Source organism: Flavobacterium sp. RHBU_3, from assembly GCF_046613565.1.
Classification (GTDB): Bacteria; Bacteroidota; Bacteroidia; order Flavobacteriales; family Flavobacteriaceae; genus Flavobacterium.
On sequence record NZ_JBKJHC010000017.1, the window covers coordinates 1 to 57671 of the forward strand.

39 protein-coding genes, 1 other RNA gene and 2 pseudogenes (1 of these 42 running past the window's edge) are annotated in these 57671 nt (G+C 40.9%); 27 read left to right on the top strand and 15 right to left on the bottom strand.

Translation table 11 applies throughout. From position 1 onward, the window contains the following. Positions 1 to 818 precede the first annotated feature (818 nt). From ACLI1A_RS18285 to ACLI1A_RS18295, 3 genes are read left to right on the top strand one after another with little or no spacing between them, the layout of a single operon-like run. Positions 819 to 2255 (top strand): hypothetical protein, encoded by a 1437-nt coding sequence (locus ACLI1A_RS18285; RefSeq protein ID WP_411410141.1) that lies wholly within the window; start codon positions 819 to 821, stop codon positions 2253 to 2255. A 38-nt stretch (positions 2256 to 2293) separates the two neighbouring features. Next, positions 2294 to 3451 (top strand): hypothetical protein, encoded by a 1158-nt coding sequence (locus ACLI1A_RS18290; protein WP_411410142.1) that lies wholly within the window; start codon positions 2294 to 2296, stop codon positions 3449 to 3451. A gap of 35 nt (positions 3452 to 3486) precedes the next feature. Continuing rightward, positions 3487 to 4806, top strand: coding sequence for a hypothetical protein (locus tag ACLI1A_RS18295; RefSeq protein WP_411410143.1), 1320 nt, complete (start codon positions 3487 to 3489; stop codon positions 4804 to 4806). Positions 4807 to 4843: 37 nt separating this feature from the next. Here ACLI1A_RS18295 and ACLI1A_RS18300 read toward each other — a convergent pair whose 3' ends face one another. The 5 genes from ACLI1A_RS18300 to ACLI1A_RS18320 form a co-directional block, all read right to left on the bottom strand. After that, the gene (locus ACLI1A_RS18300; RefSeq protein ID WP_411410144.1) at positions 4844 to 7948 is read right to left on the bottom strand and encodes an efflux RND transporter permease subunit; all 3105 of its coding nucleotides are present in this window, start codon (positions 7946 to 7948) and stop codon (positions 4844 to 4846) included. Between the two features lie 3 nt (positions 7949 to 7951). Next, the gene (locus ACLI1A_RS18305; protein ID WP_411410145.1) at positions 7952 to 9013 is read right to left on the bottom strand and encodes an efflux RND transporter periplasmic adaptor subunit; all 1062 of its coding nucleotides are present in this window, start codon (positions 9011 to 9013) and stop codon (positions 7952 to 7954) included. 1 nt (position 9014) lies between these two features. Continuing rightward, positions 9015 to 10340, bottom strand: a complete 1326-nt coding sequence (locus ACLI1A_RS18310; protein WP_411410146.1) for a TolC family protein — start codon at positions 10338 to 10340, stop codon at positions 9015 to 9017. 182 nt (positions 10341 to 10522) lie between these two features. After that, the gene (locus ACLI1A_RS18315; protein WP_411410147.1) at positions 10523 to 11245 is read right to left on the bottom strand and encodes a LytR/AlgR family response regulator transcription factor; all 723 of its coding nucleotides are present in this window, start codon (positions 11243 to 11245) and stop codon (positions 10523 to 10525) included. A gap of 3 nt (positions 11246 to 11248) precedes the next feature. After that, positions 11249 to 12295 carry a sensor histidine kinase gene (locus ACLI1A_RS18320; RefSeq protein WP_411410148.1) on the bottom strand — a complete coding sequence of 349 codons (1047 nt, stop codon included), beginning with the start codon at positions 12293 to 12295 and terminating at the stop codon, positions 11249 to 11251. Positions 12296 to 12597: 302 nt separating this feature from the next. On the opposite strand from ACLI1A_RS18320, the gene ACLI1A_RS18325 reads away from it, so the two are divergent. The 11 genes from ACLI1A_RS18325 (at position 12598) to ACLI1A_RS18375 (ending at position 24458) form a co-directional block, all read left to right on the top strand. After that, the gene (locus ACLI1A_RS18325; RefSeq protein ID WP_411410149.1) at positions 12598 to 14973 is read left to right on the top strand and encodes a TonB-dependent receptor; all 2376 of its coding nucleotides are present in this window, start codon (positions 12598 to 12600) and stop codon (positions 14971 to 14973) included. Positions 14974 to 15005: 32 nt separating this feature from the next. Further along, positions 15006 to 15827, top strand: a complete 822-nt coding sequence (locus tag ACLI1A_RS18330; RefSeq protein WP_411410150.1) for a DUF4249 family protein — start codon at positions 15006 to 15008, stop codon at positions 15825 to 15827. A gap of 91 nt (positions 15828 to 15918) precedes the next feature. Next, positions 15919 to 16797 (top strand): SDR family oxidoreductase, encoded by an 879-nt coding sequence (locus ACLI1A_RS18335; protein ID WP_411410151.1) that lies wholly within the window; start codon positions 15919 to 15921, stop codon positions 16795 to 16797. 453 nt (positions 16798 to 17250) lie between these two features. Further along, entirely contained in the window at positions 17251 to 17607 is a 357-nt protein-coding gene (locus ACLI1A_RS18340) for a DUF2147 domain-containing protein (protein ID WP_411410152.1), read from the top strand. Positions 17608 to 17611: 4 nt separating this feature from the next. Next, positions 17612 to 18928 carry a TolC family protein gene (locus ACLI1A_RS18345; RefSeq protein WP_411410153.1) on the top strand — a complete coding sequence of 439 codons (1317 nt, stop codon included), beginning with the start codon at positions 17612 to 17614 and terminating at the stop codon, positions 18926 to 18928. A gap of 5 nt (positions 18929 to 18933) precedes the next feature. Further along, complete coding sequence (locus tag ACLI1A_RS18350; protein WP_411410154.1) at positions 18934 to 20055, top strand: efflux RND transporter periplasmic adaptor subunit; 1122 nt, start codon at positions 18934 to 18936, stop codon at positions 20053 to 20055. A gap of 9 nt (positions 20056 to 20064) precedes the next feature. Continuing rightward, positions 20065 to 20763: an acyloxyacyl hydrolase gene (locus ACLI1A_RS18355; protein ID WP_411410155.1), complete on the top strand. Its 699-nt coding sequence runs from the start codon at positions 20065 to 20067 to the stop codon at positions 20761 to 20763. Next, positions 20756 to 21997: an ABC transporter permease gene (locus tag ACLI1A_RS18360; protein WP_411410156.1), complete on the top strand. Its 1242-nt coding sequence runs from the start codon at positions 20756 to 20758 to the stop codon at positions 21995 to 21997. The genes ACLI1A_RS18355 and ACLI1A_RS18360 overlap by 8 nt, the downstream gene beginning before the upstream one ends. Positions 21998 to 22008: 11 nt before the next feature. Next, on the top strand, positions 22009 to 22692 hold the full coding sequence (locus tag ACLI1A_RS18365; RefSeq protein ID WP_411410157.1) for an ABC transporter ATP-binding protein: 684 nt from the start codon (positions 22009 to 22011) through the stop codon (positions 22690 to 22692). Between the two features lie 39 nt (positions 22693 to 22731). Then, the gene (locus ACLI1A_RS18370; RefSeq protein WP_411410158.1) at positions 22732 to 23712 is read left to right on the top strand and encodes a sensor histidine kinase; all 981 of its coding nucleotides are present in this window, start codon (positions 22732 to 22734) and stop codon (positions 23710 to 23712) included. Continuing rightward, positions 23709 to 24458 carry a LytR/AlgR family response regulator transcription factor gene (locus tag ACLI1A_RS18375; RefSeq protein ID WP_411410159.1) on the top strand — a complete coding sequence of 250 codons (750 nt, stop codon included), beginning with the start codon at positions 23709 to 23711 and terminating at the stop codon, positions 24456 to 24458. The genes ACLI1A_RS18370 and ACLI1A_RS18375 overlap by 4 nt, the downstream gene beginning before the upstream one ends. Before the next feature lie 155 nt (positions 24459 to 24613). Here ACLI1A_RS18375 and ACLI1A_RS18380 read toward each other — a convergent pair. The 5 genes and pseudogenes from ACLI1A_RS18380 to ssrA all read right to left on the bottom strand — a co-directional run. Continuing rightward, positions 24614 to 24700, bottom strand: a pseudogene (locus ACLI1A_RS18380) (hypothetical protein); the annotation flags it as partial. A gap of 69 nt (positions 24701 to 24769) precedes the next feature. Continuing rightward, positions 24770 to 25648 (bottom strand): annotated as a pseudogene (locus ACLI1A_RS18385) (IS982 family transposase). 330 nt (positions 25649 to 25978) lie between these two features. After that, positions 25979 to 26725: an IS21-like element helper ATPase IstB gene (gene istB / locus ACLI1A_RS18390; RefSeq protein WP_411410160.1), complete on the bottom strand. Its 747-nt coding sequence runs from the start codon at positions 26723 to 26725 to the stop codon at positions 25979 to 25981. A gap of 26 nt (positions 26726 to 26751) precedes the next feature. After that, complete coding sequence (istA, locus tag ACLI1A_RS18395; RefSeq protein WP_411410161.1) at positions 26752 to 28272, bottom strand: IS21 family transposase; 1521 nt, start codon at positions 28270 to 28272, stop codon at positions 26752 to 26754. 582 nt (positions 28273 to 28854) lie between these two features. Next, positions 28855 to 29251, bottom strand: a transfer-messenger RNA (tmRNA) gene (gene ssrA / locus ACLI1A_RS18400). A gap of 205 nt (positions 29252 to 29456) precedes the next feature. Between ssrA and ACLI1A_RS18405 the strand changes: the two genes are divergently transcribed. The 11 genes from ACLI1A_RS18405 (at position 29457) to ACLI1A_RS18455 (ending at position 48824) form a co-directional block, all read left to right on the top strand. Beyond that, positions 29457 to 30674: an NAD(P)-dependent oxidoreductase gene (locus ACLI1A_RS18405; RefSeq protein WP_411410162.1), complete on the top strand. Its 1218-nt coding sequence runs from the start codon at positions 29457 to 29459 to the stop codon at positions 30672 to 30674. A gap of 67 nt (positions 30675 to 30741) precedes the next feature. After that, a complete protein-coding gene (locus ACLI1A_RS18410) occupies positions 30742 to 33486 on the top strand; it encodes a histidine kinase (protein WP_411410163.1) in 2745 nt (914 codons plus the stop codon). Positions 33487 to 33728: 242 nt separating this feature from the next. After that, entirely contained in the window at positions 33729 to 36815 is a 3087-nt protein-coding gene (locus ACLI1A_RS18415) for a SusC/RagA family TonB-linked outer membrane protein (RefSeq protein ID WP_411410164.1), read from the top strand. Positions 36816 to 36827: 12 nt separating this feature from the next. Beyond that, positions 36828 to 38252 carry a RagB/SusD family nutrient uptake outer membrane protein gene (locus ACLI1A_RS18420; protein ID WP_411410165.1) on the top strand — a complete coding sequence of 475 codons (1425 nt, stop codon included), beginning with the start codon at positions 36828 to 36830 and terminating at the stop codon, positions 38250 to 38252. A 61-nt stretch (positions 38253 to 38313) separates the two neighbouring features. Beyond that, positions 38314 to 39711 carry a glucoamylase family protein gene (locus ACLI1A_RS18425; protein WP_411410166.1) on the top strand — a complete coding sequence of 466 codons (1398 nt, stop codon included), beginning with the start codon at positions 38314 to 38316 and terminating at the stop codon, positions 39709 to 39711. Positions 39712 to 39713: 2 nt separating this feature from the next. Beyond that, positions 39714 to 40421: a prolyl oligopeptidase family serine peptidase gene (locus ACLI1A_RS18430; RefSeq protein WP_411410167.1), complete on the top strand. Its 708-nt coding sequence runs from the start codon at positions 39714 to 39716 to the stop codon at positions 40419 to 40421. 36 nt (positions 40422 to 40457) lie between these two features. After that, positions 40458 to 42704, top strand: coding sequence for a glycoside hydrolase family 3 N-terminal domain-containing protein (locus ACLI1A_RS18435; protein ID WP_411410168.1), 2247 nt, complete (start codon positions 40458 to 40460; stop codon positions 42702 to 42704). A 213-nt stretch (positions 42705 to 42917) separates the two neighbouring features. Then, positions 42918 to 45014: a glycoside hydrolase family 97 protein gene (locus tag ACLI1A_RS18440; RefSeq protein ID WP_411410169.1), complete on the top strand. Its 2097-nt coding sequence runs from the start codon at positions 42918 to 42920 to the stop codon at positions 45012 to 45014. A gap of 9 nt (positions 45015 to 45023) precedes the next feature. After that, positions 45024 to 46784: a family 43 glycosylhydrolase gene (locus ACLI1A_RS18445; protein WP_411410170.1), complete on the top strand. Its 1761-nt coding sequence runs from the start codon at positions 45024 to 45026 to the stop codon at positions 46782 to 46784. A 63-nt stretch (positions 46785 to 46847) separates the two neighbouring features. Continuing rightward, positions 46848 to 48284, top strand: coding sequence for an MFS transporter (locus ACLI1A_RS18450; protein WP_411410171.1), 1437 nt, complete (start codon positions 46848 to 46850; stop codon positions 48282 to 48284). 108 nt (positions 48285 to 48392) lie between these two features. Beyond that, complete coding sequence (locus ACLI1A_RS18455) at positions 48393 to 48824, top strand: hypothetical protein (RefSeq protein ID WP_411410172.1); 432 nt, start codon at positions 48393 to 48395, stop codon at positions 48822 to 48824. Between the two features lie 40 nt (positions 48825 to 48864). Here the strand turns inward: ACLI1A_RS18455 and ACLI1A_RS18460 are convergent, their stop codons facing one another. From ACLI1A_RS18460 to ACLI1A_RS18475, 4 genes are all read right to left on the bottom strand, one after another. After that, positions 48865 to 49215, bottom strand: a complete 351-nt coding sequence (locus tag ACLI1A_RS18460; protein WP_411410173.1) for a hypothetical protein — start codon at positions 49213 to 49215, stop codon at positions 48865 to 48867. 3 nt (positions 49216 to 49218) lie between these two features. After that, positions 49219 to 50058, bottom strand: a complete 840-nt coding sequence (locus ACLI1A_RS18465) for an endonuclease/exonuclease/phosphatase family protein (RefSeq protein WP_411410174.1) — start codon at positions 50056 to 50058, stop codon at positions 49219 to 49221. Positions 50059 to 50066: 8 nt separating this feature from the next. Beyond that, the gene (locus ACLI1A_RS18470; protein ID WP_411410175.1) at positions 50067 to 50705 is read right to left on the bottom strand and encodes an ATP-binding cassette domain-containing protein; all 639 of its coding nucleotides are present in this window, start codon (positions 50703 to 50705) and stop codon (positions 50067 to 50069) included. Positions 50706 to 51012: 307 nt separating this feature from the next. Beyond that, positions 51013 to 51324, bottom strand: coding sequence for a hypothetical protein (locus ACLI1A_RS18475; protein ID WP_411410176.1), 312 nt, complete (start codon positions 51322 to 51324; stop codon positions 51013 to 51015). Positions 51325 to 51656: 332 nt separating this feature from the next. On the opposite strand from ACLI1A_RS18475, the gene ACLI1A_RS18480 reads away from it, so the two are divergent. After that, a complete protein-coding gene (locus ACLI1A_RS18480) occupies positions 51657 to 52025 on the top strand; it encodes a hypothetical protein (protein ID WP_411410177.1) in 369 nt (122 codons plus the stop codon). A 245-nt stretch (positions 52026 to 52270) separates the two neighbouring features. Here ACLI1A_RS18480 and ACLI1A_RS18485 read toward each other — a convergent pair whose 3' ends face one another. Next, positions 52271 to 54304: a M3 family metallopeptidase gene (locus ACLI1A_RS18485; protein WP_411410178.1), complete on the bottom strand. Its 2034-nt coding sequence runs from the start codon at positions 54302 to 54304 to the stop codon at positions 52271 to 52273. 219 nt (positions 54305 to 54523) lie between these two features. Between ACLI1A_RS18485 and ACLI1A_RS18490 the strand changes: the two genes are divergently transcribed. Then, positions 54524 to 57671: the 5' portion of a gliding motility-associated C-terminal domain-containing protein gene (locus tag ACLI1A_RS18490; protein ID WP_411410179.1), read on the top strand. It continues 380 nt past the right edge of the window; only the first 3148 of its 3528 coding nucleotides appear in the window; it begins with the start codon at positions 54524 to 54526; the stop codon falls past the right edge of the window.

The window sequence follows — 57671 nt, forward strand, 5'->3', positions numbered from 1 at the left end:
TTATATTTAAACATGAAAATATTGCGTATATAATATGAAAATAATGCGGATTTAAACTGTGAATTGTTCGTGTGGAAAGTGTAAATTATGCGGTTTTTTAAGGTGTAATACACGTTTTTTGTTCGTTAATAATACTGCTCTTTGTTCGGTTTAAAAATAAAACGCCTTTTGCTGGTGGCAAAAGGCGTTAGTGGAGTCGCCATGGGAATCGAACCTAAGCCCTGAAACCCTTGCGATTTCTACGTTTTACATCATCAGCATGTGAACTGCACCGATTTTGCACCTTTAATTTTAGTAGCAAAAATGCGGATTTAGGACATACTTTTCATTTAGTGGAAGCACCGGAATTAAAACTGCATTAAAACCTCTGTGAAATAAGGAGGACTAATTTTGCAATTTTCTAACTGCACCTATTCTGCACCAAATGATTATCTTAAAACTTTACTACAAGAAGCTAATAGATTAGAAAAGAACGTTATAATCATACTGCAAAATTAATAAGATCAATTAGATGGACAAGTTAAAGTGTTTTTTAGGTTAAAACTTTTGGTTACGGATAGTTTGACCATATTTTCAGATGTTTTCAATAGTAGTTCATAATTTCTTTCCCTCAGGAATCCTGTATAAATCGCCAGCTTCTTTATCACTTAATACCTATTTTGGGGTATTATATAAATTCATTCTTTTTAGTTGTAAATCAATAAGATAACTTCATTTTCTTTATGATGTATTTCAAAATACGCATCCATGAAAGGAAAGGCGTTAATCTGAAAAGCCTAAAGAGAGTAGGGAGAAAATAACTTTAAAAAATTAAAAGTATGTCAGAGCTAGTCAACGCAACACCCCAAAAGGGGAGTACGTACCTTAAATTAAATATTTTAGTGCCAATCCCTTTATTACAGGAATCAAAAAATAGCCCAGAGGATATTTCTATTGGATTTATGACTAGTGCTGGTGCAAGTTTTAAAATTACAAGTGATGATGGAACTATTATTAAGGAGCTTTTTGATGCTTCCGGTGTAACAAACTGGTACAAGCTTAGTTCTTTTTCAAAGTTCAAAGTATTTAATTTTAGCGGAAGGGTATACTTTTGCTACGACAAAACATTTAGCGGGCCTAATGAACCAGCCCAAAATATTACTCAACAAAGCTTTTACTATCGGTACGATAAATTTGAAATGACCTTTAACGGCAATCCGGCTGATAGTGCTGATACTACCAGTATTGATTACTGGAGCATACCCATTACATTAAATGGTTTAAAGGGTGGCAAACAAACCAAACACCCTAAATCGCATAAAAAAAACAGTGTAAACGCTTTTATTAATGGTGCCACGGCACAAAAAATTTATGAAAAATTAAACGCCATAACAAGCCCTACGCCGCCATTCCATATTTCCGGCGCTATACCCGCATTGGTTCCGGGGCCATACAACGTAACTCCCCCTAAACATACCAGATTTTGCCGAGTAATCGGTCCGTCGTCATTTCCGACTTTTTGCCCGGGTAACCCAGGTATACCTGTAATGCCCTATAATATTATGCTTAATTACTTGGAAAGTTTATACAAAATATTTAAAAACAAAGAATTCGCAAGATTAAAAGGGAATTTTGCGGGTGTTTGTATCAATAACGATCCCCCACCACCCTATGGGCCGCTAGCTGCGCAAATCTATGATGCATCCGTTACATTTTTAAATGATCCCTCTGCCAGCTACCATAATCAAAACGGAAAATTTGTTATGGAAGTGTCTGGTAAAGGCAACAAGTTAAACTCACGAGGTGGTGCCGAAGATACTTTTAGCATGCAGTTTAAAATAGATGACCTGTTAAATCCATCGGGCATATATGGAGCCAGTGCAGCTTTCACACTTAAATATTTCCGCGAGGGTAGCAGTAAGGCAACAATAATAACAGAGTCGCCGCAAAATGATCTGTTTGGTTGGATAACAGGAGATCTGCTTGGAGGATTCAACATTGGAGCCATTGGAAGCACTGTGAAAGTAGATAACAAGGAAGTTGGAACCTTGCCAAGCTCAGAGTGGTATAATATACCACAAAGCAATATGTTTTCAAATTTGCAGCCCAACAACCCATTTTATAATCAGTATGCCGAGGTATTGAGCAAAACAACCGAAGCTTATAATTTTCCTTATACCGACAGGATTAAAGATTCTGGAGTATTAGTAAGCTTAAACCCGAGCCTTGTTGAAGAGCTTGAAGTTATCCTTGAAGATTCAACTGTACATCTTTAAGCGTTTTTAAACCATAATAAACCTAAATACAAAGGACCATGAATCATCACCCGGCAATTATTAAACATATCAAAGTACTTGCAGGTTTGCTAAAGCAGCCTACAGGTGCTTTTGACCCCTCAACGTTAGGCTCAGAATTTACCAAGGCTATAACCGAAATTGTACCCCTGCTGCCCGAAATAAAAACAGAGCTTATTACATTGAGTGAACTACCGGATGAAGTTTGGGTAGGTATACTTAAAGTAATAGAAACTGACGTTGAAATACTCCTGCTAATTTCGGTTACCAGGCAGGTATTTAAATTATTAATAAAACTACTGCCTAATGTAAATAAGGCCGACCTAGCAAAAGATATACAGAATACTTTTTATTGCATCTTGATAATTATTGCCGACCAAAATAAATGTAATGTATACATGCAAAGCCCGGCACATTATCAGGTTGTAAATCCGGACGAAGACTACTGGTTTAAAAGGATTGATACGGCGGGCAATCATCAGTTTAATACGGTAGATAAAAATTATCTGGTAAATTCTATACCAAAAGTTACCGTCGCCGATACTTATTATAATTCCGAAATTTACAACAGCCCCTACACTACGCTATTGCCTCAAAATGTAATGGCAAATACCTCACAGTTAGAAATAATATCAGATAGTATTGAGTTAGGTAATTTTATTTACGATCTTTTTATAAGTGTGCCATATGCGGCTACGCACAATGTTGTTTTTAAGGCTAATATAAGAGTAGAAAACCTTTTGGGTGGCTCGCGTGGCTGGGGTTTTTGGAATACCAATGCTGTGCCTGTACTGGGAATGAAAGCAGCCTGGTTTTTACAGCAAAACGGCGATGTGGCAGACCCCAGGAATAATGGTTTTTTTGTACAGGTATTTAATGGATTCGAATACAATCACGTTAGGTTAGGGCTTCCCCTTGACGAGCTGCCTCATGAATATATGATCATATTAAACAGCCATTTTGTTAAATTTTTTATTGATGGAACTGAGGTTGCCAATTTTGACCAGAAGGATGCGGTACCTAATGGGCCAATGGCTTTTCATAATTGGGTTGATAATGCTGTATTTGATTTTTATGAACCGGTAAACCGGATTAACCGTTTAGGCAAAAAGCATCTGCAGACTACTTCAGGCACACGAAAAAACATTACCGCTACAATGGCCATTTACACCATTTAAGTTTAACATTTTACACTATTAAAAACTCACCTATTATGAATAAGCTGCTGCGACACTTGGTTAATGTGGAAAACAATATCGTAAACGATATAGAGCACATTGTAAAAGATATAGAGCGTGAGATAAAAGAGTTGCCCGTAGGAGACCTTACTATTCAGAGTTTTTATAGTCCGACGGCTATTTTACCACAGGCGCAAAGCAACAGTCAGTTGGCTGGCTGGTTTTCAAAATATCACCCACGGTATAATATCAGTAGCTGGTGCTTTTTCGGTCATATTGAAGATGAGGGAGGTAAAGTAGCCGCCATTAACAGTATTGTGCAATATCAGCAATTTCAAGGCCAATCCCCCTATATGGCCGAATGGTCATACTGCGATGACAAAACCGACGGGTATGTGGTTGCACCGTTTTTGGTTGATGAGGGGAATGCTGCCTATACCCAGCCATTTGCCATTACAATTGATGCCAACCCTATATATGGTGGCTTACTAAGCCTTTCTTTAGTTTCAGGGCAATTTGGGAGCGTGAACGCTAAATACTGCATAACCGGGCAAGTTATTGCCGCACCCGATTTGCTTGATATTTGGGAGTACGAGGTATTGATGACAGATACTTTTGGTTGTATGCAGGTGGGCTATGGCCCTTCATCATTCCTGCCGCAGTGGCTTACACCGGAACAGGCAAACCAGGTAAAAAAACATTTTAACGGCGATGTACATGCTTATTTAAAAAGCAGTAATGATAGGATGCTGGGCCAAGGCTCGTATTACTATTCAATCCCCCTGCTTAGGGTAGATAAGTTCAATATCCTAAAAAACGGTCAGCCATATTTTTTCGGTACAAAGGGTAATATGTGGATAGATTATGTGGTGCAAAGCTTTAACCAGGATAGCCTGGCTATAGTTAAAACAGCCAGCTGGCTGTTTTTTGCCATACAATTGCCTAAGGTAATTGATAAAAAAGGTAAAAGCTATCAGGCAGCCATCATGGTTTCTATTGTTGATGTTACCCAAAACGGTAAACAAACAAAATTGCCCATGGCTCGCTTTTATTGCGACAAAGATACCGATGCCGCCTATGCCGAAAATGGAGCCCGAGCTGCCTATTTTGAATGGGCTGTTGGCCAGGTATCATTAAAAACTGAACAAACCTACAATGGCTACCCTGTTGTGGTTAGTATTGACCTTAACAACCCTTTGGGCAAAGTACATATAGATGCAAAAGCCATCAGGGACAACCAGGTAATACCCGGAGTTAAAAAATACGAGGGTGTATATAACGCAACGGCCAAAATATCACTTGGCAATTTTGATGCTACAGGTGTAGATGGCTTTGCCTGGGGCGAGGTACATTGAAGCAGATACCTATTGCAATTCCACAACTCCAATCTTGTTATGGCTTTCGATTTAGGATGCTTTTGAAGCGGGAAATTACGGTCTCGACAATTATAAAGATAGCTGGGACTACAAACAAAGTAAGTACCATTGAGCTTGTAAGGCCACCAATAATAACCCATGCCATGCCGTTTTTCATTTCGGCAGATGCACCACTTGCCATTGCTATAGGGAGCATACCGAATATCATAGACAGGGTTGTCATTAATATTGGCCTTAATCTTTCCTTACCGGCTTCTATCAGTGCACTGGTGGTATTAAGCCCCTCAGTTTTAAGTTTGTTAGTAAAGTCTACAATTAGTATGGCGTTTTTAGATACCAGCCCCAACAACATTATCATACCTATGATGGTAAAAATATTCAGCGACTCCATAGTAAGTGCAAGTGCAAGTAAGGCCCCTATAAGGGCTACAGGTATAGAAAACAATACTACAAAAGGATATATGGCATTTTCGTATAATGCTACCATGATAAAATAAACCAATACAAATGCAGTGACAAGCGCGAAAATGAGGTTGCCAAAAGCGTCTTCCTGATTTTCAGTTTCACCTAGGTAATCTACCGTAATACCATCGGGTATGTTAATGCTTTTTGCCCCGACTTTTATTTCATCGCTTATTGTACCTGTAGAGCGGCCGGTAACGTAAGACTGTACCGTTATTGCCCCCATGCGGTCTATGCGCTGTAGCGCTGTTTCGCCTAACGATTCGCTTACGTGGGCAAACTGCCGTAGTAATATAACCCGGCCTTGGGTGTTTACAAATGGAAGGTTCTGTATATCAGTAACATTCGTCCGGTTAAAATTATCCAGCTGCACTTTTATGTTGTATTCGTTTCCCTGTTCTTTGTATTTGGTTTCATCATTTCCATTGAACGAATTTTCGAGTACTGTGCCTACAACCTTAGCGTCAAGCCCCAGCATGGCCATCTTGGCACGGTTCGGGGCAATTGTTATTTCGGGTTTTCTGTCCTTTACAGATAGTTGTACAAACTGTGTACCGGGTACTTTTTCTACGACTTGTTTATATGCCTCAGCAACTGCCCTTACCTGTTGCATGTCGAAGCCCTTTATTGCAATTTCAATGGGTGCGCTGTCTGCTTCGCCGGTGGGTGAAGTAGAAGCTGTAGAAAACCGTACCCCGACAATTGACCGGGTGAGCTTTTGCTGTATAAAGGTGCCAAATTCCTGCGAAGACATAGAGCGTTCTTTTCGGTCTACCAGTGTCAGTGTAATTTCTGCAAGGTTAGCATTAGCCCCGCTACCCGAAGCGCTACCGCTTACAAACCCCACATTTGCAAAAGCAGTAACCACTTCGGGCCGGGCTAAAATTATTTTCTCTGCCTGTTGTACGTATAAGTTGGTTTTGTACAAAGTTGCAGAAGGTTCGAGTTCTAGTTTTAGTACAAGGTTACCTTGGTCTGTAGAGGGCATAAAATCGGCCCCTATAAAGCCTGCCGGTACCAGTACTATGGTTCCGGCTATAAGCCCTATTGTTACAAGCAGCAGCCACCTTTTCCTGCGGAGTGCAACTTCAAGCAGTGTTCCGTAACTTTCCTTTATATTGAAAAGGAATTTCTCAAAGCTAAGGCCTGCCTTGCCCCATAGTGTAGTGTTTTTCAGGTGTTCTAATTTCCCGAAACGGCTTGCCAGCAGCGGTGTTATGGTAAACGAAACTACCAGGCTCATAAGTGTAGAGAATACCACTACCAGCGAAAATTCCTGTAATATACCGCCTATCATACCTCCGCTAAGTGCCAGGGGGAGGAACACCACTACATCTACCAATGTTATAGAAATCGCAGTGAACCCTATTTCGTTCCGTCCGCTAAGTGCTGCATTTTTTTTATCGGCCCCCATTTCCATGTGACGATAAATGTTTTCTAATACCACTATGGAGTCGTCTACCAAAATACCTACTACTAATGAAAGCGCCATAAGCGTCATTAGGTTTAGCGAAAACCCAAGCAGGTATATGGCTATAAACGTAGGGATGATAGATGCCGGTAACGCTACCAGTACAAAAAGTGAACTCCTTATACTGTGCAGGAAAGCAAGCATTACTAGGCCTACAATTAGTGCGGCGAGCATAAGGTCGTATACTACCGCATTTGCCGAATCAAGAGTATACTCACTCTGGTCTGTGGAAATGGTGAATTTGAGATTAGTTGCTTTGTGTTGTATTTCCTGTTTAGTAAAAGCCTGCTTTACTAATGCGCTAACTTTTACGGCATTGGCATCGGTTTGCTTAATAACCTGGATGCCTACCGATGGAACTCCGTTTATGTGGTTTATGGTGGCCGCATCTGCCGATGCGTCTGCCACATCTGCCACATCTTCAAGGTAAACTGTTCCGTTTTCTGGATCTTGAGAAATTATAGTTTGCCGTATCTGTTCAGGAGATGTTACATATACGTCATACCTGATGGAAAACTGTTTTTCGGTAGTTTGTACATTGCCGGCAGGATAAGAAAGGTTCGCATTGGCGATAGCCTGCGTAATCTGCTCTATAGACAGCCCATAGGCTAAAAGCTTTTCCCGGTTTACATTAATCCTGATTTCTCTTTTTTCACCGCCTATAATATCTACTTTTCCTACCCCTTCAATAACCTGTAATGCAGGGCGCAGTTGTTTGTCAATAAGATTATAAAGTTCGCGGGATGGTATATTGGCTGTTACTGCAGCCCTTATTACTGGGGCTTCCTGCATGTTTATTTTGCTTACAACAGGGTGCCCGGCTTTTTCGGGCAGGTCTTCCATAACCTGGTCTGCTTTCCGTTGCACATCACGTTCGGCCTGGTTAATATCAATTGTACTTTTAAAAGTAAGTTTTATGCCCGATACGCCTTCTTCTGAAGATGAAGTAATGGATTTAAGCCCTTCTACGGTAGAAAAGGCATCTTCAAGTTTTTTTGTTACCGAAGTTTCTACTTCAGCCGCCGATGCGCCGGGATACAGTACGCTGACTGAAACCTCGGGCATGGCAAAATCAGGTAGAAGGTTGTAGTTAAGGTTAAGGTAAGACCATGTACCGAAATACAGCAGCATGGTAAACGCCACCAATAGTAACAACGGTCTTTTTATGGCAATAGCGGTAAGTGACATGGCTTAGTTGTTTATAATTTGTATGGGTGAACCGTTATGAAGGTTAATTTGACCCGATATAATAACACGGCTTCCTGTTGTAAGACCACCGGTAACCTCTATTTGTTCTCCAAAGGTTCTACCAATTTTAATTTTTAGTTGGCGTGCCCTGCCGTTTTCTGCTATATATACCGAAGCGTTTTGGGTGCCTTGTAATAATGCCGCCCGTGGTATAAGTGCTATTTTTTTAAGTGTTTTATGAGACAAGCTTACGGTAACAAATGTGCCGGCCTTAAGGGGAGTAGCGGCATTATTAGGCGCAGATATTTCTACGGTATAGTTGTTTGCTCCATTGGCACGTGGGCTAATAAAATTAATGTTGCCTGAAAGCACGGCACCCGGGTAAACATCTGTAGTCAGTGTAACCTTTTGGTTTAAGTTTACCTGGTATACTTCCTGCTCGGTTAGGTTAATACTTACTTTTATTTTTTCAAGGTTCACTATAGTGGTTATTTCGGCACCGGCTGCAATAAAAACACCTTCCTCAGCCTTTTTTGTTTCAATAATACCTCTCACAGGTGCTTTAATAACAGCATTTGCAATTTGCCTTTTAAGTTGCCCCGACAGGTTCATGGCATCACTATAGTTTTGCCTGATTTCGTCAACTGTTTCGCGGGTAGCGGCATTGCCTTCAAGCAGCTCGGTATAGGTTTTCAGGTCATTTTTTAGTTTTAATACAGTGGATTCTGATTTCTGTAACTCCAGTTCCAGCAGGCTTGTATCGAGCTCGGCAAGCACCTGTCCTTTTTTTACCTTATCACCAAGTGAAAAGAAAAGCCGTTTTATATTTGCACTACCTGTGGCTACCACTGTGGCTTCGTTATATGGTGTAAACCTTCCTGTTTTTGCGAGTTTTATTTCCTGTACTTTTTCTGAAACTGTTGCCGTAGTTACCGGAATCCTTACGTTAGCCGTATTTGTAGGTTTTTCTTTCTCCTCTATTTTTTGCTTATTAGCTACAAGCTTAAAGGCAATAAGCCCTGCAACAATACACAGGCCTGTGAGTAGTAGGATTTTGTTCTTCATATTACAATGAATTATAAAACGTTTGTAAAGTACCTTTTGCTTTTTCCAGGTCTATGCCCGCCTGGTAAAAAAGATATAGCGAAGCCAGGTATATGTTCTGCGCTTCTTTTAATGCATATTGTGTATTAAGCCATTCGGTAAGGTTTGTGGTGCCTTTTTGCAGTTGCAGGCTGGTAACCTTTAGTACCTGCCCGGCAAGTTCTATATTTCGTTTGCCTATAGCTACATTGGTACGGGCCTGTACTAGCTTGGTACGGGCATTTTGGTAGTCTGCAGTGTACCTGCTTTCTGCTAGTTTCAAGCTTTCTTCGGCATTGGCATGTTTTAGTTTTGCCTGGCGGTAGCGAGAATCCCTGTTGTAGAAGTCCAGGAAGGGAATACTAAGTTTTATTCCCGCTGTAGCGTATGGGAAACTTTCGTTATAGGTATCTTTAAAATGGTCGCTGAAGCTTACTGCACCATACCTTAAATAGGCAGACAATACCGGCAGTGCCTCGGCTTTAATACGGGCTTGTTCGGTTTCAAGTATTTTTGCATTTACAACTTCAAGTTTGTAACCCGTCCTTTCCAGAGGAGAAAATGTAATGTTTGTGTCTTCATCAGCATCTATTTCCCAATGTGTGGCGGTATTCAGCTCTATATTATCGTTTATTGGGTATCCCATCTCAAACTTAAGTTCGTTCGTAGCCATCTCCAGGTTACTTTGGGCTATATGCATCTGAGAATTGGTGTTGTTGTAGTCTACCACAACTTTGTCAAGGTCTTTTTGCAGGAGTATGCCTTTATCGGTCTGTAACGTATAAATTTCTATCTGTTGTTTATAGGTGTAGCTATTGGTTTCCAGCAAGTCCAGTTGTTGCCTGTAAACTAATACCTGAAAGTAAGCCATGCTTATATTGTAAATAATGGCTTCCCTGTTTTGTACGGCATTAAGGCTGGCTTGTTGTTTCAGGTATTTGTTTGCCCTGATACCTGTGAGCAGTGACTGGTTAAAGATAACCTGTTCTGCCTGCACTACGGCATCAGTAGCGTAGCGCTGTGAAAGTGCCCCCCTGATTTCGTCTGGCCCGAAAACACCTGCCGGGATAATACTTTGCTGAAGCCGCAGGTTATCATCAAAAGCAGCACTGATGCTCACCCTTGGCAGGTATTCAGAAAGTACCTCTCGGGCTCTGGCATCGGCAATACGTTTTTCATTGGCGTAAATGGCATTGTTACGGTTGTTTTTTAAGCCGTAATCAATGCATCTTTTTAAGGTATATATTTCCTGCGCAGGAGCTTTAAAAGAAAGTCCCAACAGTAGCAGTAAAACAGTTTGTTTACCCATAGCGCTTTAGTTATAAACATCTGCAACAGCAGGTTGTTATACGCGGCTAAAGTAGGTAGGGCGGTAAAGTGTTTTTTTATATTTATACCAAATGGAGTTTTTTATATACCAAATAATGCGAAAATAATACCTGTTTTTTCAGACGAGGCTAAAGCAACGGTGACAGGCCGGGGAGAAGGGAATTATTTGCTAAGGAGTTTTTTGGTTACATATTCATCAAAAAAGAAATCACGGTATACATTACCAATAGGGATTTCGGCGCGGCCTATATATACGGTGTTGTTATCTACAGAATCTGTATGGTTAATGTTTATTATGTACGATTTGCTTACTCTTACAAACATGCTTTTGGGTAACTGGTCAAAAATGGTTTTTATGTTCATGCCGGTTATTACCTTTTGTCCTTCGGTGTGCATTACCACATAATCCTTAAGCCCTTCTACATAAAGAATATTTTTAAAATATACTTTAAACATCTTGCGGTCTGCTTTTACGAAAAAGTAGTCTTCGGTTACGTTTTCAATGTTATTTTGGCTGTAATCTGCTTTAAGCAGCTTCAGGTAAACAGTTGCTTTTTCTACAGCTTTTACAAATCGTTCGGCCTTTACAGGCTTAATCAGGTAATCTACAGCATCTACTTCATAGCTATCTGTAGCAAACTCAGAAAAGGCAGTGGTAAATATAACAAGTGTTTCCTTGGGTATGGTGCGGGCAAATTCAATACCGTTTACGCCCGGCATTTGTATATCCAGGAATATTAAATCTGTTTTATTGCCTGCCAGGAAGTTACCGGCAGCCTCAGGGCCGTTAAAAGTACCTATAAGCTCAAGCTGACTGAATTGTTCAACCAGCATTTGTATGGCTTCCCTTGCCAGCGGCTCATCATCTACAATAATACAGGTCATTAGTTATATTTTTATAATTAGGGTAACGGTGTACGTTTCCTGTTCATCTTCTATCTTCAGCATGTGCGATAACGGAAAAAGCAGTTCCAGCCTGCGTTTTATATTGGCCAGTCCCAGCCCTCCTGTTTTTTTTACGGCTTTTACAGTAGGTTTAGAATTTACACATTTAAAATACAGCTCATTATCTATTATGTCAAAGTAAAGGTGTACATAAGATTGCCTCGAAGCATCGTTATTATGCTTAACGGCATTTTCTACAAATGTAATAAAAAGTAAAGGAGGGATTTGAACACCACTGAGGTTACCTTCCTTAGATATCATGAAATGAAAATTATCGCGTCTTACTTTCTCCAGGTTTAAGAAATCTTCCAGGAAATGGATGTCTGAGGTAAGCAGTACTTTCAGCCTGCTGCTGTCATAAAGCTGGTAACGCAGCAGGTCGCTTAGTTTTACCAACACCTCAGATGCTTTATCAGGGTCTTTCTTAGTTAATACGTTTGCATTATTCAGCATATTAAACAGGAAGTGCGGATTAATCTGATTTTTCAGCTGTTCCAGCTCCGCATTGGTTTTTGCCTGCTCCAAGTCGTATATTAACTGGGCATCTTGTATCCATTGCTGAAATAGTTTCACGGAGGCAGAAGCCACGGTAAGTACTAATATAGAAAATGAAAAGGTGAGGAAGTTAAGGCTATCCTCTTCATAAGGCAACAGGTTGTGTCTTAAAAAATAAGAAGCTGTGCGGTGAATAATGCCGGAAACTATGATACTGGCCAGTATTGCCAGGCCATAACTAAGGTATTTTTTCTTAAACAGGAACCTGGGAACAAAAAAATACATATTGCTGTATGCCAAAAACAATATCTGAAAAAAGGTAACAGCCCTGCTGTAGGTTTCATAAGGTTCTTTATACTCTGGCGGGCTATAGTACAGTACTATTATACTAAACACTATAAGTATTAAATGGCGGTAAAGCCTGTGCTTTTTCGAAATGATAACCAAAAGCATCCAGTTGGTTTCCATTTTTTTTGTGTGTAAAGTTTCGCTCATGATCTGTAAAATATAGTACACAAATGTATTTTAAAAAGCAGGCGGGTAATTTTATATTATACCAAATATAAAATGGCATATACCAAATAAGCTGCTAAGTGTACATTATACCACGCTTCATATTTTACGGGTTTAAACACTTAAATGTAATGAATATATTTAATCACCAGCCCAAATATATTTAGTAGTGGTAATTCTTATTTTAATATAGTAAATACTCTGTTTGGTATATTATCTAAAATAAGGGTTTTGTAAAAAATTAGTTTAGCTCCGGATTTAATTATTAATTCAAATACTTAAAAATGGAGAAAAAAATCTTTTATGTATTACTGTTGGTCATCAGTACGGCCTTCAGTGCCTTGGCTCAGGAAAAAGCTACACTTAGTGGTACCATTGCAGACAAGTCTAACAATGAGACATTAATAGGCGTAAGCATTTATATTCCGGAAGCCAATGTGTCTATTACCACAAACTCTTATGGCTTTTATTCGGTTACGCTCCCTAAAGGAACTTATACCATTATGATAAGCTACATGGGATTTGCCGATGTGCAGGAACAGGTTTCGCTGCAGGGCAATACAAAGAAGGATTTTGCCATGGCAGAAAGCAGCCAGCAGTTACAGGAAGTTGTTATTACGTCTAACTCTAATAAGGCAAATATCCGTAAGCCTGAAATGAGTGTACACAAACTTTCTATAGCTACTATTAAAAAAATGCCCGCCGTTTTGGGTGAGGTTGACGTTTTGAAATCAATATTACAGCTGCCGGGTGTTACCAGCGCACAGGAAGGTGCTTCGGGGTTTAACGTAAGGGGAGGGTCTGTAGATGGTAATCTTGTGTTGCTGGACGAAGCGGTAGTGTACAACACTTCGCACCTTTTTGGTTTTTTCTCTGTTTTTAATTCGGATGTTATTAAAGACCTTAAGCTGTATAAAGGAGGAATACCCGCAAATTTTGGAGGTAGAATATCATCGGTACTGGATATTTATCAGAAAGAAGGTAATAATAAAGAATACCATGCCACAGGGGGTATTGGGCTTATTTCAAGCCGTCTTCTGGTTGAAGGGCCTATCGTAAAAGAAAAAAGCTCTTTTGTGGTGGCAGGCAGGGGCTCGTACATGCATCTTTTCCTTAAACTGGCCGATGAGCCTAACTCGGTTTATTTCTACGATCTTAATGCTAAGCTAAATTATAAGCTTAATGAAAACAACAACCTTTTTGTATCGGGCTACTACGGTTATGATTACATGAATTTTAATGATGCTCTTATAAACGATTATGGAAATACCTTTGTTAACGTAAGATGGAACCATATTTTTTCGGATAAGCTTTTCTCAAACGCTTCGGCTATTTACAGTGATTATGACTACGCTATAAGAATTAAGTTTGCTGGGCTAAACGGTATTACCGAAATAAAGAACTACAACTTTAAGTACGATTTTAAGCATTATGTATCTAACGATTTTATGCTTAATTATGGTATCAACTCTATTTATTACAACTTTAACCCAGGTACTATAACACCATTTGGCAATACATCAAGCGTAAACCCGGAACAGCTGGAGAGGAAATATGCTTGGGAAAACGCTGCCTACATAAGCGCAGAACATAAACTTACTAATAAGCTGTCTATGACCTATGGCTTGCGTTATAGTAACTTTTTAAGGCTGGGTGAAGAGCTAAGGAACACCTACGCAGATAACCGCCCGGTGGTGTTTAACGAGCAGTATCAAATATATGAGGAAGCAGAGCCTACAGGCACAAAGCAATATAAGACCAACGAAAAAATTGCAGGCTTTGATAACTTGGAGCCAAGGTTAGGGGTGTCTTATGCATTAGATGATGACCAGTCTGTTAAGGCAAGCTACAACCGTATGAGCCAGTATATACACCTTATATCTAATACGGCATCGGCCACACCTCTTGATATATGGGCACCAAGCGACCAGTACCTGAAACCGCAAATAGTAGACCAGGTAGCAGCAGGTTATTTCAGGAACTTTAGTAACGATAAGTACTCACTGGAAACAGAAGTGTTTTATAAAAAAATAAAAAATAAGTCGGATTACATTGACGGAGCCGATCTTATAGCAAACAGAGCCATTGAACGGGTAATGCTAAACGGAGAAGGCCGTGCGTATGGTTTAGAAGTTATGCTTAAAAAGAATACAGGCAAACTTACCGGCTGGTTGTCTTATACTTTATCGAGGGCAGAACAGCGTACACCGGGGGGAATAGCAGGTGGTCCCGGTATTAATAATGGAGACTGGTATCGAGCTAATTACGACAAAACACATAATCTGTCGCTTACAGGGGCATATCAGTTTACAAAAAAATGGTCTTTTGGGGCAATATTCACTTTTCAAACAGGTAAGGCGGCTACATTTCCTGACGGCAAATACCAGTACCACGGTATAACAGTGGCTAACTATGGGACAAGGAACGCCGATAACCTTTCGGCTTACCACCACCTGGATCTTTCGGCTACATACGTGCCAAAACCCGATAAAACCAAAGGCTGGCAGGGTGAGTGGGTATTTAGCGTTTATAACGCGTACGCAAGAAACAATGCTGCGTCATACAGCTTTGGGCAAAACCAGGATACGGGTGCCAGTGAGGCAAAAAGACTGTCTATATTCGGGGTTATGCCGAGTGTAACGTACAACTTTAAATTTTAAGGACATACAGTTTAAACTAAAAGCATTATAAAATGAATATGTATAAGAAGATATTAATGATAATAATAGGGTTTTCAATCATTTCCTGTGAGGAAGTTATTGATGTAGATCTTAATACGGCAGCTCCACGGCTGGTTATAGACGCCTCTATAAACTGGGTTAAAGGGACTCCTGGTAATGAGCAAAAGATTGTGCTTTCTACAACTACAGGCTATTACAGTCCTACGTTCCCCACAGTATCAGGAGCTGATATTACAGTTACTAATTCTACCGGGACGGTATTTACTTTTATCGAAACCACAGGGACCGGCGAGTACATCTGTACCAATTTTGAACCGGCAATAGGCGAAACCTACCAAATGACAATATTGCTGAACGGTGAAACCTATACTGCTACTGAAACCCTTACTGCTGCACCTGATATTATGGAAAATATAGAACAGGATAATGACGGTGGTATGGGCGGCGATGAAATAGAAATTACCTTTTATTACCAGGACGACCCTTCAGTAGTAAACTATTATCTCTTTGGAATAACATCACCAGCCGTAGCATATCCGTTATATGAAGTTGAAAATGATGAGAACAGCCAGGGAAATATAGTGCCTGAATTCTATTCGCATGAAGATTTAAAACCGGGTGATATCGTAAATATAAATTTATATGGCATATCTAAGCAGTACTACGATTATATGCATAAACTGATAATAGCCTCTGGTGCCGATGCCGGTCCCTGGCCAACGACTCCATCGGCAGTACGCGGTAATATTGTAAATCAAACCGACTTCCAAAATTTTGCCTTCGGCTATTTCAGGCTTGCAGAAGTAGATAAGAGAGACTATACAATACAATAATTTGGGTTAAGTACTTTGTTTTGTTTAGGTGCCGGCCTGCGTTATCGTATGCCGGCATTTTTTTAAGACAGCATATTTATTTTTAAGAACTATGGAAAAAATATTAATTACAGGAGCAACCGGAGAATATGGTAAAGTAGTAATTGAAACCTTGGTGAAATTAGGTATTAAACCACATCTGCTGTATGCTATGGCAAGGGATGCTGCAAAAATAGAATACCTTGAAAAACTCGGCATAAATATTATTTACGGAGATTATGATGATTATGACTCATTACTTCGTGCTTTTGCAGGGATAGATAAACTGCTTTTTGTTTCGAGTACTAAAACTACTAACCGCAGTGCACAGCATAAGCAGGTAGTAAAGGCGGCCAAAAGGGCGGGGGTAAAGCATGTTGTATATACGAGCCAGTTGCATAAAACCGACCGCGCCGATTCGCCAATTAAATCTATTGTGAATTCGCATCTGGATACTGAAAATGCAATAAAGAAAAGCGGTATGGAATATACCATACTGCGCAACGGGCTTTATATGGATTTAATCCCTGTTTTTCTTGGTGAAAGGGTTTTTGATGATGGAATTTTCCTGCCTGCCGGAAATGGTAGTGTAGCATTTACACTAAGGAGGGAACTTGCAGAGGCTACTGCTAATATATTGGTTTCTAACAGCCATAAGAATAAGACCTACAACCTTTGTGCAAGTAATGTAACATTTGCAGAAATAGCCATGTTACTTACACAGATAACCGGACATGATGTAGGCTACATAAATGCCAACTATGACCGCTATATTGAAAGCACAGCTACGGGAAATGTATCAAGGAAAATGGTTTTGATGCTTGCCGGTTTTTCGGCAGCTATAGCGCAGGGCGAGTTAGAAGGCGAAAGCAATCAACTGGAGGCATTGTTGGTAAGAAGCCCTAAAAGTATATCTGAATTTTTAAATGATAAGTACAATTCAGATTCATAGTTAGAAAAAGTAAAAAACTTTAAAATGTATGTCAACATTAAAACAAAAGTTTTGGCATACGTTTTAAGGACGGGAATATGGCTTAAACTTAGAATATAGCAATCCATGATAACCCCAAAGTGACTCTATATAGATTGTGTCGTAAAGGATTGTAATAATGGTATTATTACTCCACTGATTGTAGTCTCCCATGACGAGACATTTCTGGAACAGATTCAGATAAGTAAACTTATTTCCATTTAACGCTAAAAATTGCATCACATTTATGAGAACACCTATCAAAACCACTAACATGTTGCCCAACCCGCCGACGGGAGGAACTTTAAGTTTGCAGGCCTTGGTCTGACGACTAAAGTTTTAGTATGTTCAATTCATTGCTCGTTATGTTCATTACAGCCAATTTTTAATATGGTAGTCACAGTAAACTCTGGAACTTTACCTAAAATATTAAAAATGATCTATCTGTTGTCTCTATTTACATTCCTTCAATTCAATCATGGAAACGCCATTGATAATGATTTATCAGATAAATGGATAAATGAAGATAAAACCCGTGTACTGGAGTTTACCCAAAATTCGGGGATATACGATGCCACAATCGTAAAATCCGAAGACAATTCCTTAATTGGTAAAAAGCAAATTACCGGTTTAAAGAAAGAGGGTACAAGCTACAAAGGTACATTGCATGTTATTAAGAAAAATAAAGAGCTGGACTGCACGGTTACAATAATAAATGCCAATACAATTGAGATTAAGGGTTCTTACGGGCTTGTTTCAAAATCACAAAAATGGTACCGCCAAAAACAGTAAAGTAATGAAAAAGCTTTTTTTTCTGGTACTGTTTTTATACGGATTTCAGGCTATCGCGCAGCAACGTTTTGGCTCCTTGCAAGAGGTATTTGCCTATGCTGATGTCCATGCGGCAGCCATAAAAAATGCTGGCTTACAGCAAAAAATAAGCCATTCGCAGGCCAGGGCTGCAAAAGAGGCGCTCCTGCCTACCGTAAATGGCTCTGCCGGATATACTGATAATATTACACTACAACCTACACTGGTGCCTGCTAACCTGTTTGACCCCACAGCCCCGGCAGGTACTTATAACGAATTTACCTTTGGCAGGAAATATCTTTATACAACAGGGCTACAGGCGAACTGGAACCTGCTTGATTTTGAAAAATGGTTTGCGGTAAAAACCGCTGCAGCGCAGGAAGCCGTCAGTAAAGCCTCGGTAACTACCATACGTTACAATAGTTTTAACGAACTGGCACAAACCTATTATGCCATCCTGCTTACAGAAAAGTACATTGCTATAAGCGCAGAAAACCTCATGGTGGCCGACAGTATTTTTAAAACATCATCTGAGAAATATGGTAAGGGCATTATAACCCAGGAAAATCTTAATCGTGCTAACATACAGCATATACAGGCAAAAAATAGCCTGGATAACCTGCAATACTCGGTTAAAGAACTATACTATAAGCTACAGCAGCAGCTCAATATCATCGGACCAATAGTATTAACCGACTCCATAAATATACAGGATCCCCCCTTTAAAGAAACTGCTATAAATGCACCTCATCCGGAGGTACAATTACAGGAAGCCCAGGCAACAATGGCTGAGGCCCGGCTAAAACAGGTAAAATCGTTGTATTATCCCTCGCTTAACCTATTGTATCAATACAATTATACATGGGCCGGCGATAGTTTTTTAAATTTTGGTAATACCAACCAGCTGCCGCAGCAACTCTTTGCGGTTAAACTAAGCGTGCCCATCTTTAATGGCCTCGCCACACGCGAAAAAGTATTACAAACAAATCTGACGCTGGAGCAGCAGCAAACCCTTTTAGAAAGCAAGAAAATACAGGCTGCAAAAGAAGATGAAACCCTGTTGCTGCAATATCAGCAATCGGTTCAGGAGTTACAAAAACAGGGAGAGATTTTGTATTTACAGCAGCAAAACGATGTGTTTACCGCTAACCGTTACAATAGCGGCATCATTAGCCTGGATGAACGCCTGGATAAATTTGCAGATTTACTTGCCGTGCAAAACCAGTATATGCAGGCTTTAAGTAATTACTATATAAGCTATTATAAAATATACATAAGGCAGACTATAACTACACAACCGTAATACCTATGTGGCGAAATACTTTTTACATATTGTTTTTATTTACTGTTATTTCCTGCGGAAAGAAGGAACATATACAACCCGTGCGCAAAACTATTCAGGAGGCTGTTTTTGCCAGCGGGCAAATTACCCAGGATGATGAATATGTGGTTTCTGCAAATGCAGATGGTATTATACTGGAAATTCCCGTAAAAGAAGGTGATACTATGGTTGCAGGCACTTTCCTGGCCCGGATTAAAAGTGATGTGCAAAGCGCACAGGTAGAAGAAAGCAGCATGGTATACCATGATGCACTTAAAAACTCAGGAAATTCATCGCCACAGCTTTTACAGATACAGGCCGAGATAAACCAGGCCCAAAGCCAGCTGGCGTTAGACAAGCTTAACTATGAGCGTTATGCCGGTTTACGCAAAACAAATTCTGTTTCGCCCCTTGAGCTTGAAAATGCAGAACTTAAATATAAGGCTTCGCAAAACAGCCTAAAGGCCCTTCAACAAAAGTATGGCGAAGCACAAAGCGCACTACAGCTTAATACCGGCAGGAGCCGCACCCAATTGCAGGCCCAGCAGGATTTACTGGATAATTATACCCTTACTGCCGATAAGCCTGGCAGGGTAATTAATGTTTATAAAAAGAAAGGCGAACTTGTTCGAAAGGGCGAAGTAATAGCCCGTATTGGCAGCGGACCGTATATTTTAAAGCTTTATGTTGCAGAAGAAGATATCGTACAGGTGCGCTTAGGCCAGGAAGCCGCTATTAGCCTAAATACTTACCCGGACAGTTCTTTTACTGCAAAAATTACCAAGATACTGCCTGCCTTTGACGAAACAGAACAATCTTATGTGGTGGAGGCCAGGTTTACGATACCACCGGGTGTTATACTATCGGGTACACAGTTGCAGGCCAACATTGTCACAGGAACAAGAAAAAGTGTGTTGCTTGTGCCGGTTAACGTTTTGATAAAAGATAACACGGTACTCCTGAAAAATGGAGACGAAAGGAAAATAACTACAGGCAAAAAATACGGCAGCCTTATAGAGGTAAAAAGCGGACTTACCGAAAAAGATGTGTTGAAGGTTGCAAAGCAAGAGCAGCAAAAAGAATCCGGAGACATGATGCAAACCAATTAAAAAGGAAATATGAAAAGGAAAGTTATCTTACTTATTATTGTTGCTTTTACTCTTACGGTAAAGGCGCAATATCCGTTTGGTGATAAATGGTATCAAAATCCCTTAGGTTTTAAACCTGTGGAGTTGCATACAAATATGGGCTTTATAATTCCGGCGGTAGTGGTCGCCGGGGGGGTATTGCTAACAGCAAAAGACAGCACTCTTAATAACCGTCTTTCTGTTTATACAGAGGGTGGTATAACCTTTGGCTACAAATATCCTTACACAACTGTAGTGCAAAGTAATACCGGGGTAAACTTTATGCTAAGGAAATGGATGTCTGTAGGTGCAGAATTTAGTATGACCAGCCCTTTTGATGAATATAACACTACTTTGGGGTTTTCAATGAGGCCGTTTGCACGTTTTTATATGATAAACAAGCCTTCCTGGAAATTTTGGTTTGAATCGGGTGGGGGGATAGTATACTTTTTTGATAATTTCCCTAAGCCCACAACCCACGATTCGCGCCTAGGTACCTACTGGAACGGCACTACAAAGTATGGCCTGGGGCTACAAATTGCTATTAACAATAAAACCTCGCTGTTTTGCGGGGCAAGGCACCTGCACATTTCTAACGGAAACACCAAGGGTGCAAAACGAAACCCATCTCATGACAGCAATGGCCTTTTTGCGGGTATTAACTGGAATATTGACTCAGATAATGAATAATACAAACAATAAAATATCCTGGGTACACCTTACCTCACGCTTAAAACAACTTGCAGTAGCTGTACTGAGCGTTACCTTTGGTATTTCCATGTATATTTTTATGAATAGTTTTATGGATGGTGTAAATGGTGCCCAAACCGAAATAACATTCACCACCATGGCCCATATAAGGGTTTATAACGACCTGACAGGTGAGGCAAAACCTATTTTAAACCAGCCTGAATCTGCCGATACGTTATTATGGGTAAATAACAGCAAAAATATAAGTTATACCGAAGGCATTAAAAATGCACAGGATGTTGTTAACACCCTTGAGGCAGACAAAAGCATTGTGGCGGTAACTGAACAGGTAAACCAAAACGTATTCTTCCGGAATGGGGTTACTAAAGTAAACGGAACGCTTTCGGGTATTGATGTACAGCATGAAAATCTTTTGTTTAATACGGCTACTTACATTACACAAGGCAGCCTTAACGAACTGGATAAACGGCCGGATGGTATTGTGTTGGGCAGTGGACTTGCCGATAAAGCGAGCTCTAAATTAGGCGATAATATTACTCTTACCACATCTGATGGTGTTACAAAAATATTTCGTGTTGTAGCTATCCTGGAAACCGGCTCAGGCAGTGTAGATAAATCTAAAGCCCTGATATCAATACGCACGGCAAGGCAACTTTTAAATAAGAATCGTAGCTATGCTACCGATGTCATGGCGAATGTAACTGATTATAACGATGCAAAAAAAGTTGCCGACAGGGTGCGGGGCAACATACCTTTTAAGACCGAAGCATGGCAGGAAGGAAACAGCCAGCTAGAGTCGGCCAATACGCTAAGGGACATCATTGCTGTGGCAGTTTCCTTAACCATACTTATAGTAGCAGGTTTTGGTATCTATAATATCATGAACATGACTGTAAATGAAAAAATACGGGAGATAGCAATATTAAAAGCCATGGGTTTTGATGGTAAAGACATCATACAAATATTTTTAATGCAATCTGTAATTATCGGGCTGATGGGCGGTATATTGGGGTTACTACTGGGGTATACCATAGCATCTATTGTTGACCGCATTCCATTCAGGATTGCTTCCTTTACATCATTGCCTATTTCATACAATGCCTCCGATTATATCCTGGCTATGATTTTTGGCCTTGTGGTAACTTTTGTGGCCGGCTACCTGCCTGCAAAGAAGGCATCCCAGATAGACCCTGTAGAAATTTTAAGAGGATAAACGTTTCGATTATGTATGCACTTTCTGCTAAAAATATAAACAAGTATTTTGTAGAACCTGTAAAGTTTCAGGTGCTTAAAGACATTAGCTTTGATGTAAATCCGGGCGAGTTTGTTGCCATAACCGGCAAGTCGGGCTCAGGTAAGTCAACATTACTGTACCTGCTGTCTACTATGGATACCGATTATGAAGGCACCTTAGCCATAAATGGCACTAAGCTTACAGGTTTAAAACAAAACAAACTCGCTCCTTTCCGAAACGAGCATATAGGCTTTGTTTTTCAGTTTCATTACCTCCTACCCGAATTTTCGGTATTAGATAACGTAATGCTACCGGCTCTTAAGCTTAAAAAGAAGCCTATAGAAGAAATTCGTGAAAAGGCCATGGGCCTGCTCGGAATGCTGGATATTAAAGGCCATGAGGATAAACCTGCCAGTAAAATATCTGGGGGGCAGCAGCAGCGAGTAGCCATTGCCCGGGCACTTATTAACGACCCTTCGATTATTATGGGCGATGAGCCTACCGGTAACCTGGACTCTAAAAATACAAAAGTAGTATTTGAGATTTTCAGGCAGCTTGCAAAAGAGCGCGGACAAACCATTATTGCTGTTACCCACGATGATGAATTTGCCGCCAGCTGTGACAGGATAATCGACATGATGGATGGTAAAATTGTAAGCCAGCAGAAAAGCTAATGCTCCTTAATTTGTTAGCTTTGCGGTAATTATATGCTTATGAAACTGTCGTTAGAAAAAATATTACCCATAGTATTATGCCTGTTGTTTCCGGTATTAAACTACATCACGTCCCATGAATATATAGAATCCGGAAACATCAACACCGATACTATATTGCGCTGGACGATTATCTCTGTAATGCTTTACCTGCTTTGGCACCTTTTATATTTTATTAATACCAAGGCCGAAACATATAAATGGCTTAAAATAGTTCTTGGTTGTGCCATTTTTTTAATCGTCGCATATAACGTTTTTTCGCTTTTCCCCTTTTTTAGGAATCGGCCTGTAAAGTGGTTGTTTGTTTATAAATCTTTTATAGCAATTATCCCTTTTACAATAATTCAATATGCCTTACGCACAAATAGAAAAGTGGTAAGGCTGGAACTTGAAAAAGAGCAGGTGCAAACCGAAAACTACCGGGTGCAGCTCGAAGCGCTTCGCAGCAAGGTAGATCCGCATTTTTTGTTTAATTCGCTTAACACTCTTAGGGGTATGGTGCACAGTAACCATCCGCAGTCAGAAGAGTTTATACTAAATCTGGCCGATTTTTACAGGCAGGCGTTAAAATATAATGAAAACACTACGCTTACATTATCTGAAGAATTGAAGGTAATGGAGGCATTTTTATTCCTGATGAAAAGCCGCAATGAAACCGGAGTGCAAATGAATCTGATGATTGATGATGCTTTTCAAAATTTGTTTTTACCCACTTTATCCTTACAACTTTTAGCAGAAAATTGTTTTAAGCATAATGCTATGAGCGGCAAAACACCTTTACTGATAAATGTTTACACATCTGCAGATGGTTTTATAAATGTTGAGAATAATATTAACCCCAAGATGGAAAATAAGGAGTCATCGGGGTATGGACTGGAAAATCTTAAAAGGCGCTATGATTTACTGGGCATAGATCATGGTATGTGTTTTACACAAAGTGAAACTGCTTTTTGTGTAAAGCTAAAACTCATTACGTTATGAATGTTGTAATTGTAGAAGATGAACAGCACACCGCCAGGCTTTTGCACGAAATTATAGAAAGCAATGAAGGTTTTACAGTTATACAGCATCTGGAATCAATAGCGGAGGCTGTTACCTACTTAGCCTGTAACAGTTCTGGTGTTGACCTTCTGTTTTTTGACGTACAGCTTGCTGATGGTAAAAGCTTTGAGATATTTAAGCATGTCGATATTACTGTACCGGTTATTTTTTGTACGGCCTATGAAGAATACAGCCTTCAGGCCATACAAAGCAATGGTATTAATTATATTTTAAAACCCTTTCGGGACGAAGAAGTAACACTTGCGCTGGAAAAATATAAAAAGCTTTTTTCCCAGATTAATAAAGCGAAACCCATACAGATTAAGGAAGAAATTACTATCGATTATCAGCAAAGCTTCCTTACACAATATCGTGGGCGAACCATCATAAAACGCATTGAAGAAATCGCCGCATTTTGCATCGAGTTTGAAACCGTTTATCTATATACCTTTAAAAATGAAAAATTGCCACTGTATAAAAACCTTGAATACATAGACTCTGTTTGTAATCCTGGCTATTTCTTTAGAGTAAATCGTAAGATGCTTATAAACAGGAAAGCGATAAAAGACTTCGAACCCCTTGAGAACAGAAAGATTGAGCTTAAACTGACTATCTCGATTGAATATATTATTATAGTCAGCAGGTTAAAGGTTTCCAGGTTTAAAAAATGGCTTGAAAAAGGGTGAAGCTAATCCTGAAATTTAATATGGAAATTTGTTTCTATTGGTGAATAAGATAATTCCAAATAGATCGTACTGTCGCCTCGTTCTCTTTACTGCAAAAGGGTTGGAATTGCAATAGTTTACTAGAGGATTTTTAATGTCCTTTTTTTAAAAACTGTTTAGGCTGCTTTTTTGTTATTTATTGAAATATTTTCAAACTCTACAGGAGTCAAAAAACCAAGTGTTGAGTGACGTCTTTTTCTGTTATACCAAACTGACTAGTCCTAAAATAACAATGCAGGACTAATAATAGTAAAATACACCCGTTGTGCATTTTAAATAATGCTGATTTTAATATTATTGATATTCCTGTTGAAGATAAATTTGTTGATGTACTGCACTACAGTTACGGCAGTTATCTTTGACAGGATTCTTGTTTTATAGCCCTCAAAGGATTTTGCTTAATTTCTTTGTATCATAAACTGGTCACATAACTGCGAGAAAAATGTTTCTATCCTTTTTCTGGACTTTCTAAATATATAAGGCTGTGGTTTATAGCTATGCTGATTCCTACGCATTGGAACTTCTAACCTTATTTGACAGCTCTCAAAGAGATTAAGTTGTTGTTCCGAAGATAAATACCCTCTGTCTCCCAGTAATGTACAGTTTTTAATCTGATACTGAATATCTTTTAGATACTGTATATCATGCACAGAAGCTGCTGTAATGTCAAGGCTTTTAACCACTCCATTAAAAGAACATACCGCATGCAACTTATAACCATAATAATGTTTTGATTGCACTGCACAGTAACCTTTGTTTGGGTAGCTCTTAAACGATTCTTTGCATATCTTGCTTCTTGCCGAACGCGATAACTTACATATTTCCAAAGGCATACTATCAACAATAAAACAATCTTCAAATTCATTAAAACAATCCGATAGGCGTTGTCTTAAATGTTCAAAATACGGAAAAAGCTTGCGCTTACGTCTGTTATAAACACTACGTTCTATTTTTAGCTTCAAAAAATCAGGCAGTAACCTGAATAAATGATTCTCACTATCAATACTCATGTATTCAGCTGTTAGACAAAGACTAACAACTTCAATGTCCTTCAATTTTGGTGTACGCCTTTGATAGGGCAAAATATTTTCTGAAGTGAACCTATATAAAACGTATAAAATTTTCTCGTAATTTGCTGTAAAGTTGTGCATCGAATTGTTGTGTAGGAACTTCAATTTACTGCTTTTTAGTAGTTTGCACAACTTTTACTTTCCTAAATCAAAATGCACAACGGGTTAAAATACATTTTTAGACAGAAGTAGTTTTCGGGTTGCTTCTGTTTTTTGTTTTATAAGAAATAGTGTAGTTTTAAAAACTGTAAAAAAACATATAGATGCTAATTGGATATACCAGTTAAATTACCCCCCTCTGGCCAGAGCAAATTGACCCCTCAGAGTTGTTGACAAAAAAAGCGTACAAGTTGTAGTTTGTGTCAGGCTTTAAAAACGGTAGTTTTTAGTCCTGGTTATTCACTAATATTTTTACAAAAATACATTATCTGATTTAGATTTTCTTCTCCTTAATGATTCCCCATAAAGTTCGAGCCTTAAAGAGTGGTGTACGATGCGGTCAAGTACCGCGTCAGCTATTGTTTTCTCACCAATTATATCATACCATTGCTTTACCGGTATCTGCGATGTAAGCATCGTAGAACGCTTTTGGTGGCGGTCTTCTATAATGTCCAGTAATATGAGCCTTGACTGCGGGTCGAAGGGCTGTAGGCCAAAATCATCAAGTATCAGCAGGTCTATGCGTTCTATACGTTTAAGTTCAGCCAGCAGTGTCCCTTTGGCTTTGGCCAGTTTAAGCAGCCCCATAAACTTTGCTGTGTTGACATAGAGTACCTTAAAGCCATCCTGGTAGGCCTGGTAGCCCAGTGCCGTTGCCAGGTAACTTTTTCCTGTACCGGTGGAACCGGTAATAAATATATCCTTGTGTTCCTTTATAAAATCGAGCCCGGCCAGCCTGTGGAACTGGTTTTTGTCCAGCCCCCGGTCAATGGCATAGTCTACCTCTTCCAGTGAGGCCTTGTAACGGAAGCCTGCCGATTTAATAGCCCTTTCTATATTCCGGTTACGGCGGTCGTCCCATTCGCTGGCGATTAAAAAGGCAATGAACTGATCAGGTGTGAGCGATTCTTTTATGGAGGTTTCCAGGTTGGTTTTAAAGGCATCATACATGCCGTATAGGCGCAGCTGGCGCATCTTGTCTAAGGTTTCGTTATTCATGGTCATTATTGTTTTAATAATAGTGATTATTGGTAATATTCCCTTCCGCGGATGTTGCTGTGCGGCGGTATTTCGGTGAGCTCCTGCTCGGGTTGTAACTGGTCAAGGCGCTTGCGCAGTATCTCCTCAATAACAGGATAATTGTACTGGCTAAGGTTCATGGCCCACCGGCAGGCGTTGGTAAGCCTTTCTGAGCCTACACGCCGTGCGAAGCTTAAGATACCCGAACAGGATTTATAGGCCTGCTCGGGATAGGGTTTAAGTTCCAGCACTTTGCCTATATAAAGGGCTACGTCTTCGTGTATGGCCTGTGCCTGCTGTATAAACTTATCAGGGCTCCACTCGGTAAGGAAGCGGTGCTGTGAGGCAAGGTGGTCTTCATTGGTGGTGTAATGGTATTTACTTTTTATCCGTTCATGGCAGGCAATCATGGTATACTGGTAATAGACCTTTACCAATGCTGTGGTGTAGAGTATTTTTACCTTTTTGCCGATGTAGGTATAGGGCACGCTGTAGTAATGTATGTCCTCCCCAAGGCGTATGTATCCGTTTTTCATAACGGTAACCATTACCTGTTTGTGGACCTGGTAATCAATAGGGTTTAATGCAGACAAGGCTTCGCGCTCTATCTCCTCGAACTGTTCGCGTCGGGAGTAGCTGCGACCGGAGAAGGGCTTGTTGTTGTGCATTTCAAGTGCCAGGAGTATCGATTCGTTAAGCGATACAAGAGTATCGAAGCTAAGGCCTTCCAGGCGGGTGTAAATGCTGCGGTAGATGAGTTTTACCGCACCTTCCACCAAGGACTTGTCACGGGGCTTATAAACGCGTGCAGGTACTATGGTAACGCCGTAGTGCTCGGCAAAGGCAGCAAACTCATCGTTGAGCACTGCCTCATACTTGCTGCCCCGCGTTACTGCCGAGCGCAGGTTGTCCGGCACGATGGCCCTGGGCACCCCACCAAAGTAACGCAGGGCATTTTGGCAGGCAAGGATCAGGTCTTCCTTACGCTGGCTGTCCACCGCTTCAACATAAGTAAGCTGGCTACTGCCCAGTATGGCTACAAAAACCTCCACCTCCCGCGTGGCCTCTCCCTGGCCAACCCTGAGCTTGCTGCCGGCAAAGTCGATGTACATCTTATCACCGGCCTTATGCTCTACATGCATGACCGGTTTGGAGAGTTGAAGGTACGTATGGATGGCATTATTAAAACTCGAACGGCTGTAACCGTTAGGATGCTTTTCAAGGTATTCCTTATAGAGGATCTCACGGGTCATACCTTTCTTTTTAAGCCTTTTACAGAGTTCAGGCAACAGCGGTTCCAGTTCCCGCATACGCGGGCTGCTGTGGATTTTGGCAACAGGGGTGGTAAAAATGACCGAGAGCTCGCTGTCGCTACGGGCGCTAAAGGCTTCAAAATCCATGTCCAGCGTGTTCCAGACCCGGACGTACTTCTTGATGGTATTGCGGGAGGTACCCACCATCCCGTGGATGGTCTTAATGCCTGTACCCTGGCAGTACAGACGGATAATCTGTCGTAATTTATTCATCTTTATAGGCTTATTGGACATGGTCTATCTCAGGTTTAGTTTATCAAAACGCTAAACTAATCCTTGTTCCAAAAGCCCGCACAAGACTACTTTTTATACTTTTTTGAGGGGTCAGTTTGCTCCGGCGAAAGGGGGTCAATTTCAGCCGGCGAGAGGGGTCTTTTTAAATCGGCCAAGAGGGGTCAGTTTGCACTGGTTTGTCCAACCAGGACTAAAAACTACCGTTTTTAAAGCCTGACACAAACTACAACTTGTACGCTTTTTTTGTCAACAACTCTGAGGGGTCAATTTGCTCTGGCCAGAGGGGGTCAATTTAACTGGTATATCCAGTCAAGATGTAAATTCAGTTTACATATTGTAAATCAAGTATTTAAGTGGTTTTCTGTGGCAAAATCGTGGCAATTTTTTTGCCGGATAGAAATTGCCACGATTTTGCCACAGAAACTTTGAGCGCTTTTAAAAATTTTGGTGATTGCAGGGGAAATAAAAAAACCTGCAAATCACGTAACTTGCAGGTTTTTAAGGCTTTTGGAAATGTTTTTTCATATTGTGGACTGTCATTTCGAGCAATCCAAAAGCTGAAAGTGGAGTCGCCGGGAATCGAACCCGGGTCCAAACAAGGAAGCAAAGAGCTTTCTACACGCTTAGTTTCCGCTTGTGTTTTCGATAATATGCTTGGCCGGAAACAGCCACATACTACTTAGCTTCTGTTTTCTCAGGACAGCCACGAAGCGAAGCCATCCCCAGGTTTACTTTTACGGTTCTCCTAATCGAAACGCCATAAACCAGGGCTTTTCAGGAGAATCCCGCCTCCCTGCCTTGCAGGGACGAGGCTAATCTTACTATAATTCAGAATTAAGCAGCAAGAGCGTAGTTATTTTCGCCGTTTAAAGGTTCGGGGCAATGATGTACGGGAACAGCCCCATTTCCCGGCGTGCTTACTGTTCACATCGGCCTGCTGTCAAAACCAGTCGACCCCGTAAGCGGGTATAATCCTTACAAAGACCATACCTTTTTATGTGTTGCAAAAGTAACAAATTATTATTTCTGTGAAAACTCTTTTTTGTTGAATATTTGTTATATTTGACATGTTGATTTGTTTTGAAAGTGATTTATATTTATTATATCGTTTTCGTATTTATTAAATTAACAATTATAAACAACGCAAAAAGGTTCTATAGGCTATGAAATTTGGTTTACTTAAAGAAAGAAAATCACCTCCGGATAAAAGGGTAGTGTTTTCTCCAGATAAACTTGCGGCGTTCAGGGCGCAGTATCCCGAAGCAGAATTTAAGGTGGAAAGTTCTGATATACGGGTTTTTAAAGATGAGGAATATGCCCGGCTTGGTTTTGAGGTTACTGATAACCTTGCCGATTGTGATGTGCTTATAGGCGTAAAGGAAATTCCTGTAGACGAACTGATACCGGGCAAAAAATACTTCTTTTTTTCACATACAATAAAGAGGCAGCAACACAACCAGAAAATGCTTCAGGCTATTATTGATAAAGATATTACCCTGTATGACCATGAAACTGTAATAGATGAAACCGGTAAAAGGCTCATAGGTTTTGGGCGCTATGCGGGTATTGTAGGTACTTATAACGCCTTTAGGGCATTTTGTACCAAGTTTGAATTACATAATTTGCCTAAGGCAGATACCCTTGCCGGTAAAGAAGAACTTGTTTCCAGGCTTAAAAGGATATATATGCCCCCGGTTAAGATTGTGCTTACCGGTAAAGGTAAAGTGGGGTTAGGAGCTAAGGAAATGCTGGATGCCATTAAGATTAAAGAGGTAAGCCCTGCTGATTTTCTTACAAAGAAATACGACATGCCCGTATATACTAATATAGATGTTTTAGACTACAATAAGCGCAAAGACGGTGAGGCAGCCTTGGGTAATGTAGATTTTTTTACCCGTGCAGAGGAGTTTGAGTCGGATTTTGCAAAGTATGCTAATGTAGCAGATATATTTATTGCCGGTCATTTTCATGGAAATAATGCCCCTGATATACTTACATCAGCCATGCTTAAGGATAAGAATTGTAAACTTAAAGTAGTTGCTGATATTTCTTGTGATACGGGTGGCCCGGTAGCCTGCACACTTCGTGCTTCTACTATTGCAGAACCTTTCTATGGGTATAATCCGTCAACGGGGGAGGAGGTAGATGTACATCATCCTGCTGCTGTGGTGGTTATGGCTGTAGATAACCTTCCTTGCGAACTGCCAAGGGATTCAAGCGAAGGTTTTGGCGAAATGTTTTTGCAGCATGTAATCCCGGCATTTTTTAATAATGATAAAAATGGCATTTTAAAGCGGGCAGTTATAGCCGAACATGGTAAGCTGGCGCTTCGCTTTAAATACCTAAACGGATATGTAAAAGAAAATGTACCCCTCCATTAAGAGGGGTATTTTTTTTGGCTGTTTTACCGTAAATTAGTTATTAAATTTGTCCTGTAAACCTTTTCAGATGAAAATTCGCATCATATTATTTTTTTTTACGTCGCTATTATACACTACTAATATATTTTCACAACAACTATTGCCTTTTGTAGAGAATTTCACCAAATATGAGTATGAAGGTGATAACCAGGTGTGGAATGTGCTACAGGGAAATGACAAGGCTATGTATTTTGCCAATAACCATTTCCTGGTTCGCTACAATGGTGTAAAATGGGAACACTACGCTTTACCTAACCGTACTATTATAAGGTCTATTTTTTGTGAAGGCGATAAAATATACTGCGGTTCGTATAAAGAATTTGGGTTCTGGAAAAGAGTTAGTGGTAAAATGGTATATACCTCTCTTTCTAACGAAAGTGCTTTTAAAGGTTTTTCGGGTAATGAAGAGATTTGGAAAATTTTTAGTTTTGATAAAAAGCTTTACTTTCAGTCATTTAATGCGTTGTATGTTTATGAAAACGGAAAAACAACGCGCCTTAATTTCCCTTCACAAATTTCATATTGTTATGCAGTAAATGGTGCTGTATATGCTGCCACCACTCGAGAAGGAATTTTCAAACTTTCAGGGCATTCATTTGTTTCGGTTCCGGGCTGGGATGTGCTTAAAGGTACTATTGTGCACGGTATGGAAGCCCATAATGGCAGTGTATACATATTTACAAAAAATGATGGTGTTTTTATAGCTGGGAATAAAAGTATTTCGCCATGGCAAAGTCCGGTTAATAGCCTGGTAAAAGGAGAAATAGTGCTTTCGGCAAAATTCCTTAACAATGAAAAGCTGGCTATTGGTACTTCCCGTCAAGGTTTGTATATAGTAAACCTGAAGGATAATACTTATGTAAATATAAATCGTAAGAACGCGCTAAAAAACAACGCGGTGCTAAGCATGTCTACAGATAGTGAAAATGATCTATGGCTGGGGTTAGATAACGGTATTGCACATGTTGAAGTTAACTCGCCAATACAATTGTTTACGGATAACTCAGGTGTCCTGGGGTCTGTGTACTCACTCTCGGTAATACCAAATGGTTATCTGCTGGTAACAAACCACGGTATTTTTACCTGTAAAAATGGAGTTTTAGATGCAATACCTAATTCGCAGGGGCAGGTATGGGATGTTTATCAGGATAACAATAAATTCATTCTTGGGCATAATGACGGTACATTTGAATACAATGGTAATAGCCTTAAAAAGGTGAGCCCGGTTAACGGTGGCTGGAAATTCCTTAAAAGTAAGTTTGATGGCGTGTATTTTCAGGCAAATTATTCGGGTATCGCTGTGTATAAGGATGTAAATAAGCTGTCGGAATATAAAACATTGGGTAAGCTGGAAAAACCTATTCGTAATATAGCTCAAAACCATCCGGGTGAATTGTGGGCCGCCGATAACTACCGCAGTCTTTACCGTATTACCTACGATGAAAATTTCAGTGTTAAGCAGGTTCAAAATGTTTCGGAAGAGAATAACATAAAAGGTGATTATGGTGTAAAGATATTCAGCTTCCGTAATCAGGTATTGTTTCTTATAAATAATACTTGGTATACTTATAATTCTATATCGGGCAGGCTTGAAAAAAACAAGGTATTTAACGATGAGTTTGGTGCCATATCTGATGTGGTACCTGTAGACGACGATAATTTCCTGATATTTAAAAACAATTTACTGTATATAGTTACACAAAAAGGTAAGGGATTTTCGTGGCGACTAATTCCTGAAAAATATTATCAGGGTCGCCTGATAATTGAAAACATACAGGTATATAATACACTTGATAAAATTATTGTTAACCTTGATGATGGTTTTTTTACCATTGCCAAACAACTGCCGGCGCTGCAAAAACCAGAAATTGCAGTTGAAGGCTTTTATGAAGGCAATCTAATAATAGACGACACGGAGATAAAACACAATACTTCTATTGAAATAGATATAATATCGCCACTATTTGGGTTTAAAAAAGGAGAATTTCAATACAGTATTGACGGAGGTGCTAATGTTCCGCTGCGTTCGGGTAAAATACTGCTAAATAACTTAGCCAGTGGCAATCATGAAATAGAGGTTTACTATAACAATGGTACTGGTTACACATTGGTGAAAACACATGAATTTCATGTAAATAAACCCTGGTATTTTTCATGGTATATGGTGCTTATATATATAGGTTTTACAGCATTGGTTTTGTTCTTGTATTATAGGTGGAATCACCTTAAATATTTACAAAAAGTGAGGCTTAATGAAGAAGAAATGCGCCACCGTACACAAATAATGGAAGTAGAGCACCAGGCTGAAATGAAATTGAGGCAGCAAGAGTTTGAACGACACCGCCTGGAAACTGAAGTACAAACAAAAGCCAGTGAGGTTGCCGGTAAATCGCTTAGTATAGCCAAACATAGCGAAATGATAGAAAGCATACAGGAAGCTCTGGATGCCGAAAAAGATGCAGCTAAACTTGTTACCCGTATTAAGAAAATTATTAAAACCAGTTCTATAAGCAAAAATGAATGGCAAAGCTTTGAGAAAAACCTTGTAAAAAGCCATGAAGAATTTGTAACCCGCCTTACAGCTAAATATCCTGAGTTAACATCTAAGGATATTAAGCTTTGTATCTATTTAAAGATGAATTTATCTTCGAAAGAAATAGCTCCGCTAATGAATATTTCGTTCCGCGGGGTAGAGCTACACCGTTACCGACTTAGGAAAAAACTAGGGATAACTACAGAAGAGAGCTTAACCAGATTTATGATAACGGTATAATTAGCATTTTAAATTTTCGTTTTTCTTAAATTTTGGGTTTAAATTTAGAATTCCTCAATACATCATCACTACATCATATAGCTGTTTATTGATGTATAATATATTGTTTTAAAGTATTTAAAATCAATGTTTTGTATTGTTTTTTTGTTTGTTTGATGTAGTATTGTGAAGTGTTAATCTATACAGCTATAACGTTTTAGCTTTGTACTTTCGTAGAGCTAACTTTTAACATAGTTCTTTTTATGAAAAACTTTATTCTGGGATTTTTGTTGCTAATGTGGGGTGTAAGCCACGGGCAGCAAATTACAGGACAGGTTACTGACGAAAGCGGTTTACCGGTACCTGATGTGTACATTACTGTTTCCGGCAGTAATGTGTCTGCTACGGCAGATTTTGACGGTAATTTTACCATTGCAGCTGCAGAAGGAGCACAGCTTACCTTTTCTATGCTTGGGTTTGATACCGTTACGGCAGTGGCCACAGCTGCCCCAATGAAAATTACAATGAAAGCCAGTTCCTCTACAAACCTACAAGAAGTAGTTGTAGTAGGTTATGGTACACAAAAACGTTCTAATCTTACCGGTGCTGTAAGTACGGTAAAAGCAGATCAATTCCAAAAACAACCACAATACAACGCTATGCAGTCTATACAGGGTAAAGTAGCGGGTGTACAAATTGTTACAAACGACTCTCCGGGTGCTACTCCTACAGTGCGTATCAGGGGGCTTGGTACAGCTTCGGCTGGGTCTACACCGCTTTATGTTGTAGATGGCGTTGTAACAGCAGACATCAGTAACATTAACCCGGCTGATATTGCAACTATGGACATCCTTAAAGATGCTTCATCGGCTGCAATTTATGGTAGTAGTGCTGCTAACGGTGTTGTGCTGATAACAACCAAAAAAGGTAAAGATGGTAAAATGAACATCAGCCTTAGCTCTTCTTATGGTGCAAGGTCTACTCTTAACAGGGTTAAAATGGCCAATGCCAGCCAGTATGTACAATACTATAATGAAAACCAGGCTACCTTAGATAACCCGGTTTACCTTTCGGCAAACCAGCCTTACAACACTGACTGGTATAAGGCTTTAACAGATGTAGGCCAAACCCAAAATAACAACGTGGCGCTTTCAGGCGGAAGCGATAAGGGTAACTATTATTTCAGCTTTAATAATTACAGTGAAGACGGTATTCTTAAAAGCAATACAATAGCCCGTAATACACTACGATCTAATACAAGCTACAACTTTTTTGATAATAGGCTTAAACTTAGCCAAAATGTAAGCTATACATTCTCTAAGGCAAACCCTAAACCGTTTAGCGCATTTGATGAAGCTTACAGGCAGGCACCTATAGTACCTACACGTTTTGAATCAGGACAATGGGGTCAAAGTTTCTATAACGAAAATACCGGTGTGGTAGGTTATACGGCTGGTCCTGGCGAAAGCATAGGCCGTCTTAACTCTATTGGTAACCCACTTGCATCTGTTTATTTTGCTAATGAGGAAACCAAAATGTCTCAGCTACAGGGTATGTTTGATGCAGAGCTTAAATTAACCGACTGGTTAAAAGTAAACTCACGTTTTGGTGTAAGCAAAAGCTTTGCTAAAACAAGGATTTACAATGATATGCGCGGTAGCTGGCTTGCAGCAGATCCTACAAGGACTGATGCGCAGTACGATGCACTTCAGGCAAATTCGCCGGAAGGTAGCTACACAAATGCTAATAACATGCTTTCGTATGCTGATACTGAAAGTTTCCGTTATAACTGGGATACTTTCGTAACTGCTAATAAGTCATTTGGTAACCATAATGTAACTGTTGTTGCTGGTTTTACTAAAGATAAGAGGGATGATGTTTACTATTCTTACATCTCAGGTTACGATGTACCTACACAAAAACAGTACTGGAATATAGAGCAGGCAGACCCAGCAAGTATTACAGCTACGCAGTACTACGCTACACCTACCCAGATACTTTCTTACTTCGGAAGGCTACAATACGATTATAATGAGAAATATTTCCTTACAGCAAACATCAGGAGAGATGGTAACAGTAACTTCAAGAAAAATGGCGATTACTGGGGAACTTTCCCATCTGTTGCTGCAGGTTGGGCACTTACTAAAGAAAACTTCCTGAGTGATATTAAAGGTCTTGATTTCCTTAAAATCCGTGCAGGTTACGGTTTAATGGGTAATGCCCAGGTGCCGTTTAACAATACTGTTATTTACAACCCTGCAGGTGATTACAACAACAACTACGTTCTTGGTCCTAACCAAACACTTGTTGGTGGTGCTTATGTAGGTGCACCTGCTGCTAACGTAAGTTGGGAGGAAACTAAAGAACTTAATGCCGGACTTGATTTTGAAATACTAAACAGGAGATTAACAGGTAGCGTGGATTTATACAGTCGTACTACAACCAATGCGGTACTACTTGTAAGGCCACTACTTGATTCTCCTTACAGTGTAAATTACTATGATCACGGCGGTGAGGTAAGCAACAAAGGTTTTGAACTTGCGCTTAACTGGAAAGACCAGATAGGACAAGATTTTACCTATTTCGTAGGCGGTACTTTTGGTAGAAACAAAAACAACCTTGAAAACGTAAAACCTGCTTATGATGGTACTACAGGTGGTAGCCTTTCAAATGGTCAAATCACAAAACGTCTTCAGGAAGGCCAGCCGGTATATGCATGGTGGATGTATCAGGCAGACGGCGTATGGCAAAACCAGGCAGAAATTGATGCCAATGCACACGTTAGCGGTGCTGAGCCTGGACAACTACGTTACAAAGACCAGAATGGTGACGGTGTGATAGATGACAGGGATAAAAAATTCTTTGGTTCTTACCTGCCTACATATACAGTGGGACTTAACTTCGGTTTTAACTGGAAAGATCTTGATTTCTCAGTAGACGGTTATGGAGCCGGTGGAAACAAAGTATACAACGGACTAAAAGGTACCCGTATAGACGGTGGTGAAAACATTACTGCTGCTACATTTAACGGTCGCTGGACAGGCGAAGGTTCTACTAACGTAAACCCAGGTGCAAACCGTACAGCTACAGCATCGAGCTATTACCTTGAAGATGGAGATTTCTTCAGGATTAATAACATCACTGTAGGTTATACTTTTAAAGACCTGTTAAAACATGTAAACAAATTAAGGGTATACGGTACAGCTCAAAATCCTTTTATGTTTACTAAGTATTCAGGCTTTACTCCCGAAATTAACAGTAGCGGTGTACCAAGCGAAACAGCAGGTATAGAACTTTCTGCTTATCCTACTCTTAGAACGTTCTTGTTTGGAGTTCAAATAGATCTTTAATAAAAATTGGTTATGAAAATACGATATAAAAGTTTAATATACCTTATGGCTGGTGCAATGCTGCTATCAGGTTGCGACGATTTTCTTGATGTAGATTCAAGAAGAAATATTACAGAAGAAGACAGTGGTGTTGCTACCACACCCGAAGAATATGTTAACGGTATTTACGGTATGCTTACCGAGTGGGATTATGCTTTCTCATATCTGGGTATTACTGAAATAATTTCTGATAACGCTGATAAAGGTAGTTCACCGGGTGATACCGGAGGTGATAAAGACCAACTTGATGCATTACAGTTTACAAGTAGCTCAGGATCATTCGGTGCTATGTGGGCTAACTGGTACAAAGCTATAGGCCGTGCTACTTACGCTATTCAGTATACAGAGAGCTATGGTCTTACTGATGAATCATACAAAAACCGTCTTATAGGCGAAGCTCAGTTTTTAAGGGCATTCCACTATTTTTATCTTGTAAGAGGATGGGGCGATGTGCCTTTACAACACGTAGATCTTACTGCCCGTGCTCCTAAAGCAGATGTGTATGCTTTTATAGAGCAAGACCTTCTTGAAGCTATTGATAAGCTTCCTCTAAAAACCGAATATGCTTCTGCCGATCTTGGCCGTGCTACTAAAGGTGCTGCACAGGCATTACTTGCTAAAGTATATTTATACGAAGGCAAATGGCAACAGGCATATGATATGGCTAATACTGTTATTGCTTCAGGGCAGTATGGTTTAGAAGCTGATTATGCCACACTATGGAGGGTAGAAACTGAAAACGGAACTGAATCAATCTTTGAAGTTCAGGCCCGTGGCGAAGTTGTTGCTCACGGTGTTCAGCAATATACACAAACGCAAGGTGCACGTGGTACCAGCGGATGGGGTTGGGGCTTTAACACGCCTTCTCAAAACCTGCTAGACGCATACAATGCCGAGGGTGATGCTATCCGTAGGGATGCTACCATCATATTTGCAGGCGAAACACTGTACGATGGACGCGAGGTAAGTTCGGCTGTAGAAAACCCTATGTATAATGAAAAAGCATATTCAAGCGCTAACGCAGGTGCAGATGATGCTGATAAGAATATTCGTGTGCTTAGGTTAGCCGAAGTTTATCTTATAAAAGCTGAAGCGGCTAACGAACTTGGTAACACAAGTGATGCTCTTACTGCACTTAACATAGTTAGGGCACGTGTAAGCCTTCCTGCTTCTACTGCTGCAGGAGGTACTGCGCTTAGGGCTGCAATATGGAACGAACGCCGCCTGGAGCTTGCCTTTGAGCACGACCGTTGGTTCGATCTTATCAGGACAGGTCAGGCTCAGGCCGCTATGACAGCCGCCGGAAAAACATTTATTGTGGGTACTCATGAGTTATTCCCAATACCATACGACCAGTTGATACAAACTCCTGATATGGCACAAAATCCGGGTTATTAATTATAAATAAAGTCCTTTCCCCCTGTGTGTGAGGTTTGGGGGAAAGGACATTTTTTTTGTTATGGATTATCATTTCAACTTTAAAATAAAACTTCCCCTTGTAGCTGCCGTAGCTGCATTGTTTATGCAATGTAACAGCGCAGATACTAAAAATTCTTCGGGTACTGTACCCGAAACACCTGCTGCGCCGTTAACCGACGAGCAGTTGATTGACCTTGTTGAAAAACAAACTATAAAATATTTTTGGGATTATGCCGAGCCAAATTCCGGCCTGGCACGCGAAAGGTATCATCCGGATGGTAATTATCCTGATAACGATGCTAATATTGTTACTACAGGTGGCAGCGGATTCGGTATACTGTCGCTTATAGCGGCGGACTCACGCGGATATATAACCCGTGCTCAGTTTACAGAGCGTATGGGAAAAATAGCCACATTCCTGGAAAATGCCGACCGTTTTCACGGAGCATGGCCACACTGGATGGACGGCAATACCGGTCATGTAAAACCTTTTGGCACAAAAGATAACGGTGGCGACCTTGTAGAAACGGCTTTTCTTTGTGAAGGGCTTATCTGCGTACGCGAATACCTTAAAAACGGCACTGCCGAAGAAAAAGCATTGGCTAACCGCTATGATGCACTTTGGAAAGGTGTAGACTGGGACTGGTACCGTAACGGACAGGATGTGCTTTACTGGCACTGGTCGCCAAATTATAACTGGGAAATGAACTTCCCGCTTGCAGGCTATAACGAGTGCCTTATTACTTATATAATGGCAAGTGCATCGCCTACACATGGCATTACAGCCGCACCGTACCACAAGGGTTGGGCAAGGAATGGCGATATTGTTTCGGCTAATACCAAATACGGTTATCCGCTTATCCTTAAGCACAACTACTCTGAAGAGTACGGAGGGCCACTATTCTGGGCACATTATTCTTACGTGGGGTTAGATCCGCACCAGCTTACAGACCAATATGCTAACTACTGGGATCTTAACTACAACCAGGTAATGATTGACTATAAATACTGTGTGGAAAATCCACACCACTATGCCGGTTATGGTGCTAATTACTGGGGGCTTACAGCCTCTTATACCCGTAACCCCGATGGTAGTACGGGCTATACAGCGCACCAGCCGAATAACGATACAGGTGTAATTTCGCCTACTGCTGCTGCGAGTTCTATAGTGTACACACCACAGGAAAGCATAGCATTTATGAGGAACCTGTATGAGAATCACAGTTCACTTACATGGGGACCTGCAGGCTTTTATGATGCACACAGCCAGCAATATAACTGGAGTGTAAAATGGTATTTGGCCATAGACCAGGGGCCTACACCGGTAATGATAGAAAATTACCGTAGCGGCCTTCTGTGGAACCTGTTTATGAATGCTCCTGAGGTACAACAAGGGTTGCTAAACCTTGGTTTCCATTCAGGTAAATACGGCTTTTAGGCATGAAGAGAATCACTTTTATAGCATGTTTCCTGATGCTTACTGCAACAGCATTTGCCCAAAAAGATGTCTCGGGTTCTTTTAAAACAGAAATCACGGTAACGAGGCAGCTTACTTATGCGCTGCACATTCCGGAAAATGTAAAAAAAGAGCAAAAGCCGCTTATTGTATTTATGCACGGTTCTGGTGAAAGAGGGACTGATACTGAACTGCTTAAAATACACGGGCCGTTTAAGTATCTTAAAAGCCACACACTTGATGCTTATGTATTAGGGGTGCAATGTCCCGAAAACGAGCTGTATGATGCAGAGGCGGTTTACAGGCTGATACAGAAGATTGTAAAGGAAAACAATATAGATGCAAAACGCATTTACCTAACAGGCTTTAGCATGGGCGGATGGGGCGTTTGGGAAGTAGCCCAGGCACACCCCGAAGCATTTGCCGCATTAGTGCCTGTTGCAGGATATGCAGACAGTGTGCCTATGATAGAGGATTGTACAAAATTAGGCGCTATTCCTATTCGTATCTATCATGGTTTGCTGGATGATGCTGTAGACATTCATTATGCTGTAGATATTTACAAGCAGCTTAAACCTTGTGCTAAAGACATGGAGTTTACCATTTTTGACGATGCCGGTCATGACAGTTGGACACGCGTGTACAGCGACCCGGCAGTGTACGAATGGATGCTAAAACAACGTCGTCCATAAACATTTTACAATAAAAACCACAAACGAAGAAAAAGAATGAATAAAAGATCAGTACTTCTCCTTTTGGCCTGTACTACCGTATCGGTTTACGCGCAAAAAGGAAAAAAGACCTCAACCACAATAAAACCAAAAAGTGAGTTTGTTACCGAACTTATGGGTAAAATGACCGTTGACGAAAAAATTGCGCAATTGGTGCAGTTTACCGCCGATGGTACCATTACCGGCCCTAAGAGCGGTACTAACTGGGTAGACGAAATAAAGAAAGGTAATGTAGGGAGCATACTGAATGCTACAGGTGTAGATTACACCCGTAAGATACAGAAAATGAATCTTGAAAGTTCACGCCTTAAAATTCCTATTCTTTTTGGGTACGATGTTATTCACGGATACAAAACCATTTTCCCTATTACACTGGGTGAAACTGCTTCTTGGGACCTTGAGGTAGCCCGCATATCAAGCGAGGTTGCTGCTGCCGAGGCTGCTGCATCTGGTGTGCACTGGACGTTTGCCCCAATGGTAGACATTTCGCGCGACCCACGTTGGGGACGTGTATCTGAAGGAGCCGGTGAAGATACCTATCTGGGTAGTAAAATGGCATTTGCCCGTGTTATGGGTTTCCAGGGTAAAAATCTACACGACCTCAATACAATATTAGCCTGTACTAAGCACTTTGCTGCTTACGGTGCAGCAGAGGCAGGCCGTGACTACAACACCGTAGACATGAGCGAACGCCTGCTACGCGAAGTATACCTGCCGCCGTTTAAGGCTACGGTAGATGCCGGTTCGGCTACGTTTATGGCTTCGTTTAATGAAATTGCCGGTGTACCGTCTACAGGTAACAAGTGGCTGATGAACGATATACTGAAAGGCGAGTGGGGCTTTAAAGGTTTTGTGGTTACCGACTATACCGGTATGAACGAAATGATAGCACACGGATACGCTAAAGATGAACAACATGCAGGCGAACTTTCGCTTAACGCAGGTATCGATATGGACATGGTGGGCGCAATTTACCTGAAATATACCAAAAAGAACCTTGAGGAAGGCAAGGTAACTATGGCACAGGTAGATGACGCCTGCCGCCGTATCCTTGAAGCCAAGTATGATCTTGGCTTATTTGAAGACCCGTACCGTTACAGTGATGCTAAGCGTGAAAAAACTACCATTTACAAAAAAGAATACCTTGATGCAGCACTTGCCGCAGCAAACAAGTCAATGGTACTTCTAAAAAACAGTAACAATGTGCTTCCGCTAAAACAGACCCAAAAAGTGGCTTTTGTAGGCCCATTGGTTAGCGATGAGTACAATATTATTGGTTCATGGGCGGCTTCGGGCGACCGTTACGGTTATGCTGTAAGCGTACAGGAAGGTGTAAACAAACTGGTTACAGATAAAAATAAAGTATCGTTTACAAAAGGTGTTGAGATAAAAGATACCAAGCGCGATGGCATTCAGGCAGCAATTAACGCTGCTAAAAATGCCGATGTTATTGTTGCTGTAATGGGCGAGTTTGAAAACCAGACTGGCGAGGCAGCATCTCAGGTAAATATAGACCTGCCGGGTATACAAAAAGAGTTCCTTGCCGAACTGAAAAAACTGGGTAAACCTGTTGTGCTGGTACTTTTAAACGGACGTCCGCTTACACTAAGTTGGGAAAATGAAAACATGGATGCTATACTTGAAGCCTGGTACCCGGGTACTATGGGTGGCGATGCCATTGCACAAACGCTATACGGTGTAAGCAACCCAAGTGGTAAACTGCCTATGACGTTTCCGCGCAGTGTAGGGCAGGTGCCTATATACTACAACCACAAAAATACAGGCCGTCCGTACCTTGGTGCCTCAGACCCTGAACAAAAATACAAATCGCGTTATACGGATTCAGACAACAGCCCGCTATATCCTTTCGGTTACGGACTTAGTTATTCTGATTTCCAGTACTCTAATCTAATACTTAGCACACAAAAACTTTCTGCCAACGGTAAAATCACCGTTAGCGTAGATGTAAAAAATGCTGGTGCTTATGATGGTGAAGAAGTAGTACAGCTGTACGTACGCGATCTAGTAGGTTCGGTTACCCGCCCCGTGCGTGAACTGAAAGGCTTTAACAAGCTACTGATTAAAAAAGGTGAGACTAAGACAGTAACGTTTGAAATCACTCCTGATGATCTTAGGTTCTACAACATTGATATGAAGTTTGTGGCAGAGCCTGGTGACTTCGAAATATATGTTGGCGGAAGCTCTGACGCTACATTAAAAAATACATTTGAGTTGGTTAAATAAGTGTTTGGTTAATTTGCACTAAAAGGCTGCCTGGGTTAGGGCAGCCTTTTTACTAAAATGTTGCAAACTGAAGCTTTGGATTTGATGAAATGTCAATATAAGGGGTTTTTGTGGGTTGTTTTTAAGAAATGAATCTGAAAACAGCTTCTATTTTTGCGATATTAATTATTATGATGTTTTTAGATATATGTATATTTAGAAAATTTTTTAATCATGAAATTCCGCTTAACCGCATTATTTATCTTCGTGTTTTTTGTTGCAACAGCACAAACAGTACAATCTCCATCTAAAGAAATAAGTGTAAATTTTAAACTTAACAGTGAAGGTAAACCCTATTATAATGTTACCTACAAAGGTAAATCTGTAATTATAGACAGTTACCTGGGCTTTAAGCTTAAAGACCTGCCCGATTTTGATAAGAACTTTGCTGTGATAAACAGCCAGTCGTCATCGGTAAATAATGAATGGAAACCTGTACTTGGCGAAGTAGCGGTTATTAAGAATAATTACAATGAGCTAAAAGTTTCCCTGCTACAGCAAAGCACCAAACGCAAGGTAGATATAGTTTTCCGTGTGTTTAATGAGGGGGTGGGCTTCCGTTATGAATTCCCGAAACAAGACCAGCTTGACTACTTTATCGTAAGCAAGGAAGAAACCCAGTTTAACCTTACGGGCGACCACAAGGCATTCTGGATTCCGGGCGACTATGACAGTCAGGAGTACGTGTACAACGAAACACCACTGAGCAAGGTAGACAACGACAAGCTGAATCTTAACAATGGTATTGCTTTGAAGTCAGTAGGAGGTAGATACGTAATACAATCGCCCCTGATGATGAAGTCTAAAGATGGGCTGTACATCAACATTTTTGAGGCGGCAGTGATCAACTACCCAATAATGCACCTTGACCTGAACATCAACAACTTCAGCCTTACGGCTAACCTTGCGCCAAATGCTGTAGGTGACCTTGCGTTTCTTCACGCACCGTTTAATACGCCTTGGCGTACTGTAATGGTAAGCGATGATGCCCGTAAGATAGTTTCGCAAAAAATGGTGCTTAACCTTAATGAACCGTCTAAAATAGCCGATGTATCGTGGATTAAGCCTATGAAATACGTAGGTATCTGGTGGGAAATGCACGTAGGTAAAAGCAGCTGGGATTACAAGGGTTCGCAAAATGCACAGAACCAGCAAACAGGTGCTTCCATAAGTGTACCTCACGGTGCTACTACTGAGAATACGAAGCGTTATATCGACTTTGCCAAAAAGAACGGATTTGACGGCGTATTGGTTGAAGGCTGGAATACAGGTTGGGAAGACTGGAACGGCCACTGGAAAGATGAAGTGTTCGACTTTGTAACGCCTTACCCTGATTTTGATATTAAAGCCATAAGCGAATATGCTAAGCAACAAGGGGTAAAAATGATTATGCACCACGAAACCTCTGGGGCTGTAGCAAGCTATGAACGCCACCTGGACCGTGGTCTTGAAAACATGGTGAAGTACGGTTACCCGGCAGTAAAAACCGGTTATGTGGGGCGTATCATTCCGCGTGGCGAGTACCATGACGGACAAACCATGGTAAACCACTTTAACTATGTACCACAACGCGCCGCTGAGTACAAGCTGATGGTAAACAGCCACGAGTCGAGCCGTCCTACAGGAGTGCACCGTACCTGGCCGAACTACATAGCTGCCGAGGCTGCACGTGGCAATGAGTTTAACGGATGGAGCAGTGGTAACCCGCCTGCACACGAAACCATATTGCCGTTTACACGCCTTTTAGGAGGCCCGATGGATTACACACCGGGTATCTTTGAAATAAAAATGAATGTATACAAGCCGGGTTCTGACGAGCAGGTACATACTACGCTGGCCAAACAGCTTGCGCTTTATGTAACGCTGTACAGCCCGCTTCAAATGGCTGCCGACCTGCCTGAAAACTACGAGAAACATGCCGATGCATTCCAGTTTATAAAGGATGTGGCAGTAGACTGGCAGGATACCAAGGTGCTGGAGGCCGAACCGGGCGACTATGTAACCATAGCCCGTAAGGACAAAAATAGCGAAAACTGGTTCCTTGGCGCCATAACCGACGAGCATGCCCGCGAAAGTAAGGTAGCGCTTGATTTCCTTACGCCGGGTAAAAAATACAAGGCGGTTATATACCAGGATGGAAAAAAAGCCGACTGGAAAAATAACCCTAAGAGCTACGAAATAAAGACACAGACCGTTACCTCTAAATCTGAGCTGAAGCTGAAGCTGGCAGCAGGAGGGGGCACGGCGGTGAGCTTTTTCCCTCTCAACTAAAAAATATTAATGAAACAGATAGTAACCCTATTATTAATTTTAACCAACCTTACATTTGGCTACAGCCAGCAAAAAACATATTGTAATCCTATAAACGTAGACTACGGTTATTGCCCCATACCTAACTTTGTTACACAGGGCAAACACCGTGCTACGGCCGATCCGGTAATTACCTTTTTTAAGGGAGAATATTACCTTTTTTCTACCAACCAGTGGGGCTATTGGCACAGCAAGGACATGCTGAACTGGAAGTTTATTTCGCGTAAGTTCCTGAGGCCGGAACACAAGGTATACGATGAGCTTTGTGCGCCTTCGGTTTCGTTCGTGCGCGATACCATGCTGGTGGTAGGCTCTACCCACGGGAAGGATTTCCCGATATGGATGAGTACCAAACCCGATGGCGATAACTGGAAAGAACTTGTACACAAGTTTGAAGCCGGTGCCTGGGACCCGCACATCTTTTGGGACGAGGATACCGATGAAGTCTACATTTACTACGGCAGCAGCAACCTGTACCCGATATACGGCGTAAAGCTGAACCGTAAAACCTTTCAGCCTGAGGGCGAACCCGTGCCGCTTATTGCCCTGAATGACGATGAGCACGGCTGGGAGCGCTTTGGTGAGCATAATGATAATACCTTTATGCAGCCCTTTATGGAGGGTGCTTACATGAACAAGCACAACGGTAAGTACTACCTGCAATACGGTGCCCCTGGTACCGAGTTTAGCGGGTATGGCGATGGTGTTTTTGTAAGTGACAAGCCACTGGGTCCGTTTGTGTACCAGTCGTTCAACCCATTTTCGTATAAGCCGGGAGGTTTTGCCAAGGGCGCAGGACACGGTGGCACGTATGAAGATGCCTTTGGCAGCTACTGGCACGTTTCTACTGTAGTTATTGCAACCAAAAACAACTTCGAAAGGCGTTTGGGCATATGGCCTGCGGGTTTTGACAATGCCGGGACTTTATATTCTAATACCGCTTACGGTGATTATCCTACCTATCTTCCTGCCGAAAAGAAAAGCCACACCGGCCTATCATCTTTTAGGGGATGGATGCTGCTTAACTACAATAAGCCCGTACAGGTGTCGTCTACCCTTGGCGGTTACCAGGCAAATTATATTACCGACGAGGATATAAAGACCTACTGGAGCGCCAAGTCGGCCAAAAAAGGCGAATACATCATTAGCGATCTTGGTGAGGTGAGTACTATTAATGCCATTCAGATTAATTACGCCGACCAGGATGCCGAGCTTATGGGCAAGCCCGAAACCACTACAGGGCATAAGTACATCATTTACCAGTCTAACGACGGGAAAAAATGGACAGTACTTATTGACAAAAGCAAAAATATCCAAGACGTTCCGCACGATTACATTGAACTGGAAAAACCTGCTAAAGCCCGTTACCTTAAACTGGAAAACATACAAATGCCTACGGGTAAGTTTGCTATTAGCGGATTCCGTATCTTTGGCAAAGGAGCAGGGGAAAAGCCCGCTGTCGTTAATAACTTTGTGCCGCTGCGTGCTGCACCGAGGGTTAAGGGAGAGCGCCGCAATGTATGGTTTAAATGGCAGCAGGAGCCTAACGCCGATGGCTATGTAATTTATTTTGGTAAAGAACCTGATAAATTATACGGGTCAATTATGGTATATGGGCAAAATGAGTATTACTTTAGCGGCCTGGACAGGAGCGATGCCTACTATTTTGCCATAGAAGCCTTTAATGCAAACGGCATAGGGCCACGTGGTGAGGTTAAGAAATCAGAATAACAGAAACACAATTATAAGTAACCCAAACATTTATTCACTTTTAAACCCAAATTTAACCAAACTATGAGTTCATCCAATGAGCAAACCAAATGGGGACAGTTTATCCCACTGGTCACAGTTTTCTTTTTCTGGGGGTTCGTTGCCGCGAGTAACGACATCCTTATCCCGGTTTTTAAAACCGCTTTTAACCTTACCCAGTCACAAAGTCAATTTGTGTCTATTGCGTTTTATATAGCGTATACGGTAGGGTCAGCCTTATATCTTCTTATTTCCCTAATAATAGGGAAAGACCTCGTAAACAAGCTGGGCTACAAAAATTCACTTTCCTTAGGACTTGTGGTGTCTGCTCTTGGTACCTTGTTATTTTATCCGGCTGCCGAAACGGGTTCATTTACGCTAATGCTTTCGGGGCTGTTTATAGTAGGACTTGGCTTTTCATTGCAGCAAACAGTTGCTAATCCATTAGCTATTGCTCTGGGACCTGTGCGTACCGGTTCTCAGCGTCTTACGCTTGCCGGTGGTATCAATAACTTTGGTACTACAATAGGCCCACTTTTGGTAAGTTATGCAATTTTTGGAGATGCTACCGCACCTGCCAGTACGGTAGACATTAACAGTGTAAAAGCACCTTACCTTATTCTTGGTGCGGCCTTTTTATTGGTTGCAATTTTACTTAAATTTTCATCGCTTCCAAATCATCCTGAAGTAGAGGAAGAAGTTGTTAAAGATGTTGTTTCTACTAAGAAATATGCTATTCAGTATCCACAGCTGTTAATGGGTATGCTTGCCATTTTCCTGTATGTGGGTGTAGAGGTTTCTACTGCCAGTAACCTGCCTGCTTATCTAGAAAAAGACCTTGGTTTTGCTACCAGTGCAGTGGCACCTTATGTATCTTTATATTGGGCGAGCCTAATGATGGGCCGTTGGGGAGGTGCTGCCGAAGCATTTACAGACAACAGGTCAATACAAACAATACTTAAAATTGTTGCACCATATCTTGCATTTGGTATATTTTTAGGTGCCAACGTTATTATGGGGCATGATCTTGCTCCGTTTTATGTATACGGTGCTATAATTTTGGTTCTTATTGCTGCCGACTTTGCCAGCAAGGGTAATCCTGCTATAATGTTAGGATTGTTTTCTATCTTAGGAATTGTAGCATTACTAATTGGTATGGCTACAGAAGGTACAGTAAGTGTATATGCCCTTACAAGCGTAGGATTATTTTGTAGCACGCTATGGCCATGTATATTTACCCTGGCAGTTAGCGGACTTGGTAAACATACCAGCCAGGGCAGTAGCTTACTTGTAATGATGATTATGGGTGGTGGTATTGTAAGTTACATTCAGGGTGCTTTAGGCGATGCCGTAGGTATTCACACAAGTTACATTGTGGGGGTTATTTGCTTTGCATATCTTGCTATTTATGCCTTTGTTGTTAGAGGAATCCTTAGTCGTCAGGGCATCAGCTTTGAACGTGTAAGCGGCGGCGGGCACTAATCCTGCAAAATGCTTTATTAAAATATGCTTAAACCGGTACAGCTTTTGTACCGGTTTTTTATGGTGTAAACGAATTTGGGATAACTTTGCCATAAAAACGTACACACCATGAAAAAGAACCTTGTTATTGCCTCGTTAGGTGCATTACTAACCCTTACAGCATGCAACAAAAAGCAGGACGAGACTGCCAATCCTGAAGAACTGAAATCTTACACTGTAAAAGGTAACCCGGATTTAGCGCCTGCCGATACTGCTACAGCGGCTGCCGCAAATGATACTACTGCCCCAGCCGACGGTCCAAAAGAAGGAGACAAGGTTACCGTACGTGGAAAGGTAACGGAGATAACCCAGGGCAAGGATGGCTATACAGCCAAATTAAAGGTAGCTGAAGGGCAGTTTTTTAATGCTACGGTAAGTATACCTAACATGAAGGATCCGAAGCAATACAAGGCTGTTAAAACCGATGAAATGATAACCGTAACCGGTACTTACTTTAAGCTGGGTAAGGAAGACGGTGTAAAGGTTACGGCATTTGAATAATAAAAATATAGCCCCGTTTAATTAAACGGGACTATATTTTTTAAAACATTTCCAGGTTACTATGCCATTCTTTATGATGGTCAAAATTGCGGTCGCGCAAATAAAGGAAAGCATGGTCTATAAGCATATGGGTATCCTCTGCTGTAAAATTCCTGAACTTCTCCGTTTTCTTAAGTCCGCCTTTAAAGTAATTGAAAGTTGCTAAACCCTCGGTTGTTATTTCAATTGTAACAGGTATGTTGCCAAAATTCATCCAAACAGTTAAGGTATCGCCAGGAGTACTGTACTGATAGGAATAATCAATGCCTTCTGTTTCACAACGGGTTGCCAGTGCTGTACTGTATTGCTCAAAACCCTTTTGGGTAATCAGGCTGTTTAATGTTTCTTGCATAGATTATTTATCAAAGGTCAGATCGGTAAGTACTGCAAGGTGATCGCTATAATAACGGCCGTTTTTGTTGTCGCTCAGTGTAGCATATTTATTTACTGTTACGCCTTTCTTTGGTACAAAAATATAATCGATACGTTCTGTTACCGGTTTGCTAAAATCAAATGCATTCCAGGTACCATCCGGGCCATATACTAGCTTTGCTACTTTTTTACTGTCGTTAAGTTCGGTTACTATACGCTGTATACTTTCGTTATCTTCAGTAAGGTTAAAATCGCCGGTAAGGACAAACGGTAGGTTTTGTTTGTTCAACTCTTTTATTTTTGCCAGTATGAGTTTAGAACTTTCCATGCGGGCTACTTTTCCCACGTGGTCAAAGTGCGTATTGAATACCCATATTTTTTGTTTTGTCTTAAGGTTTTCAAACAGCCCGTAGGTACACACACGGTTACAGGCGGCATCCCAGCCCAGTCCCGGTTTATCAGGTGTTTGCGATAACCAGAATGTGCTTTGCTGAATCACTTTGTATTTTGATTTATTATAAAATATAGCCGAAAATTCACCTTTTTCTTTACCATCGTCGCGTCCTACACCTATAAAATCGTATGCGACAAGTGTGCTGTCCAGGTAATGCATTTGTTGTGGTAGGGCTTCCTGTACTCCCATAAAATCGGGCTCATAAAAACGTACCTGGTTTGCCAGTAGTTCTTTACGCTTATCCCAGCGGTTTTCGCCGTCACTGGCTACATCCAGCCTCAGGTTATACGTCATTACTCTTGCTGTATTTTGAGCTTTAGCACTAAGGAATGCTATAGAAAGGCATAGCCCCAATAGTATTTTTTTCATGGTTTTGTTTATCCGGGTAGGTACCCGTTTTGTATTAATTCTTGTTCGTTTAGGATGGGCGTAAAATTACCACTTTTAAGTAAAAAGTTACGGCTGCTTATTTCTAAAACATCCGAATAATAATGATCTGTTAACACTATACCTTTGCTTTTACTTAGGTGTGTAAGCAATTCTTTTATTTTTTCTTTATACAATGGTTCTACCATGCTAAAAGGTTCGTCAAGTAACATAAAAGGGTGGGGCAGATAGGCCATGAGAAGCAGTTCAAAATATCGTAATTCTCCCATCGAAAGTTTTCCTGCCGGGGTATTAGCTATACGATGAATATTGTACGAATAGAAAATGCGGTCTTGTGTTTCTCCGTCCTCATGATACAATGGTATGATATCCTTCACTTTCAGGAAAGAAGGCAGAAAAGGGTGCTGGGGCAGATAGCTTATTATTTGTTTAGGGATAATGTCCTGTTGCTTAATAGGCTCATTATTGTAAATGAAGTTGACTTCGTTTGCTTTTTCAGTGCCAAAAAGTATTTTTAGTAAAGTTGATTTTCCGCACCCGTTTCGTCCCAGGATTCCTATAATTTCCTTTGATTTAAGTTCAAGGTTTATGTTGTTTAAAATTTCTTTACTTCCAAAAGATTTTCTCAAACCTGATATAACCAGTTTTTCCATTTAAAATAGCGTAGCCAATAGCAGCAACAATAAAGCAACGATAGTAGTATTTATGATAAAAGTATGCAACGCCAGCTTTTTCTTGGTATAACCCAAATTATAATAGAAATAGAGTTGGTGTTTAAAATACAGGTTGTAGCAAAGCAATCCGACAGCGGTACCAAATGTACAGAACACTAACGGGAAATATTTTAATCCTGACATAGCCGAAACTATGACCGATACTATAATAGCAAAGAGGTTTACAGTAAGATAAAAGTTAAGGAACGCTCTCAATACTATGTTATTTATTGTGGTGTGCCAACAGCTTTTTAATAATGCTGCTTTCGGTATTGGTTATAAATACATCACTACCTGTAACTAGTATCCCCTTGTGCCCCTTAATCGAAGTAATGCCATATACAGTAGCTTCGTCATCGGGATTACTTTCGCCTTCATAAAAATAAATGTGTTCTATGTCAAACTCGCTATCACCAAAGCGTCCGGCATGGCTACTCAGATAATTACCTTCAAGATTAAAATCTTCATCAAACCCTTTTTCGCGAAGCTCGTCTATGGCTTTGGCTACAGTAGCATAATGATAACTGATACTCATGATTTTGACTATTTTGTTTACTGTCAAATTTACTAATAAACGAACGTTTTGCCTTAATTTTTTTCTTCAAATTCAGTTTGGAGTTAAGGTTTAAGCCAAAAAGAAAGCAGTAGTTTTTTTATGTATTACAGTAAGTTTTGGTTGAGTTAAGGTTTTGATAATCAGTAATTTTTTAATTATTGTACATTAAACATACCTATAAATAGGTATGTTTTTGTATTAATTAATTACAGAACTTTATAATAGATAAACGCTTGAATATTAAATTATAATGTGTTTAAGTGTAGTGTAATTCATAATCATAAATATTTTTAACTAAATTATGTACTACTATGAAAACTTTTTTTACTACAATCGTTATTTTATTTATTTGTTTAAGTTGCTCCACTGACGATATTATCGGAGTAAATGAAAAAAATTATGTCACAGTACAACTCGACTATCTTGGAGATGGAGGTGTTTATACCGACAATATTTCTGGTGTTCCTTATGGGTTAGTAACCGGAGTTAATGGTCCCTATGAATTTGATGCTGATGAAGTAGAATATCAGATTCAATATAAACCAAACTCAAGCTGGAATACTCCGGTAACTTTAACATGGGTTGCCCATAAAGAATATGATTATACTATTCATTGTTACCTGGAGTATGGTAATCAGGTAAGTTATGCCCACATTGATGTTAACCCAACGACTAAATAAACTAATGTTGCGGTAATAAGCATGATAATCTTATTAACTTTACAAGTCCAAGTATGCCTTTAAATTAGGTGATTTAAATTGGTAAACAGGATAATAGGTAGCAAATTAATGAGCCCTAAATTATGTGTATGTTGAATTAATTGGGACTTTCATTTACTAAAATTTCCTTACTATAATAATCAAACCCCGAAGCTTACACTCCGGGATTTTCTTTGTTATATAGTAACTTATAATTCCTTACATTCTTAAGAAACTAATAATCCTGCCCTCCTTAATAACGCTTCAGGTTTTGGTTCCTGACCACGGAAACGTTTGTACAGTTCCATAGGATGCTCGGTGCCGCCTTTGCTTAATACAAATTCTTTGAATTTAGTGGCGGTTTCCTTATCAAAGATTCCTTTCTCCTGGAAGAGTTCAAAAGCATCGGCATCGAGTACTTCAGCCCATTTGTAGCTGTAGTAACCCGAAGAATATCCTCCCTGAAAAATATGGCTGAACGATGTGCTCATAGCGTTTTCTTTTACATCAGGATACAGCGATGTATTAGAAAACTGTTGCGTTTCGAAATCCTTAACACTGGCAATATTGCTTGGGTCTTCACTGTGCCAACCCATATCCAATAACCCAAAGCTTAGCTGACGTAGTGTAGCCATACCTTCCTGAAAACTGGCACTTTCTTTTATCTTGTTAATGTACTCAATCGGGATGATTTCACCGGTCTCGTAGTGGTGTGCAAACAGGGCGAGAGCCTCTGGCTCGTAGCACCAGTTTTCCATAACCTGGCTCGGAAGCTCTACAAAATCCCAATAAACACTGGTGCCGCTAAGGCTAGGGTACACTGTATTGGCAAGTAGCCCGTGTAGTGCGTGGCCAAACTCATGGAATAGGGTAGTAACCTCATTAAAGGTAAGCAGGCTTGGTTTACTGGCAGTAGGCTTGGTAAAGTTGCATACTATGCTTACGTGTGGACGCTCATTAACTCCGTCCAGTACATACTGATTTTTAAATGAAGTCATCCAGGCGCCGTTACGCTTGCCCTTCCTCGGGAAGAAATCCGCGTAGAAAATAGCAACTAATTCGCCGTTTTCATCTTTAACTTCATAAGTGGTAACGTCTTTATGGTAAACGTCAATGTCTTTAACTTCTTCAAAAGTAAGTCCATACAGCTTGCCTGCAATAGTAAACGCACCGTTCAGTACGTTTTCCAGCTTAAAGTAAGGCTTCAGCTTCTCATCATCAAGGTTGAATAGCTTTTGTTTTAGCTTCTCACTATAGTAGGCACCATCCCATTTTTGAAGTTGGTCTATACCATCCATCTCTTTGGCAAACGCCGAAAGCTCCGCAAACTCACGTTCCGCGGCCGGCTTAGCTTTGGCCAAAAGGTCGTTAAGGAAGACTTTTACCTTATCAGGATGTTCGGCCATACGCTCCTCTAATACGAAATGCGCATGAGAATTGTACCCTAGAAGCTGTGCGCGCTCATGGCGTAGTTTTGCTATACGCAGTACTATTTTTTCATTGTTCTGCTCGTTATCCTGAAAACCTTTTGCCCCAAACGCTAATGCGAGTTGTTTACGTAGCTCACGGTTATCGGCATAGGTAAGAAACGGTACATAGCTCGGGTAGTCTAACGTGAAAACCCAACCATCTTTTTCATGTGCTGTTGCTGTTTCTTTTGCAGCTTCTATAACACCTTCGGGTAATCCGGAAAGATCGGCTTCATTGGTAATATGCAGCATAAAGGCATTAGTTTCCTTCAGTACATTCTCGCCAAATTCAAGACTTAGTTTACTTAGCTCCTTGTCAATTTCTCGAAGCTGGTTCTTTTTCTCATCGGGAAGGTTAGCCCCGTTACGGCTAAAGCCTTTGTATTGCTTATCCAGTAAGGTAGTTTGCTCAGGGGTAAGAGTTAAGCGGTCTTTTTGTTCGTATACAGCTTTAACGCGTTTAAACAAATCAGCGTTCAGGCGTATGTCATTACCAAATTCAGACAGTAGGGGAGAAACCTCCTGAGCTATTTGTTGAAGCTCGTCATTAGTTTCCGCCGAGTGCAGGTTAAAAAAGATGCTCGAAATCCTGTCCAACGTATCACCGCTGTAGCTCATGGCTACGGTAGTGTTTTCAAAAGTTGGCGCTACGGGGTTATGGGCTATAGTGTCAACCTCTTTGCGGGCAGCTTCAATAGCTTCTTTAAAAGCAGGTAAAAAATCTTCTGTTTTTATGCTGCTAAAGGGAGCAGTATCGTGCTTTGTGGTAAATTTTTGTGTAAGTATGTTCATATATAATTATCAGATACGGCTATGCATTTTATTAACTATCAAAGGTACAAAAACTATTCCGTATTTGTAGACAGTGAAATTTTTGGTTGCAGCTTGTTTTTCGGCTTCAAAATCGCTTAGCGTAAATAAATTTTACCGTTAACTATTTAATAAACTTGAGGGAAAAGTTATATTATTTAATATTTATTACCTTGCGGGGCATTTTTATCACGTAAAAATATGACGAAAAAGTCTCGCTTATTCACAGCCTTTTGTAGGCTAAGCCTGCTGGCTTTCTGTTTGTTATGGGGTATAAAAGGTTATTCTCAACCTGCCTGTACAAACACTTTTGTGTATACTTTTAATCCGGCTACAGGTCCTGAAGGTACTGCCGTAACGCTTACCGGCGTCGGCTTTAGCCTTGGTACAGGTACGTCTTCGGTTAAATTTAATGGCCTTGAGGCTGTTTACACTGTAGTTTCGGACACCCAGATTGTGGCTACCGTACCTACAGGAAGCACTACAGGAAGTATAACAGTAATTACCAATGGGTGTATGGCTACGGCTACAGGTTTTGTTGGTATGGCATCGAGCTGTACCACAGCTATGCCTGAATTGTATATATCTGAGCTTTATGACCACGTACCGGGTAGTTATGGTGTAATAGAGCTGTATAACCCATCGCCTACAAATACCATTACTTTTAATGATGAGTATGTATTAGAGCGTTATGGCTCTGTTGGTGATGCTACACCAACCTATACCCTGGTTTTGCCAGGTTCGGTAGGGCCGGAGTCTACTTTTCTTGTACTTACCGGGGATAACTCATCAGGAGGATGTTCGGTTGTTACCAGCGCCCAGCTTGGAGCAGGTATTAATGCTGATGACGAGTTTAAACTAAAAAGAAACGGCGTTGTTATAGATATAGCCCACGCACCGGGAGAAACAGGATATTCTGTTATCCGTAAGCCAAATGCTGTAGCCCCAACAACATCATATAGTGATAGTGACTGGAATTTTTACAGTACTCAAAGCTGTGCTGACCTGGGCAGCCATACCGCAGATCCGGTAGCAGTACCACCTACAATATCGCTTCAGCCGGTAGATGCTACTGTGTGTGAAAATGCCGGTACTGTAACATTTACCGTGGGTCTAAGTGTTAACATAGCTGCTACCTATCAATGGAAAACCCTTAACACGTCGGGAGCCTGGGTAAATGCTACGAATGGTACTTCGGCTACGTTTACGGTTAACGTTTCGGCAGCGGTAAACAATACACAATATTATTGTGTAATAACCACGCCTGATTGTACTTTGATAAGCAATGCAGTTCAGTTGACTGTAAATCCGCTTCCAAGTGCGACTTTTACAGTAACAAACCCCACCTGTACTACAACTACGGGAACTATAACCGTAAACCCGGTTTCAGGTACAGGGCTTACATATAGCCTTGATGGAGGTTCATATCAAACCGCCGCTACATTTACAGGTGTAGCCGTAGGAGACCACACTGTTTCAGTTAAAAATGCTGAAGGGTGTATATTGGTCCTATCTCCTGTAACCATTGCTCCGGTGCCTACTGCACCGGCTGCTGCAACAGCAACGCTTATACAGCCAACCTGTACACTTGCTACCGGTACACTTACCATAACTGCTCCGCTTGGTGCAGAATATCAATACAGTATAAATGGTGGTGCTTATCAAAGCAGCCCAATATTTACTAACCTTACTGCCAATAGTTACGTTGTAACCGTCCAGAATACGGCCGGTTGTACATCTACTTCTACCGCGTTTGTTATATTACCGGTCCCTGGTGCACCTGCTGTAGCTACTGCTACACTTGTACAACCAACCTGTACTACTGCTACCGGCACACTTACTGTAACTTCGCCGCTTGGTGCGGAATATCAATACAGTATAAATGGTGGTGCTTATCAAAGCAGCCCTGTGTTTGCTAACCTTACTGCCGACAGTTATGTAGTTACTGTTCAGAATACGTTAGGTTGTAGTTCTGTTTCTTCAGCATTTGTTATTTCACCGGCACCGGCTACACCTGCTATGGCTACAGCTACGCTTACCCAGCCTGACTGTACTACTGCTACAGGTATGCTTACAATAACAGCTCCACTTGGTTCAGAATATCAATACAGCATTAACGGAGGTGCTTATCAAAACAGCCCTGTGTTTGCTAACCTTACTGCCGACAGCTATGTTGTAACAGTACAAAATACAGCTGGATGTATTTCTACATCTGCTGCATTTGTTATTTCAGCTGCTCCGGCTATCCCTGCTGTTGCTACAGCTACACTTACCCAGCCGGATTGTACTACTGCTACAGGTACGCTTACGGTAACAGCTCCACTTGGTGCGGAATACCAATACAGTATAAACGGTGGTGCTTACCAGGCCAGTCCGGTATTTACAAACTTAATTGCAGACAGTTATGTTGTTACTGTTCAAAATACAGCCGGTTGTACTTCGGTTTCATCGGCTTTTGTAATTAATCCTGCAACTGGCGCCCCTGCGATAGCTACAGCTACACTTATTCAGCCTGATTGTACTACCGTTACAGGTACGCTTACCGTAACAGCTCCACTTGGTGCAGATTATCAATACAGCTTAAACGGCGGTGCTTTCCAAACAAGTCCTGTTTTTGCAAATCTTAGCGCGGATAGTTATGTAATTACAGTACAAAATACAGCGGGTTGTACTTCTGCATCTACAGCATTTGTAATCAACCCGGCGCCGGTGGGCCCTGCTACAGCTACTGCTACTGTAGTACAACCTGATTGTACTACCGCTACAGGAAGTATAACAATTACTGCCCCTGTAGGTACAGGATATTTGTACAGTATAAACGGGAGTCCGTTCCAAGCGGGTGTTGTTTTTGCGAATCTTTCTGCTGATTCATATGTAATTACAGTACAAGATGCAGCAGGATGTACTTCGCAGTCTTCGCAAATTGTTATTAATACCCAGCCCGTAGCACCGGCAATTGCTACAGTTACACTTATCCAACCTGATTGTAGTAATACAGCAGGTACTCTAACAGTTACTGCTCCTACAGGTTCAGGTTACCTTTACAGCATTAACGGAGGTGCATTTCAAAGCAATACAAGTTTTACCGGCCTTGCGGTAGGAAACTATACAGTAACTGTACAGAATGCTGATGGTTGTACATCAGTTTCGGGAGTATATACAATAAACGCTGCACAAGGCGGCCAACCTGAACTTGCAGGCACACAAGGCTGTACTACCACTATAAACGGAAAAGAATATCTTCTTGAAGGTACTGCGGCAAATGCTTCTTTTGATCCTTCAGATGTAACGTATGAGTGGACACTTCTTGGTGAAACGGCTGTGTTAGGAGAAGATGCTACATTTAATG

Coding starts and splice junctions, on each gene's coding strand:
- ACLI1A_RS18335 (WP_411410151.1), top strand. CDS start 15,919: ATGGAAAAAATATTAATTACAGGAGCAACCGGAGAATATGGTAAAGTA.
- ACLI1A_RS18450 (WP_411410171.1), top strand. CDS start 46,848: ATGAGTTCATCCAATGAGCAAACCAAATGGGGACAGTTTATCCCACTG.
- ACLI1A_RS18285 (WP_411410141.1), top strand. CDS start 819: ATGTCAGAGCTAGTCAACGCAACACCCCAAAAGGGGAGTACGTACCTT.
- ACLI1A_RS18290 (WP_411410142.1), top strand. CDS start 2,294: ATGAATCATCACCCGGCAATTATTAAACATATCAAAGTACTTGCAGGT.
- ACLI1A_RS18360 (WP_411410156.1), top strand. CDS start 20,756: ATGAATAATACAAACAATAAAATATCCTGGGTACACCTTACCTCACGC.
- ACLI1A_RS18465 (WP_411410174.1), bottom strand. CDS start 50,058: ATGAAAAAAATACTATTGGGGCTATGCCTTTCTATAGCATTCCTTAGT.
- ACLI1A_RS18305 (WP_411410145.1), bottom strand. CDS start 9,013: ATGAAGAACAAAATCCTACTACTCACAGGCCTGTGTATTGTTGCAGGG.
- ACLI1A_RS18420 (WP_411410165.1), top strand. CDS start 36,828: ATGAAAATACGATATAAAAGTTTAATATACCTTATGGCTGGTGCAATG.
- ACLI1A_RS18480 (WP_411410177.1), top strand. CDS start 51,657: ATGAAAACTTTTTTTACTACAATCGTTATTTTATTTATTTGTTTAAGT.
- ACLI1A_RS18405 (WP_411410162.1), top strand. CDS start 29,457: ATGAAATTTGGTTTACTTAAAGAAAGAAAATCACCTCCGGATAAAAGG.
- ACLI1A_RS18320 (WP_411410148.1), bottom strand. CDS start 12,295: ATGAGCGAAACTTTACACACAAAAAAAATGGAAACCAACTGGATGCTT.
- ACLI1A_RS18430 (WP_411410167.1), top strand. CDS start 39,714: ATGAAGAGAATCACTTTTATAGCATGTTTCCTGATGCTTACTGCAACA.
- istB (WP_411410160.1), bottom strand. CDS start 26,725: ATGAATAACGAAACCTTAGACAAGATGCGCCAGCTGCGCCTATACGGC.
- ACLI1A_RS18350 (WP_411410154.1), top strand. CDS start 18,934: ATGTGGCGAAATACTTTTTACATATTGTTTTTATTTACTGTTATTTCC.
- ACLI1A_RS18485 (WP_411410178.1), bottom strand. CDS start 54,304: ATGAACATACTTACACAAAAATTTACCACAAAGCACGATACTGCTCCC.
- ACLI1A_RS18355 (WP_411410155.1), top strand. CDS start 20,065: ATGAAAAGGAAAGTTATCTTACTTATTATTGTTGCTTTTACTCTTACG.
- ACLI1A_RS18300 (WP_411410144.1), bottom strand. CDS start 7,948: ATGTCACTTACCGCTATTGCCATAAAAAGACCGTTGTTACTATTGGTG.
- ACLI1A_RS18365 (WP_411410157.1), top strand. CDS start 22,009: ATGTATGCACTTTCTGCTAAAAATATAAACAAGTATTTTGTAGAACCT.
- ACLI1A_RS18425 (WP_411410166.1), top strand. CDS start 38,314: ATGGATTATCATTTCAACTTTAAAATAAAACTTCCCCTTGTAGCTGCC.
- ACLI1A_RS18345 (WP_411410153.1), top strand. CDS start 17,612: ATGAAAAAGCTTTTTTTTCTGGTACTGTTTTTATACGGATTTCAGGCT.
- ACLI1A_RS18435 (WP_411410168.1), top strand. CDS start 40,458: ATGAATAAAAGATCAGTACTTCTCCTTTTGGCCTGTACTACCGTATCG.
- ACLI1A_RS18315 (WP_411410147.1), bottom strand. CDS start 11,245: ATGACCTGTATTATTGTAGATGATGAGCCGCTGGCAAGGGAAGCCATA.
- ACLI1A_RS18460 (WP_411410173.1), bottom strand. CDS start 49,215: ATGCAAGAAACATTAAACAGCCTGATTACCCAAAAGGGTTTTGAGCAA.
- ACLI1A_RS18370 (WP_411410158.1), top strand. CDS start 22,732: ATGAAACTGTCGTTAGAAAAAATATTACCCATAGTATTATGCCTGTTG.
- ACLI1A_RS18340 (WP_411410152.1), top strand. CDS start 17,251: ATGATCTATCTGTTGTCTCTATTTACATTCCTTCAATTCAATCATGGA.
- ACLI1A_RS18295 (WP_411410143.1), top strand. CDS start 3,487: ATGAATAAGCTGCTGCGACACTTGGTTAATGTGGAAAACAATATCGTA.
- ACLI1A_RS18325 (WP_411410149.1), top strand. CDS start 12,598: ATGGAGAAAAAAATCTTTTATGTATTACTGTTGGTCATCAGTACGGCC.
- ACLI1A_RS18415 (WP_411410164.1), top strand. CDS start 33,729: ATGAAAAACTTTATTCTGGGATTTTTGTTGCTAATGTGGGGTGTAAGC.
- ACLI1A_RS18410 (WP_411410163.1), top strand. CDS start 30,742: ATGAAAATTCGCATCATATTATTTTTTTTTACGTCGCTATTATACACT.
- ACLI1A_RS18440 (WP_411410169.1), top strand. CDS start 42,918: ATGAAATTCCGCTTAACCGCATTATTTATCTTCGTGTTTTTTGTTGCA.
- ACLI1A_RS18330 (WP_411410150.1), top strand. CDS start 15,006: ATGAATATGTATAAGAAGATATTAATGATAATAATAGGGTTTTCAATC.
- istA (WP_411410161.1), bottom strand. CDS start 28,272: ATGAATAAATTACGACAGATTATCCGTCTGTACTGCCAGGGTACAGGC.
- ACLI1A_RS18475 (WP_411410176.1), bottom strand. CDS start 51,324: ATGAGTATCAGTTATCATTATGCTACTGTAGCCAAAGCCATAGACGAG.
- ACLI1A_RS18455 (WP_411410172.1), top strand. CDS start 48,393: ATGAAAAAGAACCTTGTTATTGCCTCGTTAGGTGCATTACTAACCCTT.
- ACLI1A_RS18310 (WP_411410146.1), bottom strand. CDS start 10,340: ATGGGTAAACAAACTGTTTTACTGCTACTGTTGGGACTTTCTTTTAAA.
- ACLI1A_RS18445 (WP_411410170.1), top strand. CDS start 45,024: ATGAAACAGATAGTAACCCTATTATTAATTTTAACCAACCTTACATTT.
- ACLI1A_RS18375 (WP_411410159.1), top strand. CDS start 23,709: ATGAATGTTGTAATTGTAGAAGATGAACAGCACACCGCCAGGCTTTTG.